Annotated in this window: 52 protein-coding genes (2 of these 52 cut by a window edge); all 52 read left to right on the top strand. The window is 40.0% G+C overall.

Going from position 1 to position 57,671, the window contains the following annotated elements; all coding sequences use genetic code 11:
* Window positions 1-1,199, top strand: partial view of a bifunctional metallophosphatase/5'-nucleotidase gene (locus H171_RS23495; protein ID WP_100307277.1) — the 3' portion only. Its footprint begins 631 nt before the window's first position; the window shows 1,199 of its 1,830 coding nt (coding positions 632-1,830); the start codon falls outside the window, past its left edge; its stop codon occupies window positions 1,197-1,199.
* 118 nt (window positions 1,200-1,317) lie between these two features.
* A complete protein-coding gene (locus H171_RS23500; protein ID WP_100307278.1) occupies window positions 1,318-1,851 on the top strand; it encodes a GNAT family N-acetyltransferase in 534 nt (177 codons plus the stop codon).
* Window positions 1,852-1,928: 77 nt separating this feature from the next.
* Entirely contained in the window at window positions 1,929-2,465 is a 537-nt protein-coding gene (locus tag H171_RS23505) for a CDP-alcohol phosphatidyltransferase family protein (RefSeq protein WP_100307644.1), read from the top strand.
* 153 nt (window positions 2,466-2,618) lie between these two features.
* Window positions 2,619-3,080, top strand: a complete 462-nt coding sequence (locus tag H171_RS23510) for a hypothetical protein (protein ID WP_100307279.1) — start codon at window positions 2,619-2,621, stop codon at window positions 3,078-3,080.
* A gap of 245 nt (window positions 3,081-3,325) precedes the next feature.
* Window positions 3,326-4,438 carry a tetratricopeptide repeat-containing glycosyltransferase gene (locus H171_RS23515; RefSeq protein WP_100307645.1) on the top strand — a complete coding sequence of 371 codons (1,113 nt, stop codon included), beginning with the start codon at window positions 3,326-3,328 and terminating at the stop codon, window positions 4,436-4,438.
* On the top strand, window positions 4,435-5,553 hold the full coding sequence (locus tag H171_RS23520) for a tetratricopeptide repeat-containing glycosyltransferase (RefSeq protein WP_100307280.1): 1,119 nt from the start codon (window positions 4,435-4,437) through the stop codon (window positions 5,551-5,553). The genes H171_RS23515 and H171_RS23520 overlap by 4 nt, the downstream gene beginning before the upstream one ends.
* Before the next feature lie 164 nt (window positions 5,554-5,717).
* Window positions 5,718-8,552, top strand: coding sequence for a collagen-like domain-containing protein (locus H171_RS25080; RefSeq protein ID WP_157803214.1), 2,835 nt, complete (start codon window positions 5,718-5,720; stop codon window positions 8,550-8,552).
* A 941-nt stretch (window positions 8,553-9,493) separates the two neighbouring features.
* Window positions 9,494-10,336 (top strand): 5-dehydro-4-deoxy-D-glucuronate isomerase, encoded by an 843-nt coding sequence (gene kduI, locus H171_RS23530; protein ID WP_100307282.1) that lies wholly within the window; start codon window positions 9,494-9,496, stop codon window positions 10,334-10,336.
* 225 nt (window positions 10,337-10,561) lie between these two features.
* A complete protein-coding gene (locus tag H171_RS23535) occupies window positions 10,562-11,233 on the top strand; it encodes a response regulator transcription factor (protein ID WP_100307283.1) in 672 nt (223 codons plus the stop codon).
* Between the two features lie 27 nt (window positions 11,234-11,260).
* Window positions 11,261-12,799: a sensor histidine kinase gene (locus tag H171_RS23540; RefSeq protein ID WP_100307284.1), complete on the top strand. Its 1,539-nt coding sequence runs from the start codon at window positions 11,261-11,263 to the stop codon at window positions 12,797-12,799.
* A gap of 74 nt (window positions 12,800-12,873) precedes the next feature.
* Window positions 12,874-13,074, top strand: a complete 201-nt coding sequence (locus H171_RS23545) for a YjfB family protein (RefSeq protein ID WP_100307285.1) — start codon at window positions 12,874-12,876, stop codon at window positions 13,072-13,074.
* A gap of 475 nt (window positions 13,075-13,549) precedes the next feature.
* Entirely contained in the window at window positions 13,550-14,395 is an 846-nt protein-coding gene (locus H171_RS23550) for a flagellin N-terminal helical domain-containing protein (protein ID WP_100307286.1), read from the top strand.
* Window positions 14,396-14,473: 78 nt separating this feature from the next.
* Complete coding sequence (locus H171_RS23555) at window positions 14,474-15,808, top strand: glycosyltransferase family 2 protein (RefSeq protein WP_100307287.1); 1,335 nt, start codon at window positions 14,474-14,476, stop codon at window positions 15,806-15,808.
* 253 nt (window positions 15,809-16,061) lie between these two features.
* A complete protein-coding gene (locus tag H171_RS23560) occupies window positions 16,062-17,267 on the top strand; it encodes a sugar phosphate isomerase/epimerase family protein (protein ID WP_100307288.1) in 1,206 nt (401 codons plus the stop codon).
* Window positions 17,268-17,298: 31 nt separating this feature from the next.
* Window positions 17,299-18,240, top strand: a complete 942-nt coding sequence (locus tag H171_RS23565; protein ID WP_100307289.1) for a sugar phosphate isomerase/epimerase family protein — start codon at window positions 17,299-17,301, stop codon at window positions 18,238-18,240.
* 1 nt (window position 18,241) lies between these two features.
* Window positions 18,242-19,576 carry a Gfo/Idh/MocA family oxidoreductase gene (locus H171_RS23570; RefSeq protein ID WP_100307290.1) on the top strand — a complete coding sequence of 445 codons (1,335 nt, stop codon included), beginning with the start codon at window positions 18,242-18,244 and terminating at the stop codon, window positions 19,574-19,576.
* A complete protein-coding gene (locus H171_RS23575; protein ID WP_100307291.1) occupies window positions 19,573-20,325 on the top strand; it encodes a glycerophosphodiester phosphodiesterase in 753 nt (250 codons plus the stop codon). The genes H171_RS23570 and H171_RS23575 overlap by 4 nt, the downstream gene beginning before the upstream one ends.
* 382 nt (window positions 20,326-20,707) lie before the next feature.
* Window positions 20,708-21,919, top strand: a complete 1,212-nt coding sequence (locus H171_RS23580) for a CDP-glycerol glycerophosphotransferase family protein (RefSeq protein WP_100307292.1) — start codon at window positions 20,708-20,710, stop codon at window positions 21,917-21,919.
* Window positions 21,920-22,018: 99 nt separating this feature from the next.
* Window positions 22,019-23,851: a carbamoyltransferase family protein gene (locus tag H171_RS23585; protein ID WP_100307293.1), complete on the top strand. Its 1,833-nt coding sequence runs from the start codon at window positions 22,019-22,021 to the stop codon at window positions 23,849-23,851.
* Window positions 23,838-24,173 carry a hypothetical protein gene (locus tag H171_RS23590; protein WP_100307294.1) on the top strand — a complete coding sequence of 112 codons (336 nt, stop codon included), beginning with the start codon at window positions 23,838-23,840 and terminating at the stop codon, window positions 24,171-24,173. The genes H171_RS23585 and H171_RS23590 overlap by 14 nt, the downstream gene beginning before the upstream one ends.
* Window positions 24,174-24,196: 23 nt before the next feature.
* Window positions 24,197-25,402 carry a hypothetical protein gene (locus tag H171_RS23595; RefSeq protein WP_157803217.1) on the top strand — a complete coding sequence of 402 codons (1,206 nt, stop codon included), beginning with the start codon at window positions 24,197-24,199 and terminating at the stop codon, window positions 25,400-25,402.
* A gap of 4 nt (window positions 25,403-25,406) precedes the next feature.
* The gene (locus H171_RS23600; RefSeq protein ID WP_100307296.1) at window positions 25,407-26,360 is read left to right on the top strand and encodes a glycosyltransferase family 2 protein; all 954 of its coding nucleotides are present in this window, start codon (window positions 25,407-25,409) and stop codon (window positions 26,358-26,360) included.
* Window positions 26,361-26,393: 33 nt separating this feature from the next.
* Window positions 26,394-27,566: a radical SAM protein gene (locus H171_RS23605; protein WP_100307297.1), complete on the top strand. Its 1,173-nt coding sequence runs from the start codon at window positions 26,394-26,396 to the stop codon at window positions 27,564-27,566.
* A 67-nt stretch (window positions 27,567-27,633) separates the two neighbouring features.
* Entirely contained in the window at window positions 27,634-29,034 is a 1,401-nt protein-coding gene (locus H171_RS23610) for a glycosyltransferase family 4 protein (RefSeq protein ID WP_100307298.1), read from the top strand.
* Window positions 29,035-29,106: 72 nt separating this feature from the next.
* Window positions 29,107-30,138 carry a TylF/MycF/NovP-related O-methyltransferase gene (locus tag H171_RS23615; RefSeq protein WP_100307299.1) on the top strand — a complete coding sequence of 344 codons (1,032 nt, stop codon included), beginning with the start codon at window positions 29,107-29,109 and terminating at the stop codon, window positions 30,136-30,138.
* Between the two features lie 66 nt (window positions 30,139-30,204).
* Window positions 30,205-31,362, top strand: coding sequence for a glycosyltransferase family 2 protein (locus tag H171_RS23620; RefSeq protein ID WP_100307300.1), 1,158 nt, complete (start codon window positions 30,205-30,207; stop codon window positions 31,360-31,362).
* 109 nt (window positions 31,363-31,471) lie between these two features.
* The gene (locus H171_RS23625; RefSeq protein ID WP_100307301.1) at window positions 31,472-33,034 is read left to right on the top strand and encodes a glycoside hydrolase family 99-like domain-containing protein; all 1,563 of its coding nucleotides are present in this window, start codon (window positions 31,472-31,474) and stop codon (window positions 33,032-33,034) included.
* Window positions 33,035-33,122: 88 nt separating this feature from the next.
* On the top strand, window positions 33,123-34,484 hold the full coding sequence (locus H171_RS23630) for a glycosyltransferase (protein ID WP_166433652.1): 1,362 nt from the start codon (window positions 33,123-33,125) through the stop codon (window positions 34,482-34,484).
* A 28-nt stretch (window positions 34,485-34,512) separates the two neighbouring features.
* Window positions 34,513-35,901, top strand: coding sequence for a DUF4422 domain-containing protein (locus tag H171_RS23635; protein WP_100307303.1), 1,389 nt, complete (start codon window positions 34,513-34,515; stop codon window positions 35,899-35,901).
* Between the two features lie 18 nt (window positions 35,902-35,919).
* Window positions 35,920-36,819 carry a DUF1919 domain-containing protein gene (locus tag H171_RS23640; RefSeq protein WP_100307304.1) on the top strand — a complete coding sequence of 300 codons (900 nt, stop codon included), beginning with the start codon at window positions 35,920-35,922 and terminating at the stop codon, window positions 36,817-36,819.
* A 71-nt stretch (window positions 36,820-36,890) separates the two neighbouring features.
* Window positions 36,891-39,422, top strand: coding sequence for an NHL repeat-containing protein (locus H171_RS23645; RefSeq protein WP_100307305.1), 2,532 nt, complete (start codon window positions 36,891-36,893; stop codon window positions 39,420-39,422).
* 26 nt (window positions 39,423-39,448) lie between these two features.
* On the top strand, window positions 39,449-41,686 hold the full coding sequence (locus tag H171_RS24710) for an adenylyltransferase/cytidyltransferase family protein (protein ID WP_242977065.1): 2,238 nt from the start codon (window positions 39,449-39,451) through the stop codon (window positions 41,684-41,686).
* 313 nt (window positions 41,687-41,999) lie between these two features.
* Window positions 42,000-42,350, top strand: a complete 351-nt coding sequence (flgB, locus tag H171_RS23655; protein WP_242977066.1) for a flagellar basal body rod protein FlgB — start codon at window positions 42,000-42,002, stop codon at window positions 42,348-42,350.
* 17 nt (window positions 42,351-42,367) lie between these two features.
* Window positions 42,368-42,679 (top strand): flagellar hook-basal body complex protein FliE, encoded by a 312-nt coding sequence (locus H171_RS23660; RefSeq protein WP_100307307.1) that lies wholly within the window; start codon window positions 42,368-42,370, stop codon window positions 42,677-42,679.
* 25 nt (window positions 42,680-42,704) lie between these two features.
* Window positions 42,705-44,300 (top strand): flagellar basal-body MS-ring/collar protein FliF, encoded by a 1,596-nt coding sequence (gene fliF / locus H171_RS23665; protein ID WP_100307308.1) that lies wholly within the window; start codon window positions 42,705-42,707, stop codon window positions 44,298-44,300.
* Window positions 44,293-45,294, top strand: coding sequence for a flagellar motor switch protein FliG (gene fliG / locus H171_RS23670; RefSeq protein WP_242977067.1), 1,002 nt, complete (start codon window positions 44,293-44,295; stop codon window positions 45,292-45,294). The genes fliF and fliG overlap by 8 nt, the downstream gene beginning before the upstream one ends.
* Window positions 45,287-46,090, top strand: a complete 804-nt coding sequence (locus H171_RS23675) for a FliH/SctL family protein (protein WP_157803218.1) — start codon at window positions 45,287-45,289, stop codon at window positions 46,088-46,090. Before fliG ends, H171_RS23675 begins: the two co-directional genes overlap by 8 nt.
* Window positions 46,091-46,104: 14 nt before the next feature.
* On the top strand, window positions 46,105-47,406 hold the full coding sequence (fliI, locus tag H171_RS23680) for a flagellar protein export ATPase FliI (protein WP_100307311.1): 1,302 nt from the start codon (window positions 46,105-46,107) through the stop codon (window positions 47,404-47,406).
* Between the two features lie 22 nt (window positions 47,407-47,428).
* Window positions 47,429-47,878 (top strand): flagellar export protein FliJ, encoded by a 450-nt coding sequence (gene fliJ / locus H171_RS23685; protein WP_100307312.1) that lies wholly within the window; start codon window positions 47,429-47,431, stop codon window positions 47,876-47,878.
* A gap of 73 nt (window positions 47,879-47,951) precedes the next feature.
* The gene (locus tag H171_RS23690) at window positions 47,952-49,208 is read left to right on the top strand and encodes a flagellar hook-length control protein FliK (protein WP_100307313.1); all 1,257 of its coding nucleotides are present in this window, start codon (window positions 47,952-47,954) and stop codon (window positions 49,206-49,208) included.
* 11 nt (window positions 49,209-49,219) lie between these two features.
* Window positions 49,220-49,789 (top strand): flagellar hook assembly protein FlgD, encoded by a 570-nt coding sequence (locus H171_RS23695; RefSeq protein ID WP_100307314.1) that lies wholly within the window; start codon window positions 49,220-49,222, stop codon window positions 49,787-49,789.
* Between the two features lie 19 nt (window positions 49,790-49,808).
* A complete protein-coding gene (locus H171_RS23700) occupies window positions 49,809-50,183 on the top strand; it encodes a TIGR02530 family flagellar biosynthesis protein (RefSeq protein ID WP_100307315.1) in 375 nt (124 codons plus the stop codon).
* An 81-nt stretch (window positions 50,184-50,264) separates the two neighbouring features.
* A complete protein-coding gene (locus H171_RS23705; RefSeq protein WP_100307316.1) occupies window positions 50,265-51,863 on the top strand; it encodes a flagellar hook-basal body complex protein in 1,599 nt (532 codons plus the stop codon).
* A 62-nt stretch (window positions 51,864-51,925) separates the two neighbouring features.
* Window positions 51,926-52,129, top strand: coding sequence for a flagellar FlbD family protein (locus tag H171_RS23710; RefSeq protein ID WP_100307317.1), 204 nt, complete (start codon window positions 51,926-51,928; stop codon window positions 52,127-52,129).
* A 33-nt stretch (window positions 52,130-52,162) separates the two neighbouring features.
* Entirely contained in the window at window positions 52,163-52,972 is an 810-nt protein-coding gene (locus H171_RS23715) for a motility protein A (RefSeq protein ID WP_100307318.1), read from the top strand.
* 83 nt (window positions 52,973-53,055) lie between these two features.
* The gene (locus H171_RS23720) at window positions 53,056-53,823 is read left to right on the top strand and encodes an OmpA/MotB family protein (RefSeq protein ID WP_100307319.1); all 768 of its coding nucleotides are present in this window, start codon (window positions 53,056-53,058) and stop codon (window positions 53,821-53,823) included.
* A 23-nt stretch (window positions 53,824-53,846) separates the two neighbouring features.
* The gene (locus H171_RS23725) at window positions 53,847-54,866 is read left to right on the top strand and encodes a flagellar motor switch protein FliM (RefSeq protein ID WP_100307320.1); all 1,020 of its coding nucleotides are present in this window, start codon (window positions 53,847-53,849) and stop codon (window positions 54,864-54,866) included.
* A gap of 48 nt (window positions 54,867-54,914) precedes the next feature.
* Window positions 54,915-55,274, top strand: coding sequence for a response regulator (locus H171_RS23730; RefSeq protein WP_054790120.1), 360 nt, complete (start codon window positions 54,915-54,917; stop codon window positions 55,272-55,274).
* Between the two features lie 23 nt (window positions 55,275-55,297).
* Window positions 55,298-55,744, top strand: a complete 447-nt coding sequence (gene flgC, locus H171_RS23735; RefSeq protein WP_100307321.1) for a flagellar basal body rod protein FlgC — start codon at window positions 55,298-55,300, stop codon at window positions 55,742-55,744.
* Between the two features lie 49 nt (window positions 55,745-55,793).
* Window positions 55,794-57,089 carry a flagellar motor switch protein FliN gene (gene fliN, locus H171_RS23740; protein WP_100307322.1) on the top strand — a complete coding sequence of 432 codons (1,296 nt, stop codon included), beginning with the start codon at window positions 55,794-55,796 and terminating at the stop codon, window positions 57,087-57,089.
* 26 nt (window positions 57,090-57,115) lie between these two features.
* Window positions 57,116-57,466, top strand: coding sequence for a flagellar biosynthetic protein FliO (locus H171_RS23745; RefSeq protein ID WP_242977109.1), 351 nt, complete (start codon window positions 57,116-57,118; stop codon window positions 57,464-57,466).
* Window positions 57,467-57,475: 9 nt separating this feature from the next.
* A protein-coding gene (gene fliP / locus H171_RS23750; RefSeq protein ID WP_100307324.1) for a flagellar type III secretion system pore protein FliP crosses the window boundary here: on the top strand, window positions 57,476-57,671 show its 5' end (the start). Its footprint extends 467 nt past the window's final position; 196 of the gene's 663 nt are visible here — the first part of the coding sequence; it begins with the start codon at window positions 57,476-57,478; its stop codon lies off the right edge, out of view.

Genomic DNA, 57,671 nt, shown 5'->3' on the forward strand with positions numbered 1-57,671 from the left:
AAGCAGAGGGAGCTAATTATGTAATTTTGGTAGGCCATTTGGGCGAAAACGGGACAACAGACCGTTGGACCTCTGATAACGTGATCAAGAATACTACGGGCATTAATGTATTAATCGACGGCCATTCCCATGAGGAATATGGAAAGTACGTAAAGAATAAGGATGGCCAGGATGTGCTTCTTACCCAGACAGGTACAAAGTTAAAGAATTTCGGAAAGCTGACACTGCATACGGATGGAACCATTTCAAACGAACTGGTTTCCCAGGTTCCGGCAGGAGCGGGCACCAGCGCCTATACCGTAAAAAATGGGGATTCCTTAAGCCGGATCGCTAAGAGAGAATTAGGCTCCTATAACCGTTGGAATGAAATCTATGAAGCAAATAGAGATAAAATCAAGGATCCTAATGTCCTGACTGTAGGAGTACAGTTGGTGATTCCCGGAAAAAGCGCTATCACAGCTGACGGAAAGGCCATTGACTATGATACAGACAAATTCATTAAGGTGATTCAGGCTCAGTATAATGAGACACTGAAGACTGTGATCGGACATACGGATGTTGAACTTACGGTGAATGACCCGGCAACCGGAAAACGTGCGGTCAGAAGCGCAGAGACAAACCTTGGCGATCTGTCTGCGGACGCATACCGCTATGTGCTTGGAGCAGAAATCGGCCTTTCAAATGGCGGCGGCGTCAGAGCCAACATTAAGGCCGGCAATATCACCTACAATGATACCCTTACCGTGTTCCCATTCGGCAATATGGGATGTGTTGTAGAGGTAACTGGCCAGCAGATCAAGGATGCCCTGGAAATGGCATCCCGGAACTGCCCAAAGGAGAATGGTGGTTTCCTTCATGTATCAGGTCTTACCTATACAATCGATACTTCCAAGGCCTCCAATGTTCAGGTAGATGAAAAAGATAATTTTATAAAAGTAAACGGAGCATACCGGGTATCCGATATTATGGTAGGCGGCGCTGCTCTTGATGTGAACAAGACTTATACCGTAGCCGCTCATAACTACATGTTAAAGTCTTCCGGTGATGGCATGACCATGTTTAAAGGAAGCAAGATAATCAGGGATGATGTCATGACTGATGTAGATTTACTTTCCACTTATATCCGCAGCAATTTAGGCGGCAATGTAGGTGCTGATTATGCAAATCCTGCAGGTCAGGGCAGAATTACCATTAAATAAAATGAAAAGCAGCCTGCCCCGGTAAGATGGGGGCAGGCTTTTCCATTGCTTCTTTTCACAGGAAATGATACACTTAAAGTCAGAAACAATTACAGATAAAGATTAGGAGATTGATATTATGCTGTTAAAAAACCCGCAGACCCGTTTTGAGGAAATATACCAAATTTATAAGGAATCATTTCCAAATATTGAGCGCCGGACAAAAGACGATCAGAAAAGGGTTTTCGGTAATCCCTGCTATAAAGTCCGGGTGATAGAAGAGGAAGAAAAGATTGTGGCCTTTCTGGGATACTGGGATCTGACCTCTTGTGTTTTTTTGGAACATTTGGCCACAACGGAAGTATGCAGGGGAAAGGGATATGGAAAGAAGCTGGTACAAGAGGTTATGGAGGAAACAGAAAAGCCTGTGTTTCTGGAAATAGAACCAATCACGGAGGAGAACCCTATGACCAGAAGCAGGGCAGTATTTTATGAAAGGCTGGGATTTTACTCCAATTCCTTTTATTATGAGCAATTGCCCTTAAAGCCTTTGGACAGACCTATTCAGCTGTGGATTATGAGTTATGGAAAACCTGTGCCGGAAGAGGAATTTCTGCCGTATAAGAAAGAAATTTATGAAAAAGTATATGGTGTGGAGGCTTTTGAAACATAATTGAGAGTGCAGCCATGTACTGTCAGAGAAGCCGGCATAATGCCGGCTTCGGCTGTGGGGGAATGCCGGAGGCTCAGATGAAGAATATTCCTAACTTAATTACAATGACAAGAGTGTTAGGAACCATGGTTTTGTTGACAATGGAACCATTTTCAAGACAATTTCTCATTGTATATTTTTTATGCGGCATCAGTGATGTTTTGGACGGAATGATTGCGCGAAAGATGAATGCCGTAAGTAAAAAGGGTCAGATGCTGGATAGCATTGCTGATGTTTTCATGGTTATAGTTTTGCTGTCCATATTTGTTCCCAGCTTCAAATTGCCTTTATGGGGAATCTATTGGGTCGCTGCGATTGCTGTTGTTCGTCTGATATCGCTAGGTGTTGGTTTTATTCGTTACAGACAACTTGCATTTTTGCACACTTATGCTAATAAGCTGACAGGGTTTGCTTTGTTTACCTTTCCATTTCTATATATTGGATCAGGATTATATGCGGCGGCTATTTTGGTTTGTTTGATTGCAAGCATTTCGGCAATAGAAGAATTAATTATCAATACTGTTTCTATAAAGTTACTGCGAGATATTAAATCCATATTTTCACTAAGAAAATAGAATTGTCAATCGGATATTCGCAATCCGCTATGCTGTTTGCTCACCGCGTGACCCGCTTCACGGCATGAACTCATCGCTGCTATCGCAGCTTGTAAGAAGGGGCTTGCCCCCCTTCTGACATAGCTTGCCCCGCTATATCGGGTATAATGGGAAGTGAAAAATGTTATTGATTGTGTACCAAATGAGTTGTGGAATAAAGAGTATTGTGAAATGCCTTGTTGGAAACATATCTATCATATGCTTCATTCATTGGATTTATGGTTTATCAATCCCAGTGATAAAGAGTTTGCAGAGCCTGATATACACGAAAAGGACTTGAATAACTTAGATGTAATCTCCGGTAAATACCTTTTAAGAGAAGAAATAAATGAATATTTTGCTGATATTGATATAAAAGTAAAGACTTACCTTTCACAGCTAACAGATAATCAACTGTTAGATACTCCGCCTGATTGCGGATATAATAAATTCACTTTGATTTTAGCGCAGTTCAGGCATTTACATAGCCATATGGGAATGATAATGGGCTTTATCATTGACGACACAGGCTTATGGCCAAGAGTGTTGGGATTAGAGAATCCTTTTCCTATTGGGGAATATAAAAGATATTTTTAAATATAAACTTCAATATAGGAATATAAAGTTCAATTCGTCTATTAAGGTTAAGCAAAACAGGGAAGTTGATGGAGCTTTTTATTATGTTTTTCACATAAAGATATTTTGGCCAGCATAATGCCGGCTTTTTTTGTTCGCTCTAATATCCATAAAAGCCGTTTCTTCACAGGATGGGCTGCAAGATGCATATATTGATTTTAGTAGAATAAAAAAAGCAATTAATATGACTGGAGGAGTCGGTGGAAGTGAATCAATATAAAATATGCGTATATGCAATCTGTAAAAATGAAGAACAATTTGTAGACCGCTGGATGGATGCAGTATCAGAAGCCGATGCTGTCATTGTGACGGATACAGGATCAACTGATCATACGGTTGAAAGACTTCGGGAAAGAGGAGCCATTGTATATGAAGAAACTATATCGCCATGGCGGTTTGACACAGCCCGCAATGTGGCTCTAAGCCATGTCCCCGAGGATGTTGACATCTGTGTTTCGAACGATTTAGATGAGGTCTTTGAGTCAGGCTGGCGGAAAAAGCTGGAAGAGCTATGGAGACCGGAATACACCCGTGCACGATACTTATTTACCTTTGCCTTTAATCCTGATGGTACCCCCCAAAAGCAGTATACCATGGAAAAAATCCATATCAGGCATGGCTATCGCTGGGTACATCCGGTACATGAGGTTCTGGAATACAGTGGCGCAGGGCCTGAGAAGATCTCATGGATCAATGGGTTGGTACTCAATCACTATCCGGATTTATCAAAGCCAAGAAGCCAATATCTTCCCCTTTTGGAATTATCTGTTCAGGAAAACCCGCTTGATGACAGGTCTATGTTCTGGCTTGGAAGAGAATACGTGTATCATAGAAATTTTGATAAGGGAATTGAAACGTTGAAGAAACACCTTTCCCTTGAAACGGCTCAATGGAGTGAGGAACGAAGTGCCTCCATGCGCTTTATTGCTCAATGTTATGAAGAGAAGGGGAATATGAAAGAGGCCAGATCATGGCTTTTTCGGGCTTTGGCGGAATGTCCGGATGCTAGAGAACCATATCTTGCTCTGGTAAAATCAGCCTATAATGAAAAAAACTGGCCGCTGACCTTTGCCATGGCAGAAAAGGGATTAACTATCACAAGAAATTCAGGAAGTTATCTGGTTGACCCAGAAAGCTGGGGAAATGCTTTGTATGATTACGGTTCCGTCGGCGCTTACAATATGGGGATGTATGAGAAGGCCAGGGACTATGCCCGTATAGCCTTGAGCATGAACTCTTCTAATAAGAGGCTGCAAAATAATCTGTTATTGATTGAAGACAGGATCAAAAAACAGGAAAAGGCGGAGGAATCATCATGAAACTAAAAATCTGTGTTTATGCTATTTGTAAAAACGAGGTCCAATTTGTAGATAAATGGATGGACTCCATGAGTGAGGCTGATTTAATTGTAGTCACAGACACCGGTTCTGATGATGGGACTGTTGAAAGGTTAAAAGAACGGGGTGCGGTTGTATATGTGGACATAGTTAAGCCGTGGAGATTTGATGTGGCGCGGAATATTTCCTTGGATCATGTCCCGGAGGATATTGATATCTGTGTCTGCACGGACCTTGATGAATTATTTGAGCCAGGCTGGCGTAACAAACTGGAGGAAGCATGGCTTAACCATAGACCGGAAGGTTCCATGCCTACCGCAAAAATGGGAAGATACCCTTATAACTGGAGCCTTAAGGAAGATGGGACTCCAGACATTCAATTTTATTATTTTAAAGTCCACAGCCGGCAGGGGTTCCGTTGGAAATGCCCTATCCATGAATTTCTCCAATATACGGGGAATTCGCCCATTGAAACCATATATATTGAAGGAATGATTCTAAGCCATTACCCGGACCCTGAAAAATCCCGGGGTTCATATCTTCCTCTTTTGGAGCTTGCTGTAAAGGAAGCTCCGGATGATGAGAGGATGCGGTATTACCTTGGAAGAGAATATATGTATAAAAGCCAGTGGCAAAAATGCATAGAAACGCTTAAGGAATATCTGGCTTTGCCGGCTGCTGTATGGAGTGATGAGCGTTGTGCCGCTATGCGCTGGATTGCAAAATCCTGCTATAAAATAGGAGATCTGAAGGGAGCGTATGCCTGGTATTACAAAGCAATTGCAGAAGTACCGGATATGCGTGATTCCTATGTAGAGTTCTCTAAAATGTGCTATGAAATAAAAGATTGGGCGATGACTTACTTTTTAACAAAAGAAGCTTTAAAGATAAAGGAAAAATCGAGGACTTTTGTCAATATGGGATATTCCTGGGATTATACCCTGGATGATTTTTGCGCCATAGCTGCCTATAGGCTGGGTATGCCGAAGGAATCCCTGGAACATGCAAAGAGTGCTCTTGAATATGCCCCCGATAATGAACGGCTAAAAAGCAATTTTAACATTATCGCAGCCGAACAAAAATCAAATCATCCTTAAAAATGGAACGTATTAATGATGACATTCTAATATGTTCCTTTATGGATTTTTAGAAAGGGCGTCGTACTATGCAATATGCCAGTGATGGTCATGAAATTAACCAGGCGGCGGCAATACAGGAGTGTTCAGGAAACGTTTGCAGATGTAACAGAGGATGCTGTTCTATGGGGCATGCAGGTCCAACAGGTCCAACGGGTCCAACGGGTCCGACAGGCCCGCGGGGAGCAAGTGGTCCAATGGGGCCGAGAGGAGTTGTGGGGCCAGTGGGTCCAACGGGTCCACGTGGAGCAACAGGTTCGACTGGTCCACAGGGAGGAACAGGCCCAACAGGTGAGCAAGGAGTCACAGGCCCAACTGGACCGCAGGGAGACACAGGCCCAACGGGTCCAACAGGCCCGCAAGGGATCATCGGCCCAACAGGTCAGCAAGGAGCCAACGGTCCAATCGGCCCGCAAGGAGCTACGGGCCCTACGGGTCCGACTGGCCTACAAGGAGTCACTGGTCCAACAGGTCCACAAGGAGTAACCGGTCCAACTGGCCCACAGGGATTGATCGGCCCAACGGGTCTGCAGGGGGACACCGGACCAACGGGTCCGCAAGGTATCACCGGCCAAATGGGTCCACAAGGAGCTACTGGTCCAACGGGTCCGCAAGGAGACACCGGTCCAACCGGTCCGCAAGGTATCACCGGCCCAATAGGTTCGCAGGGAGTCACCGGTCCAACGGGTCCGCAAGGAGTCACCGGTCCATCAGGTCCGCAAGGAGTTACAGGCCCAACAGGTCCACAGGGGGATATCGGCCCAATAGGTCCGCAAGGGGTCGCCGGTCCGACTGGCCCACAAGGGGACACTGGACCAGCCGGTCCGCAAGGGATAACCGGCCCAACGGGTCCACAGGGAGCTATAGGTCCAACAGGTTCACAGGGTGTAACAGGTCCAACTGGCCCGCAGGGAGTCACTGGCTCAACGGGTCCGCAAGGAGACACTGGTCCAATAGGTGCACAGGGAGCCACAGGCCCAATCGGGCCGCAGGGAGACACTGGCCCAACGGGTCCGCAGGGAGATATCGGCCTAACAGGTCCACAGGGAGATACCGGTCCAACAGGTCCGCAGGGAGTAACTGGCCCGCAGGGAGATACCGGCCCAACGGGTCCACAGGGGGCAATCGGCCCAATTGGCACACAGGGAGACACCGGTCCAACCGGCCCACAAGGAGTAACCGGACCAACTGGCCCGCAAGGGGTAATCGGCCCAACGGGTCCACAGGGAGACACCGGTCCAACAGGTCTGCAAGGAGTCATCGGTCCAACTGGCCTGCAGGGAGACACGGGTCCAACGGGTCCGCAAGGAGTCGCCGGTCCAACCGGTCCGCAGGGGGATACCGGTCCAACCGGTCCGCAGGGGGATACCGGCCCAACCGGTCCGCAGGGGGATACCGGTCCAACTGGTCCGCAGGGAGTCATAGGTCCAACCGGTCCAACAGGTCCGCAAGGAGTCATCGGCCCAACTGGTCCGCAAGGAGCTACAGGTCCAACAGGTCCGCAGGGTGTAACGGGTCCAACAGGCCCACAAGGAGTTATCGGCCCAACGGGTCCACAGGGAGACACTGGACCAACAGGTCCGCAAGGAGTCACCGGTCCAACAGGCCCACAAGGAGTCATCGGCCCAACGGGTCCACAGGGAGTCATCGGCCCAACTGGCTTGCAAGGAGTCACTGGTCCAACTGGTCCGCAGGGGGATACTGGTCCAACCGGTCCGCAAGGAGATACAGGCCCAACTGGTCCAACTGGCCTGCAGGGAGATACCGGTCCAATGGGTCCACAGGGAGATACCGGTCCAATCGGTCCACAGGGAGTGATCGGTCCAAACGGCCCGCAGGGAGACACCGGCCCAACGGGTCCACAGGGAGGCGTTGGCCCAACTGGTCCACAGGGGGACATCGGCCCAACCGGTCCACAGGGGGATAACGGACCAACCGGTCCACAGGGGGACACCGGACCAACTGGTCCACAGGGGGATATCGGTCCCACCGGTCCGCAAGGAGTCATAGGTCCCACCGGTCCGCAAGGATTAACTGGCCCAACCGGCCCACAGGGAGACACGGGTCCCACCGGTCCGCAAGGAGTGATCGGTCCAACCGGCCCACAAGGAGCTACCGGTCCAACCGGTCCGCAGGGTGTAACGGGTCCAACCGGCCCACAAGGTGTTATCGGCCCAACCGGTCCACAGGGAGACACAGGCCCAACCGGTCCACAGGGAGACACAGGCCCAACCGGTCCACAGGGAGACACCGGTCCAACCGGCCCGCAAGGAGTCACCGGTCCAACAGGTCTACAGGGGGATACAGGCCCAACCGGTCCACAAGGAGTCACCGGTCCAACCGGCCCACAGGGAGCTACGGGTCCAACCGGCCCAGAAGGAGTCACCGGCCCAACCGGCCCACAAGGAGCTATGGGTCCAACAGGTCCACAGGGAGTAACCGGCCCAACTGGTCCAACCGGTCCAACCGGCCCCAATTTTGCTACAAATGGCTTTTCTGCGTTCGTGGCCTCCTTGTCAGTATCAACAGATACGCAAATAACAAACTGGACCACGACTGCTCCTTATTATGGAAATGCAAATTTTAATGCAACAACAGGAAACTTTACTGTACCTACAACAGGAAGATACTCTATAAAGGCAACTATTAACTACTCTACAACAGCAGCAATAACGGGTTCAATTGGAAACACAATTAATCCGTCCTTTGCAGTATCAAGGACATCACCTACAACTACTACGATTGTGAGCGGCTTATTCCCTGTTTTAAACATTAACGTAACGCTCTTGACGTTAAGAGCCGTATTAGGTAATGGAACGGTTACCTTGGCTTGTGATGCAGCATTAAATAGTGGTGACGTTATTGGTTTGTTTTATGTATCAAGTGGTTTATCCTTAACTCTTAATCTTGGGGGAGCCAATACTGGAGGAATCGTATGGTCCGTTCATCAGACAGCATAGTATAATAGAATTGCAATCTCAAATTTAATTATTTTATAAAAGTTATCTCGAAGTTTATCCAAATGCTGTATGTAATTTAAGAATACGCATAAACTTCGGGATAACTTTTTTATTGTAGATCCTCTAGCAACTCTTTCTCATGTCTATGGATTATCTCTAAATTTATATTAATAGGAAACGAAAAATTGTTGAAACGAAAAGTTTATGCAATTACGGAGGAAGCACATCATGGTTAAACAGAAAAAATATAGATTGCAGGTAAGCTTATTTTATTTGTAAGCGTTTAGGTTTGCAGCATAATTTTCCTATTGATGATGTTCTTTTATGCAGGTCTGAATCGTGCGTATCAGAATTGGATTGACTCAAGATATCCAAGTTTCGATGCATATATTAAAATAGTTGTGGTATCTTGTAAGCACATTAGAGACCAACTATAAACGCTATGAAAACGGTGAGATCACAGAGCATGCAGTGCGTAAAAATGCGGAGAATATTGTACGGAATCTCTGCTAGAATGATGGAAAAGTTTATTTCTGGGCAGATACATCTGCCGGGTTGTGTGCCTCAAGGAGGTTTCAAACCAGGCAAGTCATGTGCTGAACTTATGTTTAATAGAAGTTACATCCCGTGAATAACCCATTGCCATTAATCAAGTGTCTTACAGCATTACGCAGATATCTGTGGTAGTTCAAAGCAAAACCACTGCCGAGCATAGCTCTGTTACCAGTGAAGATCCTTCCACATAAGTAAAAAATTTAAAATCACCAATCATAAATAAGTAGGTTATTCAATAAACATTAGTTCATTTTTTAGGTTAAAAACTGGATTTTATGTTCTTTTTGACGATTTATCCAAGAAGATATTGAATTAAAAATCTCCATATGATACGATGAAGCTGGTCAGTTATTTCTAAATTAATTATATAAGGAGGTTTTTTATAAATGGATATCCGTTATTCAGCAAACCAGAAGGATTTCAAACGTTACACAACAGAAGAAACCAGAAATGAGTTTTTAATTGAAAATTTATACGTTGCCAATGAGGTAGTTGCAGTATATTCTCACGTAGATCGTATGGTAACCTTAGGCTGCATGCCAACAACAGAGACAGTTTCCATTGACAAGGGCATTGATATTTGGAAAAATTTCGGTACAAGCTATTTCCTTGAGAGACGTGAGGTTGGTATCTTCAACATTGGCGGCGCAGGAAAGATCGTTGCAGATGGGGAAGAATTCAAGATGGGATATAAGGACTGCTTATATATCACCAAGGGAACAAAGGAAGTTACCTTCTCCAGTGAAGATGGATCCAATCCGGCTAAATTCTACATGGTGAGTGCTCCAGCTCATAAAGCATGTAAGACCACATTCATTCCTATTGAAAAGGCAGCTAAGAAGCCTCTGGGCGCTATGGAAACCTCCAACAAGCGCGTGATTAACCAGTTCATCCATCCGGACGTACTGGAGACCTGCCAGCTGTCTATGGGTATGACTGTTCTGGATCCGGGCAGCGTATGGAACACAATGCCATCCCATACCCATGAGAGACGTATGGAGATTTACATGTATTTCGAGATTCCGGAGAACAATGTAGTATTCCATATGATGGGCGAAGGCAGTGAGACTAGACACATTGTTATGCAGAATGAGCAGGCAGTAATCAGCCCATCCTGGAGCATCCATTCCGGTGCAGGTACCAGTAACTATACCTTCATCTGGGCAATGGGCGGAGAGAACCAGGCATTTGATGATATGGACACCATTCCTACAACTGAGTTAAGATAATTTATTTTTATAATAAGGCAGATGCGCTATTTCCAGTGCATCTGCCTTTTGTTTTGCCGGAAACGGAATATCGTTTCAAGGTCAGGGGAATAATCTGGTGATCAGCTATTTCTTTCTAAATCGTGTGAAATCTCTGTGAAAATGTAGAAATTCACCTTTCTATTTGATACAATAACACTGATAAATACTTTGTGATTTAAAGGATCTGATTTCAGGAGGTTATATATGGAACAGTTGAAGATATTAGTAGTGGATGATGAGGCCAGAATGAGAAAACTGGTAAAGGATTTTTTGAGTGTAAAGGGTTTTTCCGTGGTCGAGGCTTCCAACGGCGAAGAAGCTGTAGATATCTTTTTTGAACAAAAAGATATTGTGCTGATTATTCTGGATGTGATGATGCCTAAAATGGATGGCTGGGAGACCTGCAAAACAATCCGTAAATATTCCCAGGTTCCCATCATCATGCTGACTGCAAGAAGCGAAGAACGTGACGAGCTTCAGGGCTTTGATCTGGGAGTAGATGAATACATTTCAAAGCCCTTCAGCCCTAAGATTTTGGTAGCCCGCGTGGATGCTATATTAAGACGCAGCAATGCCGTTCCTGCAGATTCAGTGGAAATAGGGGGAATCTGCATTGACAAAGCGGCTCATCAGGTCACCATTGACGGGAAAGACATTGATCTAAGCTACAAAGAATTTGAACTTTTGGCTTATTTTCTGGAAAATCAGGGAATTGCCTTGTCCAGAGAGAAGATACTGAACAATGTCTGGAATTATGATTACTTTGGAGATGCCCGGACCATAGATACCCATGTGAAAAAGTTGAGAAACAAGATGGGAGATAAGGGAGACTATATAAAGACCATATGGGGAATGGGATATAAGTTCGAAGTATAAGGAAAGGATACCATTTGAGGTGATTAAATGAAGCATTCCATCAGGGCGCGTTTTGCCATAATTTTTGTATGTCTGATGGCCTTGGTTCTAATTTCTACATGGTTTGTAAACAACTGGTTTCTGGAGAGCTTTTACACCAACGATAAGGTGCACACTCTGGAGAAAGCCTATATGCAGATCGACAGGTTAGTAGCACAGGCGAATGAGAGCGGGAAAGGGATTATTGATTATTACAAGGAATCCTATGACCCGGATTTTAAAAATGAAGGTCCGGCTCAGAAGATGTTCCGAACCATGGGAGAAAAATACAATCTGATGTTGGTGTTGATCGACAGCACCACAGACGAGGCCCTTATGTCCACAAACGGGGATCAGCTCTTTTTAAAAAACAGGGTAGAGGCATATATATTCGGAAAGAACGTGCCGGAAGCCAGTGTTTTAGAAAGACACGACAATTATATTGTTCAGAAGACGTATGACAGGCGTTCCGATTCTTATTATCTGGAAAGCTGGGGGTATTTTTCTGACAATAAAACAATTTTCCTCATGTCTGTCCCTCTTGCCAGCATTACAGAAAGTGTGGCTCTGGCAAACCGATTCCTCGCTTATGTGGGAGTGGTGGCACTGTTCATAGGAAGCATATTTATCTATTTTACTACAAAAAGAATTACTTCTCCTATTTTACAGCTTGCCAACTTGTCTGAAAAAATGTCGGCGTTGGACTTTGATGCTAAATACACAGGTGCAGAGGAAGACGAGGTCGGGGTACTGGGCAACAGTATGAACCAGCTGTCCGACACCTTAAAGGATACCATCGGGCAGCTTAGGGCAGCCAACGAAAAGCTGCAGAAGGATATAGATGAAAAGATAAAAATTGATGAAATGCGTAAGGATTTTATCGCTAATGTTTCCCATGAATTAAAGACGCCCATTGCCCTCATTCAAGGATATGCGGAGGGCCTCACGGAAGGGATGGCAGAGGATCCGGACAGCAGAGATTATTACTGCGGAGTCATTATGGACGAGGCAGGTAAAATGAATACCATGGTCCGTCAATTACTTAATCTTACTGCTCTTGAATTCGGCAATGACAGTATTCAGATGGAACGCTTTGACCTGACGGAGCTGATCCGCGGAGTCATTAATTCGGCAGGAATTCTGATACAGCAGAAGGGGGCAGAAGTGAAACTGGAGGATTACGGTCCAATTTATGTATTCGCTGATGAATTTAAAATAGAAGAAGTCATTACAAACTACTTAAATAATGCGCTCAATCATTTGGATGGAGAGCGTAAAATTATATTTATTGCAGAGGAGAATGGAGAGGAAGCTCTTGTAACTGTATTTAACACAGGTCAGAATATCCCAGATGAGGATTTACCGCAAATTTGGACCAAGTTTTTTAAGGTGGACAAGGCGCATACAAGGGGATATGGGGGGAGTGGCATTGGTCTTTCTATTGTTAAGGCTATTATGGATTCCCATAATAAGTCATGTGGCGTTCGGAATGTGAAGGGAGGCGTGGAGTTTTGGTTTACTGTGGATTGTTATAAAGAAAATTTGTAGTATGTTATCTTAGAGAAGAATATGCCGATATAAATAATAGAAAATGAATTTAAGGCGTATTCTTTGAAAGGAGAATGAGAGGGATGGATATTGGTGCAATGAGCATGGAGATGAGCCTTGCTAGAGTACAACAGAGTGCAGGAATTAGCGTTGCGAAGAAAGCTATGGATTCTCAGGAAGTTGCTGCGGAGGGATTGCTTAAGATGGTGGAGACGGCGCTGCCCGAGCAGGTTCCAGGAAATGGGATCGGGGAGATTTTGGATACTAAGGCCTAGAGGGAAAGAGGGGGTATGCGGAGGCATATCCCTTTTCTTATAAATGCTTACGCTTTAGTTGATGTTGAGATTGTCAATTCCTTTTGCGGTGCTGTGAAGTAATCTTAAGTCAATTATTTTATAGGGATTTTTGAGTAGAAGTATAAATGACAAAGTTAGTCTTATTTGCAGGATAGTTTGCAGGTATCATTATAAAAATAAATATTTTGAAATATTAAAAAAAAGACTTATCTTTTATTCTCATTGGTACGATAAAGTACATGAAAGGAAGTTATTGAAAAACATATATTTGAATTCATTTGAATATTATGTTTCACATACTTCCAGGAGATACATGTGTCAAAACTGGAATCATTCCTGTGGCTGGTACCCCGCAAGATTCCGCTGATATGATTTACTTATTTTCCTGAATCAGGAAAATACATCACACAGGGAAAAGGAATTCCCTGAAAACACATTCAAGGAGGAAATATCTATGAGAATTCAACACAACATTGCTGCTTTAAATGCACACAGACAGTTAGGAAACAATAACACCACCGTAAGCAAGAGCCTTGAGAAATTATCTTCTGGTTACAGAATCAACCGTGCAGGTGATGACGCTGCTGGTCTTGCTATTTCTGAGAAAATGAGAGCACAGATCACAAGCCTTGATACTGCTCAGAAGAATGCTAACGATGGTATTTCTTTGATCCAGACAGCAGAAGGTGCTTTGACAGAAGTTCATTCCATGTTAAATCGTATGGTTGAGTTATCTATGCAGTCTGCCAATGGAATCTATGACCAGGATGTTGACCGTAAGAACTTACAGGAAGAATATGATCAGTTAACAACTGAAATTGATCGTATTGCTAATACCACAACTTTCAATGGAACAAAACTTTTGAATGGTAATGGTTCAGCATCAACAACGATTACACTTCAGATTGGTGATACAGCAAGCACCAACAATATGTTAGGTGTAAAGATCAGCAGCATTGCAACTTCTGCAACAGGAATGTCAGGAATTGGTACTGCTAAGATCGATGGTGCTGATACTACCAATGCTGCAGCAACTGTATCTAAAGTTAAGGATGCTATCAACTATGTTTCCAGTATTCGTGGTAAGCTGGGTGCATACCAGAACCGTCTGGAGCACACAGTTAACAACTTAGGCGCAACCGCTGAGAACATGACTGCTGCAGAAAGCCGCATTCGTGACGTGGATATGGCAAAAGAGATGATGTCCTATACCAAGAACAATATTCTTGTTCAGGCTTCTCAGGCTATGCTGGCTCAGGCAAATCAGCTTCCACAGGGCGTATTACAGTTACTTCAGTAATTGCCGCATTTTAAGCTTACAATCCCCCGGAAAGATGATTTTTCGGGGGATTATTTTATCGAATTAGGAGGAGTTCTTATGAAACCGGTCATTCGTCTGTCCCAGTGCATGATTGTGAAGGATGAGGAAAAAAATATCAGGCAGGCTCTGAATTGGGGAAAAGGAATTGTCTGCGAGCAGATTGTGGTAGACACGGGGTCTACCGATAAGACAGTAGAAATAGCGGAAGCTATGGGAGCAAAGGTCTTTCATTTTCCATGGGAGCATGATTTTTCTGCCGCTAAAAACTTTGCTATTGAGCAGGCGAAAGGAAATTGGATTGCGTTTCTTGATGCAGATGAATATTTTTCAGATGAAGATGTGAGAAAGATATTACCAATGCTAAAAAGAGTGGAAAAGAATTCTACGCATCCTGCCCGCCCTCATGTGATACGGACTTTGCTGGTGAATTTGGATGACTCCGGGAATCGTATAAATACTGGTGTGCAGTATCGGATTTTCAGGAATATTCCAAAGCTTCGTTATCGAAGCAGGATTCATGAATATCTGGATTTAACCGATGGAAGTCAGCTTTTTTCCTGGGATGCCATGGAGACCCTTGCTGTATTCCATACCGGTTACGCAAGGGCAATATGCATAGAAAAAAAGAAAGAAAAGCGCAATATCTTCATGATACGAAAAGAACTGGAAAAAGATCCGGAAAATTCCATGATGTGGTCATATCTTGGAGACTCTCTTCTGGCAGATGAAAAGCTGGAGGAGGCAGAAGAAGCTTTTTTCCGTGCAACTGAGAACCCGGATGCTGTTATGGAGATAGATAGGAGAAATCTCAGCTTTGCCTTTTGGCTTAAGACAAAGTATATAAGGAATTCTGGCAGTGAAGAAGATTTTATGGAGGTTTACCAAAAAGCGAAAAAACGTGGATGTGATACTCCGGATGTGGACTATTGGGCAGGGCAATGGTTCTGCAGACAAGGGTCTGACGAAAAGACAAGGCTGTACTTTGAGCAGGCCCTTCAGCTACTGGATGAGTATAAGGGAAATGACCCTCTTGACATGTCTGGAAGACTTACCTTTGTATACCAGTGGCTCTTTTTCTTCTATGCAAAGTATAATCGTTCTTCTGAGATGATCCGGTACGGAGTGTTTACTTTAAGGGCAGAACCTTACGAGTTTTCTGTCTTGAAGGAGATATTGCTTCTTCTAAAAAGAGAGCCGGGAGAGGAAACGACTGCCTCCGCAACTTTTGGCTTTTTGTCAAAGTTATATGACCTTTCAATCTTCAAAAATAAAATTTTTCTGATAAAGGTATCAGAACAGGCGGCCTTTCCTGCATTGGAAAATAAGCTTTCTCTTTTGCTGTCAGAGCAGGAACGAGAGTTCGTTGCTAAATCAGGAGATATTTTTCGATGAGGTAGAGGAGTTATGTATCGATGGCTGGAAAATAAAACACATCATTGCATTGGCGCTTATGAACGTGGCTGATATAATGTGGACTTGTAAAGGATTGTGGATTGATCTTTTGCATGTAAGATGCATATACCGAAGTTCAAATAATCGCTTTAGTAGATGGTTTGCTGAATTATCTCATATCTACTTCATAGAGAGCTCAGAGTCTATGAAACAATGAGGGAATTAAAAAGTAAAATACAATTAAGGAAAAGACATGTTGGAAATTGGCGTACAATCCAGAGGAATCATCAGAGAAAGTGTAATAGAAGTAGGATATAAGAAAATCAAACAGGCTGGAATCACTTGCGTGGATTACAATATTGTGAGCCCTGAAGACAGTACAGAGAAACTTGAAGTCTCCTATTTTAGAAAACATAAGGAATGCGCGACGAGGCATGGAATACGTTTTTCTCAAGTACATGCACCTATATTAAAATATGAACTAAACAGACCGGATAAAATGGAATATATTCTGGAGGAAATGAAGAAAAGTATTGCCATATGCAGCATTCTCGGAAGCCCTTTTTTGGTAATGCACCCGTTGGAGCTGGCTTTTGAACTGGGAGGGGCAAAAGAGAAAAAAAATAACCTGGAATATTTTGGATCATTGACAGAAGACGCTAGACGTCATGATGTAATAATATGCATTGAAAATATGCCTTATCGAAGAGCTGGAAGGGTATGGGGAGGTGCTTGCTCGGAGGCTCGGAAGACAGTGGAATATATTGATATATTGAATAAGGAAGCTGGAGAACAACGTTTTGGGGCTTGTTTTGACGTAGGGCATGCCAATGTGCTTGGGAAAAATCTTAGGGAAGAAGTGAGGGCGCTTGGCTCTCATTTAAAAGTGTTGCATATTCACGATAATGATGGAGTGGCGGATTCTCACCAATTACCCTATAGCTTTTCAGATGCCACGACCGGGCTTTGTACTACGGATTGGAGCGGCTTTTTATTAGGGCTTAGAGAGATAAGTTTTGAGGGTGTGCTTAGCTTTGAAACTTACCGAAGTTTTACAAGTTTTCCGGGAGTACTTCAAGAGTCGCTGCTTCAGTTCCTTTACAGAATAGGAGTTAATTTTTCCCATGTCATATGTTTTAATCAACTTTTAGATCAGATGGGTTCTAAAAAAAAGATATTGTTTGGGGCGGGCAGAATGTTTGACGTATATATGGGTGAATATGGAAAGAAACATCCACCTGTTTTTGCTGTAGATAACAATGCTTGTATATGGGGAACTGAAAAGCTGGGGATTCCTATTTGCAATCCGGAAACCTTATTGGAGGTTCCGGAAGATGAGAGGATTGTAATTTTATGCAATGCTTATTATGAAGAAATAGCTAAACAATTAAATGATATGGGGATCAATCATTACGAATTGACAGAAGAAATAATTAGAATGAGCGGAAAACCGATTTAAATGTGGAAAAAAGCAATCAAAGGGAGAATCTATGTTGAAGATAGGAATACAGTCCCGGCTTCTATTAGGGGATAAAGCGAAAGAAAAGGATTTTCACAGGATAAGGGTCGCCGGTTTTGACTGTATCGATTTTAATCTTGACCGTTTTTTGCCTAATAACCTTATTTATCAGGGAAAAATAAATCATTTTTTCGATCAGCCAGAAGAAAAGCTATCTGCACATTTTGATGAGTACTACCGCATGGCAAAAAGAGAGGGATTGGAGTTTTCTCAGGCGCATGCTCCTTATCCTCTGTATGTGTATGGAAGAGAAGAAGACAAGGAATATTTACATATGGTAGTGGAGAAAAGTATTCTTGTCTGTGCTGCACTTCATGTGCCATATCTGGTCGTACATCCTTTTAAATTGTCTTATCCTTTGGGAAGAATAGAAGAATATAAGAAAAATATGGACTTTCTTCAAAGACTGATTCCTTCATGTAAGAGATACGGTGTAAAAATTTGTTTGGAAAATCTGTATGATTGTTTCGGGGGAAGAATCTGTGAAGGTGTATGCGCTGACCCATCTCAAGCAGCTGAATATGTGGATAAACTAAATCAAATAGCAGGGGAAGAGTGCTTTGCTTTTTGCTTTGACACAGGGCATGCCAATATCCTCGGTAAAAGTATGAAAGAGACGATCCTTACCTTGGGTAACAGAATACAGGCGCTTCACATTCACGATAATGATGGAATCCGTGACTTGCATCAATTGCCGTTTACTTTCACGAAAGAATTGGCTGGAGAAGTAAGCACAGATTGGAACGGTTTTTTACACGGGCTGAAAGAAATAGGATTCCATGGTGTGCTGAGCTTTGAGACCTTTGGGGCATTGAGGTGCTTTCCGGAAGAGTTACATGACAGTGTGCTTAGGCTGATTGCAGATATTGGTAGGTATTGGACAAAGCAGTTAGAGGAGGGAACAGGACGATAAAATGAAAAAGGTAATTACATATGGTTCTTTTGACTTATTTCATGAGGGACACTACAAGCTGCTTAAGAGGGCGAAAGCTTTGGGTGATTATTTGATTGTGGGAGTTACCACAGAACAATATGATGAATCCCGGGGAAAATTAAACGTAGTTGATTCCATTATAGACCGGATTGAAAATGTGAAAAAAACTGGATTTGCAGATAGAATTATAGTGGAAGACCACGTGGGGCAAAAAGTGGAGGATATTCATAAATACGGTGTGGATACCTTTGCCATTGGCTCAGATTGGACAGGTGAATTTGACTATCTAAAAGATTTTTGCGAGGTGGTGTATCTGGAACGAACAAAGGAAATATCCAGTACCTTAATAAGAAAACAAAAGTATCCCATTATTAAAATGGGAATCGTGGGAACCGGACGTATTGCAGCACGATTTATACCTGAAGCGAAGTTTGTCAGCGGTATTGAGGCGATCAGCGTTTATAATCCTCACAGGGAAAGTGCGGAACGGTTTGCTAAGCGTTTCGAGGTTCAGGCAAATTGGAAAAATTATGAAGATTTTTTAAATCCTTTAGATGCAGTATACATTGCTTCCTTACATCAAACACATTATGAATATGCAAAAGCAGCTTTAAGCCAGGGAAAGCATGTATTGTGTGAGAAGCCCATGGCCTTGTCTAAGGCGCAGGCGCAGGAACTGTTTGCTACTGCAAAAGATAATAACTGTTTACTTCTAGAGGCTATTAAAACAGCGTATTGCCCTGGGTTTGGTCAGCTTTTGGGAGTAGCGAGAAGTGGGATCATCGGTAACATTGTGGATGTGGAAGCCTGCTTTACCAGAATTGCGGATACGGATTCCAGGGAAAGTAAAGACCCCAGATTTGGAGGCGGCTTTCTGGAATTCGGGAACCATACAATGCTTCCTATCTTTAAACTGTTAGGAACGCAATATAAGAGCGTAAGTTTTGACAGTATAAAGAATGAGTGTGGTATTGATTTGTATACAAAAGCCTCTTTTTCTTTTGAGAGGGGGATGGCATTATCTAAAACCGGAGTTGCTGTAAAATCAGAGGGGCAGTTGATCATTGCAGGAACCAAGGGCTATATTCTTGCAGAGTCACCATGGTGGCTGACAAAATCCTTTGAAGTTCGTTTTGAAAATCCTTATAAGAAGGAACAGTATACAGCCAGGTTTTTAGGAGATGGCCTTCGTTATGAATTAAGTGAATTCGTTTCGCTGATTCACAATGGGGAGAGAAAGTCTTATAAATTCACAGAAGAAGAGTCCATTACTATGGCAGGAGTTGTGGAGAAATTTATGGTGACAAGACTATGAGGTATCAGACGAAAATATATGGTCATCGCGGAGCGAGCCAGTATGCGCCGGAAAATTCTATGGAAGCATTTCAGTTAGCTTACGATATGGGGGCAGATGGAATTGAATTTGATGTACAGATGACGAGGGATGGATATTTGGTAGTTACCCATGATGAGGAGATAAGCAGAGTATCTGATGGTATAGGATATGTGAAAGACTATTCCCTGGAAGAGCTAAGGGGGGTTCAATTCAACAAGACACACCCGGAATACGAGGGGGTTCAAATTCCTTTGCTGGAGGAAGTATTGGAACAGTTTGTACATAAAAGGTCTAAGGCGGATAATGAATTTTTATTTAATATAGAATTGAAGAATAACATATTTCCCTATGAGGGTATGGAAGAAAAAGTATTAAAAATAGTAAAAGAAAAAAAAGTACTTGGAAGAACATTATTTTCTTCTTTTTCACATGCGTCTATGTTGAAGCTTCGAGAAATAGAAGAGACGGCAAAGGTGGCTTTTCTTTATTGTGACGGTATCATAGATATTGGAAATTATGCAGAGAAGTACAAAATAAATACGGTTCATCCTGCATGGTACCTTTTGAATAGGAAAGATACCATTGAGGTGCTTCACGAAAGAGGAATCGAGATAAATATTTGGACTGTAAACAGCGGAAAAGAAATACGGCGTTTCTGTGATATGGGTGTGAATGGAATCATTACCAACAAACCTGAATTGGGAAGTGAGATAAGGGATGATAAGTAATTTATAGGAGGAGTGCTTGCTTTTAATATAATGGTTTAATTTTGTTGGAGTAGTCGACTAAGTAACAGATCGGGAAAATTACCATTTATAAGACTTTGGCGGGAATATATAGCCCAATGGATGCCGAGATGAGAGTATTAAAAGGTATGCTAATTTAAAAGTCAGCATAAGACTGTATTTGGATCATTGAAAATATGAAAATAATTTGGTTTGTAATTATAATGAATGGGATTCTAGAATGATAGATATAGAAAAGGTGCATAGCGTGTTTTGATAGAAGCGTAAATTGAATTGTAAAAATAGCGGGAATGACATTGAAATGCAGGAACACCGCATTGGAAGTATATAGATTTTTAGACATGAAGAGAGAGGAGTTCTAGGGGTGAAAAAATTAAGCAACGAAGAAAGATATATAAGAAAACGGAAAAGGAAATGCTATAGAACGAATCTTTTCTATCATTTGCTTCGGCTTTTCCCTATTAATAAGAAAAAGATTGTTTTTACAACGTTTGAAGGAGATGGGGGATATTGTTGTAACCCTCGTTACATAGCGGAAGAGTTACTGAAAAAGAATGAAAAATTTGATATTATCTGGTTAATCAATAACATGAATAAGCAGTTCCCGGTTGGTATTAAAAAGGTGAAAAATAGTTTTTTCAATAGGGCGTATCACTTAACAACGGCAAAAGTCTGGATAGACAACAGCAGAAAGGCATTTGGTACAGCTAAAAGAAAAAAACAGCTTTATATACAGACATGGCACGCAGGGCTGGGATTCAAACCTGTGGGAAAATTTCGGGGGAACCTTTTTCCACATATAGCTTATTTAGTGAGCGAATATGATTCAAAGCTTGCGGATTATGTCACTTCTAATTCCGAATGGTGTACGAAGTTATACCCTGAAATGCTTCTTTATAACGGAAATATTGTCAAGACGGGGTCACCGCGCTGTGATATCTTTATCAACAGGAGAGAAGAAATATATAAGCACATACGAGAGTGCTACCATATTCCACAAGACATAAAAATAGTTTTGTTTGCACCCACATTTAGAGGAGGAAGTCAGAAAGGAAAACGTCAGGTATTTACGGAGGAATCAACAATTGATTTTAGCCGGTTGGTAAATGCTCTGGAGCAGAAATTTGGGGGTATCTGGTTTGTGTTTCTGCGTCTGCATCCACAACTGGCAGCACATCTCAATCAGTTCCCATTAACAAATGGAGTAGAAAATATGATTGATGTGAGTCAGGCCGATGATATGAACGAACTGGCGGCGGCTTCTGATGTATTAATAACTGATTATTCCAGTTCAGCGTTTGATGTTATAAATATGTATATGCCTGTTTTCCTTTATGCGGATGATTTGGAGATATATACAGAGGAACGAGGTCGGCTGATGTGGGATATGTATTCTCTGCCATTTTCAGTGGCAAAGGATAATGATGAATTGGTTGAAAATATAATGGGATTCGACAATGAGGAATATAGAAGGAAAATTGATGAGTTTTTGCAGGAACATGGAGTGGTAGAGGACGGACATGCCAGTGAGAGAGTTGTAGGCTTAATAGAGAGGTTTATAAACAAGGATAAATAAAGATAAACCAGCGAGTGAGAAACTTGTAGTGTTAATAAGTTAATCTTTGATGATGATTCAAATATGAAATAATCATTTTACATAATAAGGAGAGTGGCTATGAATATTTTAGGAATATCAGCATTATATCATGATAGTGCAGCAGCCTTATGCTGTGAAGGAGAAATACTTGCTGCGGTCCAGGAAGAACGCTTTACGAGGAAGAAGGCGGATTCGTCCATACCAATCAACGCAATACAGTATTGTTTGGCACAGATGAAGGGAGAATTAGATGCTGTTATATACTATGATAATCCATTGCTTACATTAGACAGGTGGTTGCAAAATTGTATTGCTGTAAGTCCTGATAGTGATAAAATCATACAAAAATCTTTTGAATCTATATATGGACAGAAAATATGGATACATGAATTATTAAAAGAGGCAATAGGCGATCTTGGAAAAAAAGGTAATCTTTTAGTTTGTGAACATCATATGTCTCATGCAGCTTCCGCATTTTATCCTTCTCCATTTGAAGATGCTGCCATTTTAACACTGGATGGTGTTGGCGAGTGGGCAACATCTACTATAGGATTAGGTAAAGGCAAGGAAATAACCATTTTGGAACAGATGAATTATCCTAATTCTCTAGGTCTTTTATATAGTGCTATTACTTATTTTTGTGGTTTTAAGGTAAATTCAGGTGAGTATAAGCTAATGGGTCTGGCTCCATATGGAAATCCGATATATTATAATAAAATAATGGAAAACCTAATTTCTATGAATGAAGACGGATCTTTTCAGCTTAATACGGAATATTTTTCATTTATGAAAGATGTAGTAATGACTGGAGAAGCTTTTGAAGAATTATTTGAAATAAAACGACGTCAACCAGAAAGTATTATAACAAAGGAATATATGGATATAGCAGCCTCAATTCAAAAAGTAACGGAAGAAATTATCTTAAAAATGGCTAGGTATGCAAAAAAATTAACTAGCTCAAAAAATCTAACGTTGGCTGGCGGTACCGCTTTAAATTGTGTAGCAAATGGAAAATTATTAAAGGAAAAGATTTTTGAAAATATATGGGTACAACCGGCTGCAGGAGATGCAGGAGGTGCTTTAGGTGCAGCACTAGTTGGTACTTATCAATATTTTGGTTTGGATAGAAAAGTAGATAAAATTGATAGTCAAAAAGGATCCTACTTAGGTCCAGACTATAAAAATGATGAAATTAAGAAATATTTAGACAAAAATACCATTTGTTATCATTACATGGATAGCAAAAAATTGTTTGATTATACTGCTAAAGCATTGGTAGATGATAAAGTAATTGGTATATTTAACGGCAAGATGGAATTTGGACCGAGAGCTTTAGGGGCAAGAAGTATTATTGCTAATCCTATGTCAGAAAAAATGCAATCAAAATTAAATCTAAAAATAAAGTTTAGAGAATCATTTAGACCATTCGCCCCGGCAGTATTAGAAGAAAAAGTACAAGAATATTTTGAAATTGATGTGGCTAGCCCATATATGCTGTTTACGGCCCCGGTTGTAAATAAATTGAGAAAAAGAAAAAAGAATAATTTAGAAACAGAACTTATTAACTATGATAATAATATGTTGGGAATAATAAACCAAATACGTTCTACGATACCTGCTGTTACACATGTGGATTATAGTGCAAGAATTCAGACTGTTTCAAAAAAAACAAATCCATTTTTCCATCAAATTATAACAGAATTCCAGAAGCTTACAGGTTGTGGTATGGTGGTTAATACCTCTTTTAATGTCAGAGGAGAGCCAATAGTATGTACTCCTCATGATGCTTTCAAATGTTTTATGCGGACAGATATGGATATTTTGGTTTTGGAAAACTTCGTTTTGATTAAGGAGGAACAGCCTGAATTTGAGGAAAAAGAAGATTGGAGGAGTATGTATGAGCTTGATTAGGAATAAAACAGAAATACAATCAATTAAAGAGATTGCAGAAAGGCTGGCTGAAACGAAAGGTATCGAGATGCTTTGCTCACAAGTATTAGGTCAGAAATTGGAGCAAAGTACTTTTCATAAAAAGAATAATGAAATTAAAAAAATTATGGAATACTCGTTCGATACTCCTATTGAACTGCAATCATTACTTAATGGGCATTGGGATTTATTGCAAGAGCAAGAAATGAAACAATTTATTTCTGTCTCTACCATAAGTGCTTTTAAAAATAAGAAAATTGATTTAAAAAATGGAGGAGTTTCTCCTTATATTTATGAATTTTAAAGAGATTAGGAGTGATTCGCTTGGTGATAGAAGGATATTTTGATAATCCAATAGTCCGTTATATTAATGATGTTATATCTGTAAATCAAAATAAGAGAATTATCATTTATGGTTGCGGTTCAGCTGGATCAAGGATATATGCATACCTTACTGCAATTGGTTACGAAATTGCTTATTTTGTCGATATGGATGAAAAAAAACAAGGAAATCTATTTTTTGAAAGACCTGTAAAATCCCCCTATGATTTATTATATGAATCTGATAAGAGTCTGATTTTTCTGTGCATCATAGATAATGCTGCTTCTGCAATACAAATCTTAAAAAGTATTGGGTTGCAAGAAAATATTGATTATTATAACATTATGAATTTTTGGGGAGGAAAAAAACGATACGATTTATACGATCCTATCTGTGGGTATTCAAGAAGAGGGGATTTGGATGGATTTAATATTAGGGGTGACCAGAAGAGCAAAAATATAATTGTCATACTAGGAGGAAGTACAACAGATGATGATTATTCGGTATTTACTCCTTGGGTTCAATATTTCTACGAAATGTTAAAAATAGAATATAATGATGATTTATTATTGTATAATGGAGCGGTTAGCGGATATGAGTCTTCTCAGGAACTTTTGAAATTTTTAAGAGATGTTATTTGGTTAGAACCTAGCATAGTTATCCAGTTTAATGGAGTTAATGAAGTGGATGTTGATAAAAAACATCCTTTAGTTAACAGATATCTGCAATATATTTGTAGAAACACGTTTAGTAATATAATAGATAGCGATGTTGCCAACGCTCCTAAAATGGGATTAAGAAGTGCTGATAATTTAGAACTTTCTTTTGGCTTAGAGGTTAATGCCGAAAAGCATCAGAACTGGATGATAAATATGAGAGTTATGGGTGCTGTTTGTCGTGAGTTTGGTATCAAATACTATGGAATACTTCAACCAACTAGTATGTTTGGTGAACATAAGGATAAATGTATTAAGAAGATTAATAAAATACAAATGAAATATGGAAACAGCAAGTTAGAAGAACGTAGAGAATTCTATAAAAATGTTAATCATAATTGGAAACAGGTAGACTTTTTATATAATTTTAGTCGTATCTTTGATAACGTTGAAGGGGCATTATATTTTGATGAAGTTCATTATACAGAGAAAGCAAATAAGATAATAGCTGAAACAATTTTTGATTTATTAAGTAAAGATATTGTGAGGAAATAAAGAGATGAATAAGATATCGTTAATAATACCTGTTTATAATACTGCTGAGTATCTACCCAGATGTTTGGATAGTGCTCTTAACCAAACCTACAAAAACATGGAATATTTATGCATTGATGATGGTTCTACAGATGGCAGCGAAAGAATTTTGGATGAATATGCTGCAATGGATGAACGGATAAAAGTAGTACATAAAAAAAATGGCGGTGAAAGCAGCGCAAGAAATGTGGGATTAGAAATGGCTACAGGTGATTACATAGGATTTATGGATTGTGATGACTGGATAGAAAAAGATATGTATGAAACGTTGTTAAAAATTCAACAAGAAACAAAGGTAGATATGGTAGCTTCTGGGTATTTTGAAGAAGTAAATGGTAAATGTATCGAAATGAAGAACCAATTATTCATAAAGGATGAAATATTTGGGAGAAATAAATTATTTCAATATATTTACATGCGAGATTATTATAAAGCATTTTCAGCAAATTTGTGGTGTAAGCTTTTTAACAAGAAAGTTTTTTTTAATGGATGTGAAAAAATAATTTTTGATGAAGAGCAGAAGCTGGGAGGAGACATTTTATTTTTTGCACAACTGGCTGCAAATTGTAAAAGTATATATTATATTAATCGTAGTTTTTATCACTATAATATAAGATACAATTCAACTTGGCATGCAAAAAATTTGCCAGTACGTGTTCAGATATTTAGTGCTTATGAAAAATTATTAAATTTTGTTGAGCAAAACGAGATAGAACCAGAAATGTATATATGGATAAGACGTTTTTTTGCATATCATGCAAAATTAGTGGCAGAAATTGCCTTTGAGCAGAACAATAGAGAGGTTTTGCTTAACAGTCAAGAGATTATGGGAAAGTATAGAGAGGATTACATTAATACTAATAAAGAGTATCCCGATAGAATTAAGGAATTTGAAAAAGTAAAAAAGTTACATTTATAAAACTCAAATGGATATTCCAGAAAGGTATTTGATATGAAATGGATAAATAAAGGACACGAATTTGATAGCATATATGAAAGAATATGTGAAAAAGAAAAATATTTACTCTTTGGAGCGGGAGATTTAGGTATTAAAAGCTATCATATACTAAAGGAAGAAATAAACATTGTAGGATTTATAGATAATGATGAAAAAAAACGCTGCAGTTTAGAATATGATAAACCAGTAATCTCATTGGCGGAAGTAAAATGGGATGAGAAATTAGGTATTATTATAACACCGGGCCAGATGCAGCGAAGAAGTATATATAAGGAACTGTTATCCAAAGGATATCATAAGAATATAGATTTTTTCGATCTGGAAGAATTTTTAGGAATTTACTTTGTTTATAAATATAATAAAGTATATTTTTATAACATATCCTTTCTTCCCAGTACAGTATGCAATTTAAAATGTGAGGCATGTTTGAATTTTAATGCTTTAGCGAAGCATTATTATACCCGTGAATGGAATAATTTAATTAAAGATGTTGATATGTTTTTTTCTTGTGTTGATAATATATTACTATTTCATGTAAGTGGTGGAGAACCATTATTATATCCTCGGATTGCGGATCTTATTGATTACATAGATAAAAAGTATGGTAATAGAATATATCAGCTCCGTACTGTTACAAATGGTACGGTAATTCCTTCGGATCATATTTTAGAAAAGTTAAGTAAGTGTAATGTTGATATCACCGTGGATGATTATAGAGAAGCAGTTCCTCAGTATAATGATAATTTTGATGTGCTTATTCAGAAGCTTGAAAAATATGGTATATCTTATCATACATCTAAAGTGGATAGCTGGATTGATTTAGCGCCTTTAACGACAGATTATTCTAATTGGACGGATGTGCAGCTACGAGAACATTTTGATAATTGTTGTCATTCTTGGCAAGAATTGAGGGATGGAAAATTATTTAGCTGTAATTATGATTCATATGCAACCGTAGCAGGTATTAATGAAGAACAAGATGTAGAGGTTTTTGATTTAAAAACATATACAACAGAACAAAGCAAAGCGTTAATTGAATTTCGCCTTGGATATAATGAAAAGGGGTATACCAATTTGTGTAAGCACTGTAGAGGTTTTTTGACAGATGATAATATATCGGTCCCTCCGGCAAGGCAGGTAATCGGTACAGTATTGAATAAATTATAGTTCATACTTGTATTTGATTGAATGTAAAGAGGCAAAAACTAAACGTCTCATATAGAATGGAGGTATTATGAGAATAATTGTTTTTGGTATTGGAGCTTTTTTCATAAACCGACAAGACGTATTATTAAAGGAAGAAATTATTGCGTTTGTTGATAATGATAAAAATAAGTGGGATAAAATGTTTTATAATATTCCAATTATTTCTCCTTGCCATATAAAAGAATTCTCTTATGACAAGATTATTGTTATGAGTAGAGATAAGAAAAAGATAAAAATGCAATTGATGAATGAATTAGGAATTGATGAGATGTTTATAATGGATTTTGAAAAATATTGTGAACATTCTGTAAAAGAAAGAAAATTATGTGAACTGATAATGCATTACAAAAGAAATCATTTTTATTTAAGCAATAATACAAAAAGGATTCTTATTATTACTAATGAATTAACCTATAATGGAGGTTCATTAACTGCTTTTTATGCAGCTTTGGCTTTAACACAAAAAGGATTTAATGCTGTTATTGTTGCAAGGAAAGGGGAGGGGCGCTTAATTAATGAAATAATAAGTAAGGGCGTTACTGTATTCATCCAGGAGTTGGTAGATTATTGTACATGGGAACAAATATGCTGGATAGAGCAATTCGATTATGTTATTGTAAATACTCTTCAACAATGGAAAATTATAAAAGAATTAATTTGTAGAAAGCCTGTTTTCTGGTGGATTCATGAATCAAGAATTGAGTATGAATATCTAGATAAGGGGATTATAGAAAATACGGATAATATGAATATAGAAACATATGTTGTAAGCGATGTAGCGCTTCGTATATTTCGCCAATATTTTAATAAGATAAACGCAAATATACTACCTTACGGAATACCAGATAAAGGCCTTGGAAACACTCAGCTTACTATGAAGGACAAGGTAGTATTCGCTGTGATTGGACGCATTGAGTCCATTAAAGCACAAGATATTTTTTTGCGGGCGATTACTCAGCTCACCAAAGAAGAACTTAATGAGTCGGAGTTTTGGTTGATCGGTGCCTGCCCACCAGAAAATCAATATGGAATACCTGTCTTGAAACTAGTGGAAACAATACCAGAAGTTAAATGGTTAGGAGAATTGAGTCGTGAGGAAATTGAAAAGATATATAAAGACATTGATGTTGTAGTTGTTCCATCTCGTCAAGATTCACTGCCAATAGTGGTTACAGAAGCCTTTATGTATGGAAAAATTGGAATTGTCTCTAATGTAATAGGAACAGTAAAATATATAGAAGATAAAGAAAATGGACTTATTTTTGAAAGTGAAAACGTGACAGATTTGACAAGAAAAATGTCTTGGGTATTAAATAATAAGGATCAGTTAAATTCTATAAGTGGAAAAGCAAGACAAACATATGAAAAGTATTTTACTATGAAAGTCTTTGGCGATAGGCTTGAAACAATCATAGGAGATTTGCAGTAGAGCGAGGCCTAGTACCTGAACAGGTTTTCATATAATTATTGAAGAAAATAAAAAGGCAGAAGGGAAAAATATATGAAAATGGAGATGAAGAGAAAAATAATATTATGGGGGTGTGGTGAACGAGCTAAAAGATATATTGAATTTGAATATTTTAAAGAATGTGACATAGTAGCAATTATTGATACTTATCATATAGGAGAGTTGTTTGAGGGAATCCAGGTACACGGAGTAGAAAGTGTAAAGAAACTTATGAATCTAGCAGATTACTTAGTAATAGCTAGCACTTATTTTAGTGAAATATATAATACATGTTTAAAAATGGGATTACCTAGAGAAAAGTTGATTATTACTGATAATATACAAGAGAGTATATTTGGTAATAGCTTGGAATTAGTAAAAGATCTATCCTCTCAGCTATATAAGGAAATGTTATTAAATCAATATAAATTAATAAAAATTAATGAAAAAGATTCATTTGACAATAACAGACTGGTGGGTATGGGAAAATATTCAAAGATGGAGTATATGAATGACTATTTCCGATATAGAACATTTGAATATATTGCAGAAGAATTATTGGAAGAGAATATGGTTGGTGATGTGGCTGAACTAGGAGTTTTTAGGGGAACATTTTCTTCATTAATAAATGAAAAGTTCAGAGAACGTAAAATGTTTTTATTTGATACATTTGAGGGGTTCGATAAGGCAGAAGGTGAAAAAGAAATTGCACTTGGTAGGTGTGATGAAATATTTCTAAATTATCATACGAAAACTTCAGAGGAACAACTATTGTCGCAATTACCATACCCCGAGCATTGTGTAATCTGCAAAGGTTTATTTCCTGATTCTATTACAGTGGAAGCATATAATTCAAAATTTATATTTGTGTCTATCGATGTTGATTTTGAAGATTCTATTTATGCTGGATTAGATTTTTTTTATCCTAGATTAGTCGACAGAGGAGTAATTTATTTACATGATTATAATACGGCAAAATTGCATGGAGTAAAAAAAGCAGTAAAACGTTATGAACGTGATAATAATTTATTGATGAAAAGCATTCCTTTGGCAGATAGGGCAGGAACTTTGGTCATTATAAAATAACGGGGCTTAAAGAGTAGTAATTCGAAAAGTTCAATATTTGAAAATTATGTGTAGGAGCAGGAACTAATGAGAGACTTGTTAAGTGTCATTATTACGGCTTATAATGTAGGACAATATCTGGAACAATGTATTGACAGTGTTTTGATGCAAAGTTATAAAAATCTGGAAGTTATAATTGTTGATGATGGTTCAGAAGATAACAGCAGAATGATTTGCGACCAATTTGTATTCAAGGATTCCAGGGTAAAGATTATACATAAAAAAAATGAAGGAGTAATAAAGGCAAGATATGATGGAGTTAGAAATTCAAAGGGAGACTATGTAACATTTGTAGATGGTGATGATTGGATCGCAGCGGATATGTATGAGCGATTAATGAGAAGATTACTGGAGCATGATGCCGAATTCATATCATCAGGGATAATCAGATATTATTCAGAAAATGAAAAAAAGATAGATGTTGATCTAATAGAAGCTGGTTTTTATAATCATATTCAAATCAATGAAAAGTTACTTCCTAAAATGCTTTGGAATTTTAATTCTGAAAGTTTTGGTATGGATCCTTCCTTGTGCACCAAAATTTTTGTTAGAGAAAAGATATATCGTTTGATGAAAAAACTAATTCAAAAAAATTATATATTTCATTATGGTGAAGATGTAGCTATATTGTATCCGTATATTTTAAATATCAAATCCATGGTTGTCGTTGATGAACAATATTATTTTCATAGGCAAAGAAACCGAGATTTATTGGCAAGCTATATTATAGATGAGGAATATTTTGAAAAACTATTTATGTTGTACCAGCACTTGAAAGAGGTATTCTCCCACGCTTCTCTTGAACTGGGAAAACAGTTGGAATATTTTTATATGCATTCAGTAAGCATCAGAAAAAAATATTATAATGATATTACGGAAAAAGTTAAATACATTTTTCCGTTTGATAAGGTAAGTAAAGGAAGCAAAATCATTCTATATGGAGCCGGAGTAGTAGGAAGTACATATTTTCACCAGATAAAGAAAATTAATTATTGTGAAGTCATTTTATGGGTGGATAAAAACAGTCTGTCATATAGAAATAAAGGATATGAAATAAAAGATGTGGATGATATTTTAAATGTAGAATATGATTACATTGTTTTGTGTAACTCAGTTAAGAATATTTTTGATCAAATTAAGATAGAACTGATAAAAATGGGAGTTAGCGAAGCAAAGATAGTATAAGTTTACTAGGTGATAAGCAGTAAATATTTTACCGTTAGTATTGTTATGCCAGCTTATAAGGCTGAAAAGTATGTTAAATATAGTAAACAAAATATAAAATAAGGAATTTATGATGAAAGATATAAAAACGATTGCTATGTACTTACCACAGTTCCATAGGACACCTGTTAATGATCAGTGGTGGGGAGAAGGATTCACAGAATGGACAGCAGCAAAAGGTGCGGATAGGCTGTTCGAAGGGCATTACCAGCCAAGAGAGCCTTTAAACGATAATTATTATGATTTATTGCAGAAGAGAACTATGAAATGGCAAGCAGATTTAGCGTTAAAATATGGTTTGGATGGTTTTTGCTTTTACCATTATTACTTTAAGGATGGACGGAAGGTATTAGAAAAACCGGCAGAAAATTTATTGAATTGGAAAGATGTCGATATGCCTTTCTGTTTTTGTTGGGATAATACATCATGGGCACGGTCATGGAGTAAACTGGGAGATAAATTTACATGGTTTGAAAAAGAAAAGGAACGTTACCCCGAAGGGGATGGCATTTTATTAGAACAAAAATATGGGAGAGAGAAGGAATGGGAAGACCATTTTAAATATCTGCTTCCATTTTTTCAAGATAGCCGTTATATCAAAATAGACAATAAGCCTGTATTTTTAGTATACAAGACGGATGAGATGGCCTGTTTTACAGAAATGATTGATTACTGGAGAAAATTAGCTGAAAAAGAAAACCTGGGAGGTATTTTTGTTTTAGGAATAAATAGCAGTAAGGAAAAAATTGGAATGGATGGAGTCCTTTTTAGCGGTCCAGGTGCTTATTGGAATCCTATCATAAGTAGTAATCATTTAGAGTGTGAATATAAAAATGGTGTCAAATGCTTTGACTATAAAACCATATGGAATAATGTAATGATTGCTGGAGGGAAAAAAGGATTAAAAACGTATTTTGGGGGATTTGTAGATTATGATGATACGCCTAGAAGGGGAGGACAGGGAGTAGCTTTTATTAATACATCTGTTGAGATCTTTCAAGAATATCTTTATAAATTGGCTCAAAAGAATCTTTCACTTAAAAATGAATTCCTATTTATTAATGCTTTTAATGAATGGGGAGAGGGGATGTACCTTGAACCGGATAAGAAAAGAGGATATGCCTTTTTGGAAGCACTTAAATCCGTTAAGGAAAAATTAAGAGTAGATACTCAGGAGGAAAAAGTGGAATTAACATCGGTTGGGATAGTCGATAAAGGAATCCCCGGGAATATGGAAGATATAAACGCTGATTTGTGGAACCGATATAATAAGTTTAAAGAGTATTATTATTTGTTACATCGCTGGATGCAATTAAAGGAAGATAATATTAATCTTAGCAAGTATTTGATGAAGCATGGATATTATCAGATTGCCATTTATGGATTGGGTGTTATGGGCAAGCATTTTATGGAAGAATTGAAACAGACGGAAATTAGGGTATTATATGCCATTGATCAAAATACACAATTGGTATATCCAGGTATTGATATAAAAAGTGCGGCTGCTTGTTTACCTCAGGTTGATGCAATCGTTGTAACAGCGACGTTTGATTATGATGTAATTTGGACTAAGTTAAAAGAGATGGTAGATTACCCTGTAGTTTCACTGGCAGAAATATTGAATGAGATATGAGGTTCTTAGTATTATATTATTGGAGCATAAGAATCAATTTGATTTTTTATAAATGAAACATTAAATAAATATGAAGATGGGTGATATTATGAGAATAATAATATTTGGTACTGGTAAAATGTATGAACACTATAAGCATGAACTTTCTAAGCTTCCGATCATCGCTTTTTTAGATAACGATCCAAATAAGCAAGGAGCGGTTTTTGATGGTGTTATCATTGAATCTCCAGCCAACATTCATCAATATAGTTATGATTATATAGTTATAATGAGTATCCACCATAAGGAAATGAGGGAACAGCTATTACGTGAGGGAGTTTCAGATTCTCGTATTATCGATATAGAGCACAAAGGATTTTTAGAAAATCTATATGAAATAAAGTATTTCTGCAAGAAAAAAAGACAGAACAATAGAAAAAGTATCTTATTGTGTTCACACGACTTTTGCCTGACAGGGGCGCCTCTGGTACTTTATTATGCGGCATCCTTGCTTAAGGATTATTATAACGTTTCTGTTTTTTCAAAGTTGGATGGGCCATTAAAATACGATTTTCTGGAATTGGGTATTTCTGTTGTAATATGCAATGATATATCTGCTGACAATTTGGAGATATATAAATTTTTTGATGAATTTGATTTATTGTTTGTAAATACGCTTATATTTTCCTCCAATATAAATGAGATGGCAACATTGAATAAGCCAGTCTTGTGGTGGCTGCATGAGGATAAGGATGTTTATGACAGTTTAGGAATAAGTGGAATGAAGTATATATTGAATGAAAATATTTATCCTTATTCAGTCAGTACGTGTGTGGATACTGCATTTTATCAGAGTTATAATGCGGAAATAAAAAGGATGAGATACGGAATCCCTTATGAAAGCAATAAGTATGAGAGTAAGGTGGAAGGTAAGTTTATTTTTGCAATCATAGGATCTGTTGGGAAAAGGAAGGCACAGGAGATCTTTGTAGAAGCAACAAAAAAGATATCATCGGTTAAAAATTGCGTTGAATATTGGATAATCGGAGAGATTGGAGAACGTGATAGAAGACGGTTTGAAAAATTAAAAGATGTAAGAGTATTTGGTGGACTAAGTCATGAGCAGGTAATGGAACTATATTCAGATATTGATGTAATCGTATGTCCTTCTTTATATGACCCACTTCCTGTAGTATTGACGGAGGGAATGATGCTGAAGAAGGTATGCATTATGTCTGAATCGACAGGAACTGCCGAGATCGTAGAGCCTTATAAAAACGGTTTAATTTGCAAGTCAGGAGATGCTGATGATTTGGCAGAAAAGATGCTATGGGTTATTAATAATAAAGAGAAATTGTCTGATATTAGGGAAGGGGCATATCATATATATAAGGATTATTTTTCCTTAAATCAGTTTAAAAACAACTTGATGAATAATATAAATGATTTGTTGAGTATGGCAGGTAAGTAAGAATAATTCAATTTAACAGGGGGAAAAGATGGTAGGCGAAAAAATAATTGTCTTTGGCATGGGGAATATATTCCAAAGACGGTTAAAACAATTTGACTTTGCTAAAGTGATAGCTGTGACGGATAATCATGCTTTTGATAAGGGAGAGAAATATTTTGGTTTTCAGGTTATTCGACCTGAAGAAATTAGAACTTTGGAGTATGATTTTATTGTCATATGTACTGGATATATGATTGCTAAAGAAATATATGTTCAGCTTACCGAAACACTGCAAATACCGGAATCACAAATAATGAGTGAAAAAAGGTATTTTGAAGAAATACCTTGGGAACCAAGATCCCTATTGGAATCTTGTCGGAATTTTGGAATACATTCAATAGCGAATAGTAAGAAATATTTTTACTCTCATGGTATCTTAAGCAATACGAATGTCATGGGGGAAGAATTTACTGACATTACTTGGGAAAAAAGAGAAAAAAGTAAAGCTATTTTGCTTGGCGAAGTACGAGATGAAGCATCGTTAGAATGTATATTAGATAAATTTGAAGCGAAAAAGTACTCATATAAGAATATCTTTAAATTTTTGATATTTACAGTTAATAAATTTGGGCACGAACGCTTAAAAGTAAAAACCAGGGAGGGATATTTTACACATTATATAGGGGGATTAGATTTACAATTAGTAATTTTCCAAAAGCAAGAAGCAGTTTCAATTTATGTCGCTACCCATAAAGATTATAACGCACCTAATTCAGATATTTATGTCACTTTGTGGCTAGGGAGTAAACAAAACAATAATATTTCTTATCTTAAAGAAGATGGAGATAATATTTCTTATTTGAATCAGAAAATAAATGAATGCACAGGATTATATTGGATGTGGAAACATGCAAATGAGGAAATAGTGGGATTAAATCATTATAGGAGATTCTTTAAGCTGAGTAATGGGGAAAATCTTCTTTCTGAAAAAGAGGTAAGATTCTGTTTGGAAGAATATGATATAATAGTTGTTAACGCCACTAGTACCTATCCGATGACAATTAGCAAACATTTAGAAAGTTCAATGGATGTTAAAGCATTTAACAGAGCAAAACAATTAGTGATTAATGCGATTATGAAATGGCAACCTGATTATATTGAGAGCTTTATAGAAGTAATGGATGGATATGCATTTTTCCCGTGTAATATGTTCATTACAAAAAAAGAAGTGCTTGATAGATATTGCGAATGGCTTTTCTCAATTATTATTCCTGCAGCAGAGAATTTTGATGAAACTCCATATGATGATTATAGTAAAAGGGCAATTGGTTTCTTTGCAGAACGTCTATTGACGGTATGGCTTTATAAGCATGACTATTGTATTAAAGAATTACCTATATTATTGAATGATACTACCTTGGAAAAAGTATGCCAATGAGGAAAAGGGGAAGGTACTATGAAATTTAATATAATCATATGGGGAATTGGTGCAATATATAATAAGTATGTCAACACATTAAAGTATCTGGAATATAAAAATGAAATAGAAATAGTAGCAGCAACTGCAAAAGGTTACTCTTTTATAGATAGGATAGATGGATATCCGCTTATAGAAAAAAAACAAATTAGAGGTATTATCTTTGATTATTTAATAATTATGAGTAAAAAAGGGGAAAAGGAAATCATAAATGAAGCATTAGAGTTAGGAATCCCCAGAGAAAAAATATTACCATATAAAATTTTAGATATTCCTTGTTTTGATTTTTATGAATATATTAAATTAAAGAATAGCAGAATTAGTATAATATCAGATAACTGTTGGGGAGGTATTGCGTATGCTACTTTGGGCTTAGAATGCCTTTCTCCATTTAAGAACCTTTTTATAGCTGAGAGAGAATACCTTAAGTTGTTAAGTGATATCAGATATTATTTGGGATGTCCTTTTGAGCTATCAAAGTTTGCTATAGATATCAATAGTAAAGAGCAGTATCCAGTTATGCGTTTGGATGATGTAGAGGTACATTGTTGTCATGAAAAAGTTCCAGACAAGGCAAAGGAAAATTGGAATAGGAGGCTTGAAAAAATAAACTGGGACAATTTGTTTATAGCCATGTATACAGAAGATAAATCGATAGCAGAAGCATTTTTGGATATAGATTTTGAAAAAAAAATATGTTTTGTGCCGTTTGAGAGCCAATCGGATAATTTGATATATCTTCGGCAAACAGAAAATCAAAAGCATTTTTGGGAATGTGTGAATAATAATGGGAGTATTGGGAATGGGAGCTATGCTTATCATTTAGTGAAATTATTATTAAGAGAGAAGACCTTCTCAAGATGTATTATCAAAGGATAAATGTAAGAAAATCAGAGGAATAAATAATCAAGTGAAATGTGTGTTAGAATACAAAAGGGGAGCAGAAGAATATGCGTACATTTATCAAGAAACAGCTCATGGATCTACTGGATTCTATGGAGCAATTACAAAGAGCGTTACCCATGATAACGGATAAAGAACAAATAATCCAATTGCTTTCAGATAGTCAAGATGCAGCCATTGCGGTAGGAGAAGCGCTGGAAAAGGATTCATCAGATCATGAACGAATTGTCTCTCTTCTTGAAGAATACTGTGAAGAAGCTTTTTATCTGTCAGAATTGCAGGAAGAAACAAATTGCCAAGATAAGGTATCTATATTAGATGAACTTATAAATAGAGTAAAAGCTTTGCTGGCAGAGATTCCTTCCACTAATCATATAGTCTTTATGCCCTATAAGGCTTCTATGTGGGACAGTTTGGAGAGCATCTGGCGTGCCTGCAGAGAGGATGAGCAATGTGAATGTTATGTGATGCCCATACCTTATTACGAATTTAATTCAAAAATGAATAGATGGACATATCACTATGAAGGGGACCAGTTCCCGGAGGAAATTCCTGTTATCCACTACCATGACTATTCTTTGGAGCAGAATCAGCCTGATGTAGCTTATATCCATAATCCTTATGATGATTGCAATCTGATCACGAGAGTGGATCAGAAATTTTATTCTGAAGAACTGAAGAAGCATATTAGAAAATTGGTATATGTGCCCTACTATGTTACTTCCGGTTTTTTTGACAAGGAACACTTGGGGTTGCCTGTTTATCAGCACATGGATTATATGATAGTGCAGTCAGAATATGCTAAAGGATTTTGCTCGGGCATGTACTATTATGATAAAATCTTGCCTTTTGGATCCCCTAAGTTGGATCAGGTAATTAGGCTTTACAAGGAAGGTTCTGTTCTCCCTGAACACTGGAAGCCGCTGCTTAATGGGAAAAAGATATTGATGTTAAATACCAGCATCGGTTGTTTTTTGCAGGATGGAAGCATTTATCTGCAAAAAATCAAGAGTCTTTGCAAAACGATAAACATACAGAACAAAGTAGCACTAATATGGAGACCCCACCCTCTTCTGGAAGCAACTATCAAATCCATGAGGCCTCATTTGCTGGCTGAATACAATGGCTTGAAAGAATATTTTACTGAGAATATGATTGGCATATTGGATGAAACTCCTGATATATCAAGAGCAGTCGCAATATCCGATGGTTACATAGGTGAAGAGAGCAGTTCAGTAGTCAATCTTTTCGGGGCATTAGGAAAACCGATTTTTATTCTTGATAATCACATCATAAATGCTTTTACTGAGGAGGAGAAAAGAATCTTCCATATAACGGATATGGTAAAACATGGAGATCAGATATGGTTTACTACCAACCGTTATAATGCCCTTGTTTATATGGATGACAACGTGAGGCAAATGCATTATGTAGATCGTGTGAAGGAACAGCCCAAATGGTACGGCACATATCCGTTTCTCGCGGAGGCAGGAAATAGTTTTTTTCTTTCTCCGGGTGTTGCCGGACGTCCTGCAATATATGATACGGATTCCCAAAAGATGGAACTGATTGGGGAAGCGAATATGGATGAGAGCGCACTGTGCGGCCAAATTGTGACCTACGGCAATCAAGTATTTTATCTTCCTATGATAGATGATTATATTGCAGAGTATAATTCAGAAACAAGAGAATGGAAATATCATTCAGAATGTATACAAGAACTGAATAAAGAAAACGCCGCTGGGCGTGAAGTTACATTCCGATGTTCAGTATGCGGTAAAGACATATGGATCAGTGCTACCTATACTAATTGTATTCTGCGGTTTGACATGGAAGACGGAACATATGCGATCTGCCCTGTAGGAAATAAGGAAAATAGCTATTCGGGAATCATAGCAGAGGAACGTTACTTATGGCTTGCCGAGGTGAACAACGGCAATATTATCAGATGGGATAGACGTTCTGGAAAGGTCAAGACTTACCATATGCCAGAAGGTTTCCGTTCTTGGCCTGGAACAATACAGGGCAGGAGTTTGCCACATTTATCATTAATAGATATGGGTAAATGGGTGGTGTCTGTTCCGGGATACTCCAATTGCATGATAAAATTAAACAAAACAACAGGTGAAACCACTCTTTTGATCGAAGACTTCTGGAAGAAGGCAGAAGAAAAGGCGAACGGTTATAATCCGAAATTTTTCTTATCCAGCGACTTTGGTGCAAAAAAGGATCAGGATGTCATAATCGTACAGAGAAATTGTGACGATGCTGCAGCCATGATCCATGTAGAAAATGAAACATATGAAATGTTCTATCCCACCCTAACTGAAAATGATTATTCAAAACTGACAGAGGGTGAAGATGGCTTTGAAAAGATGGAAAAAAAGTCCGGCTTTTTCCGAAGAGAAAGCAGAATATTCTCATTTGAAGGCTTTTTGGAGGATCTGGTTCATGAAAGATTGAACGATGTCCGGGTAAGACAGCTTGAAGAATTATCAACACTGGCCGCTAATTTAGATGGTACTTGCGGTGAAAAGGTGCATGAATACATGATGGCTGTTTTGGATAATAAAGAGTAATCAGTATTTTTTATTTGGAGGCGACAATGAATGTTGATAAGATAATTTGGGACATGCCCAAAGGACTGCTTAACTGGTATAATTTCTTTTCGGAAGGAAAGGTTCTTTTTATTGGGGACAAGGAAAACAGCATCAAAGAGCTCTTAAAAGAAAAATGCAAGGAGGTTTCTTGCACTGATGAGACTACCTCTCTATGTGAAGCATTTATAAACCAAAATAGAGAAACCTTTGATTATATTGTCGTAATAGGTATGGCAGAGCGCCTTGCAGATCCGGTGCAGGCGCTTTCCCGATGGAGAGGGTTGTTAAAAAGCAGCGGAAGACTTCTTCTTGGTATGGATAACCGTCTGGGACTGCGGTATTTTTGTGGCGACAGAGACCCCTTTACCAACAGGAACTTTGATGGAATTGAGAATTACCGCAGAGTTTTGAAGGAGGATAGGAAGAATCTCAAGGGACGTAATTATTCCAAATATGAAATCTGCACTTTATTAGATTTGTCAGGGTGGACAGAGAGGAAATTCTATTCGGTTTTACCAAACTTGGAGCTGCCTCAGTTAGTTTATTCCGAAGACTATCTTCCTGTGGAAGAATTAGATATAAGGCTTTTTCCCATGTACCGTTACCCAGATACCGTATTTCTTGAAGAGGAGTATCTTTATAAGGACATCATTAAGAACGGTATGTTTCATGCAATGGCCAATTCTTTTTTAATAGAATGTTCAAAAGACAACACATTTGAGAATGTGGATCATGTGACTATTTCTATGGACCGGGGCAGGGAGAATGCCATGGCAACGATCATCAGGAATAATCATGTGGTAGAGAAGCGGGCCTTGTATGAGGAAGGAAAGCACAAGCTGCAACAAATCAAGGAAAATGAGGAGGATTTAAGGAGCCATGGGCTGAATGTTCTGGTGGGAGAATGCAATAATTATTCCTATCGAATGCCTTATGTATATGGTGAAACTGCATTGTCCCATCTTCGCAGGTTGGCGAAAGAAAATCTGGTATTGTTTAAAGAAGAAGTAGATAAGTTTCTAGGTTTTATACTACAGTCTTCGGAGCATATAGAGGCAGAAGAATCAGAGAAAGGGCTGGGGATTATTTTAAGAAAAGGGTACGTGGATTTGGTCCCTCTTAATTGCTTTTATGAAAATGGGAAATATATTTTTTACGATCAGGAATTTTATGAAGAAAATTATCCGGCCAACGCCATTATTCTTAGAGCAATTGAAATAATTTATGCAGGCGATCTGGAGATGGAGGCAATACTTCCAAGAAAATATTTTTATGAAAAGTATGGCTTGAACGATAATCTTGAGTTCTGGCATCGTATGGCTGCAGAATTTACATCTAAGCTAAGAAACCAAAGAGAATTAAGAAGCTTTAATGAAAAATTCCAGCGCAATATGGAGACCATTCACACAAACAGGCAGAGAATTAATTATTCTGTTTCAGAGTATCAAAGAATTTTTGTAGATATATTTCGAAATGCAGAGAAAAAGAAAATACTACTATTTGGTTCCGGTAATTTTACAAAGCGTTTTCTCGCACAATTTCAAAAACAATATGAGATTTATGCTATTGTTGATAATAATCAGTCTAAATGGGGAAGCAGGCTGGAAGGGATCGAGATTCTGTCTCCTCAAATCATTGAAGATATACCAAAAGAGGAGCGCAGAATTATTATATGCATTAAGAACTATGTTGCCATTGTACACCAGTTACAGCAAATGGGAGTAGAAGATTATTGCATCTATGATACAAACGCAGAATATCCTAGAAAACCGGAAATGATACCGGCTCTTTCCAAAGCGAAAGATTCACTGCCCAAAAAGTACCATACCGGTTATATTGCAGGTGTATTTGACTTGTTTCATATTGGACATCTGAATATGTTCAAGAGGGCAAAAGAGCAATGTGATTATCTGATTGTGGGCGTAGTGACGGATGAAGGTGTCAGGAAATATAAAAAAACGGAGCCATATATCCCGTTTCATGAAAGAATAGAGTTAGTCCGTACCTGTAAATATGTAGATGAAGCAGTTGAAATTCCACTCCACTATGGTGGAACCAAGGATGCTTATCGATTGTATCACTTCGACTGCCAGTTCTCAGGAAGTGATTATAAGGATAATCCCGACTGGCTAGGAGAGAAAACATTTCTGGAAAAACAGGGAGCTGACCTGGTGTTTTTTCCATATACAGAAGGGACAAGCTCTACCAAAATAAAGAGTATAATTGAAAGGTCTTTGCTGTAAATATAATATCCTGATTTTGGATAATCGTCCTGTTCTGGTAACAGAACGATCATTGCCAAAATCAGGATTTTTTCATTTGTATCACTTTCTTACGATATTAAGAAATTTTCCTTTCAACTTTCTTGACAAAATCTGTAAATAAATGTAGAATATAGTAAGAAAAATTACAGAAAAACAGGGAAAAACCAAAAAACCTGTCGAAATTTAACTGAAAAGGGGTAATTTTTTTGTAACCAAGGATAATTCCTTATAACCAAGGGGAATGAAAGTGAGGAACAATCGGATGAACGGTATATTTGGGAATAGCATTTCAATGGCTGAGAAAACTTTGGATTATCTGTGGTCAAAGCAGCAGGTAACGTTGAATAATATTGCTAATGGAGAAACCCCAGGCTATAAGGCCCGTTATGTTACATTTGAGGACGAATTCCGCAAACGTTTGCTGGCTGGAAGAGAGGGGACGTCAAAAGACATCGGGGAGGCCATAGGCAGTTCCAGACATTATATCCATGAAACAAGGGATGAATCAGCAAGAATGGACGGTAATAATGTCAACACGGATGTGGAGAATGTGGAACTGGCGAGGACAACGCTTCAGTATCAGTATCAGCTGAGCGCATTGAATAGTGAAATTAGCAGACTTCGTACAGTAATTAAAGGTTAAAACGGGAGGTATTTGAGATGGAGCAGATGTTTATAAGGCCTATGATCCCAGTGGAGTCCATTGGGAATATAGGAAGCGAAAAGAAAGTGACAACCGGACAGGATGGAGGTTCGGTGTTTCGTGATATATTTAACGAAGCTATTCAGAACGTAAGAACCACAGATGATGATTTGACGAAACAGGAATACCTGCTGTCAACAGGTCAGATTGACGATGCACATACCGTGCCGGCAGCAGCGGCAAAAGCCCAGTTATCTGTAGAACTCTTATCATCTCTTAGGAATAAGGCACTGGAAGCCTACAATGAGATTATAAGAATCAGCGTTTAAGTAGATAACAGGGCGGACGGTAGCGATGGAAAAGATAAAGGAACTTTTAGAAAAACTGAATGATAAAGTAAAAAAAGCCATAATCATCGGCGCTGTTGGCGTGGTGGTGGTGGTGGGAGCAATTGTGATTGCGCTGTCCATGCGGGAGAAGCCATACGAGGTAATGTTCCCAAGTGTCAGCAGCGAAGAAGCCAAACAGATCATCGGAAAATTACAGGAAGACGGAATTGATTATCAGTATCAAAACGGTGACATTCTGGTACCTACGCCCCAGCTGGATACTACCAGAGCAAAGTTGGTTTCGGAAGGATATCCGAAAAGTGGTTTTACATATGATGTATTCAGAAATAATGTAAATTTGATGACTACGGATTCAGACCGGAGAAGGTTTGAACTTTATGATCTGGAAACCAGAATCGGTTCCACAATTAAGGTCTTTGATGGCGTGCAGGAGGCATATGTAACCTTAGCTTTGGGAGAACCTTCCAAATATGCACTGTCTGATGACAAGACACAGGAGCCCAGCGCCCAGGCTGTTGTGGTTATGAAAGATGGAGGATCTCCGACAGAGGAGCAGGCAAAGTCCATCCAGCTTCTTATATCCAGAAGTATCCCTGGATTGGTTATTGACAATGTCTCTGTATTTGACGGAAACGGACGGGAAGTTACCACTGGTTCCGATGATGAGGACATCAACACCGGCAAGGCTGGAGAAGAAATCACAAGGCTGATCGAAGACCAGATTTCAGCAAAGGTATTAAATGTCCTAGGCCCTGTATACGGAAACGGCAATGTCCGGGTATCTGTAAAAGGCACGGTCAATATGGAAAAGCTGATTCGGGAGAGCATTGTATACAACACACCCGAAAAGATAGATGAACAAGATAAGACAGGTCTTACTTCCGAAGAATCCATATTCAAGGAATATTCCGGAAGTGGGCAGAATGCTTCCGGTGTGGCCGGCTCAGAGGCCAATGCAGACATTCCGCAGTATAATGCGGGTGGAACGGCTGAAGAGAATGCATATGGCTCCAGCAGCCTTACCAGAAAATATCTATTAAACCAGATAAAAGAACAGGGTCAAGTCAATCCTGGAGCTTTGGAAAACCTGACTGTTTCCGTAGTGGTAAATGGAACAGGATTCGGAAGCATGACGATTGACGACATACGGGATCTGGCTGGAAATGCGGCTGGAATCCCTCAGGCAGATCGTGCGGAAAAGATAACTGCCGTGGCGGCGCCATTCTATACTGTGGAGGTACCCAAGGCGCCTGAAACTCCTGTGGAAGCAAGCACCAGCGGCATTTTGGTTAATCAGTGGATTCTGATTGCAGCTCTGGCAGGAGTACTTCTTATCGCTCTGATTATCATTTTGGCGGTGAGAAATAGAAGGAAGAGAAACAATCTTATGGAAGCCATGGAAATCAGCCAGGAAGATGTTCCGGTGCTGCCGGATATGGTGGAACTGCCAGAGGAGGAAGTAGAACAGGAGATTCTGGAGCCTGAAGAAGACAGGGGAGCAGAACTGCGCCAATGCGTCCGCGATTTTGCTGAGCAGAACCCTGAGATATCAGCTCAGCTGCTGAAAACATGGTTGAATGGAGGCGGTAACAATGGTTAATCTAACCCCCGAACAAAAAGCGGCGACAGTGGTTGTTTCACTGGGAGTGGATAAGGCTTCAAAAGTATATAAGTATTTAAGTGAAGACGAGATTGAGAAATTAACCCTTGAAGTGGCAAAGCTTGGACATGTGGAAGCAGAGCAGACGGAAGCCATTTTAGATGAGTTTTACAAGACCTGTCTTACTCAAAAGGTAGTGACTGACGGTGGCCTGGAGTATGCAAGAACTGTTCTGGAAAAAGCCTTCGGCGAAAGTACAGCCAACAGCTTGCTTCAAAAGGTTACACAGTCTCTGAAATCCAGATCTTTTGGATTTATTCGGAAGAGCGATGTAAAGAACTTGCTTTCCGTCCTGCAGCATGAAAGAGCCCAGATCATTGCACTGGTACTTTCTTATACAAATGAAGAGATGGCGGCCCAGATTATTTCAGAGCTTGCCCCTGAAAAGCGCATGCAGGTCGTAGAGTCTATTGCCAGAATGGAAAGTGCATCTCCTGAAGGAATTAAAATTGTGGAAGAGGAGATCAAGAAACGGTTCTCCGGCATCCTTACTACCGACTACACCAGTGTAGGTGGTGTTGATTACATAGCAAACGTCATGAACCACATAGACAGGAGCAACGAAAAGCTCATCTTCGACGAACTAGGAAGAAAGGATGCAGAACTGGCGGATACTATCCGCAAGAAGATGTTCGTATTCGAGGATATCATTACCATGGACAACCGATCTATCCAGCGCTTTATCAGAGAGTGCGATATGCGTGACATGGTCTATGCCCTTAAGAATGCAAACGAGCAGATTACATCAGTTATTTTCTCCAATATGTCAACTCGTATGAAGGAAAGCATCCAGTCCGATATGGAAGTTACAGTTAATGTACGCTTAAAAGATGTAGAAGAGGCTCAGCAGCGGATTGTCGGTATCATTAGACGTCTGGAAGAAGAAGGCGAGCTGATCATCAATAAGGGCGGAAAGGATGATGTCATTGTCTAATATTATAAAGTCCGTGCAGATGACGGATCGTGTTCTGGAATACGGATTTACCAGGGAATTTGAAGATATTAAGGTAAATGAAAACGGGAATCCGGAAACGGAAAATGGGCAGGAGGAGTCTGCGGGCCAAGAATATGACAGGTATCTTCAAACCACAGAATTATACGAAGATGCTTTAAGGAAGACACAGGTGATTTTGGACCAGGCCAGGACGGATGCAGAAGATATCCTCAATCAGGCCAGGACGGACGGGGAAAAACTCCGCGCTCAGGCAATGGAGGAAGGCCGTCAGGCCGGATATGACGCGGGATATGAGGAAGGTTTCCGTAAAGCCTACGAAGCCCATAAAGAGGTCCTTGATGCGCGCGAGGAAGAATTTCTGGAAGCCATGAAAAACGCGATTGAAAGCGTTACGAAAGAAAAAGAAAAGTTACTGGACAAATATATTGACGATTTAAAAAAGGTTACTCTGACGATTGCAGAAAAGGTGATTCAGACCAGTCTGCGCTCTAGCGGAGAGATTATTAAACGCATGATCGTGGCTGCTGCGGGAAAGCTTAAGAAAACCCAGTGGATGAAAATTTATGTATCCCAAAGGGATGCAGGGATGATGATACAGGGAGATGTGGGACTGTTAAGTGAATTGTCTCACATTTCCGGGAATATCAAGATCATTGCTATGGATCATGAGGAGGATGGAGCCTGTATCATTGAGCTTCCGGAGGAGATTATTGATGTCAGCGTGAATACACAGCTGGAAAATATAAAAGGAATACTTAATAACGCCAGACTGTAACAGGAGGAGCCTGCATGTTTAAGGAATTGACGGATCTCATTACGAAGACTGAGACAATCGACCATATCGGGAAGATTGAAAACATTGTGGGGATGTCCATGGAAGCCTCTGGAGGAAGGGCCAGTATCGGAGACATAGCCTATATTTACAATGAAGACCGGCAGGAGCAGATACCGGTGGAAGTGGTGGGCTTTAAGGATGACAAAATACAGCTTATGGCCTATGAAAATATGAATGGAATTGCAGCGGGCAGCTTTGTCCGGAATACAAAACGCAGGTTGAAGGTACCGGTAGGAGATTTTTTAAGAGGTCGAATCATCGATGCAAAGGGAGAACCAATGGATGGAAAAGGACCTTTTGAATCTCCCCGGTACTATTACGTAGAAAATCCTTATATCAATCCCATGACCCGTCCACCAATTACGGACAAGCTGGAATTCGGGGTCAAAGCTATTGACGGTTTAAATACGATTGGAAAAGGCCAGCGTATCGGAATATTTGCAGGCAGTGGAGTTGGTAAAAGTACCTTGCTTGGCATGATTGCCAGGAATGTAAAGGCAGATATTAACGTAGTGGCTCTGGTAGGGGAGCGTGGAAGAGAAGTCCGTGAATTTATAGAGAAAGACTTAGGACCGGAAGGAATGAAACGTTCCGTACTGGTGGTGGCCACCTCAGACCAACCGGCGATGCTTCGTATGAAGTGTCCATTGGTTGCCACTACCATAGCTGAATACTTTAAGAATCAGGGCAAGGATGTATTGCTTATGATGGACTCCCTGACCCGGTTTGCTATGGCACAGAGAGAGATAGGACTTGCAATCGGAGAGCCTCCGGTGGCAAGAGGCTATACTCCCTCTATTTATGCGGAGTTTCCAAAGCTGCTAGAACGGAGCGGTAACTTTGGACAAGGTTCCATTACAGGAATCTACACGGTTTTGGTGGAGGGTGATGATACCAATGAGCCCATCGCCGATACGGTAAGGGGGATTGTGGATGGCCATATCGTACTGAGCCGAAAGCTGGCCAATGCCAACCATTTCCCGGCTATTGACGTAAGTGCGAGTATTTCGCGTCTGATGACCAACATCGTTTCAGAGGAACACCGGAACTTAGCTTCCCAGATCCGGGATATATTAAGTCTTTATGAGAAGAATGAGGATCTTATTTCGATTGGTGCTTATAAGAGCGGCACCAACCCAAAGCTTGATATGGCTATATCTAAAATTGATAAGATCAATCAGTTCCTATGTCAGGGAATTCAGGAGCAAGCCAGTTATGAAGAGGTCTTAAAGAAAATGAGGATGATCTTATCATAGATGTTGAAAGGGGAAGGGGAGCATGAAGAAGTTTAATTTTCCACTTAATACAGTATTGAATTATAAGGACCAGGTCCTGGATAATTTAAAGAGTGAACACGCCCAGATCGTGGATAAGATGGTAAGGCAGGAACAAAAGGTTGAGGAATTGTCGGACCGAAGAAATGATGCCTGTACCCGGTTTAAGGCAGAGATAGGTAAGGGCATCGCTGTTAATATGATGAAGGAATATGAAACCTATATTACCTTCATGCAGAAGAAAATTATTGCCGAACAAGGAGTACTTCAGAAGCTGCAAAGAAAAGAAGAGCAAAAGCGGGAGGAAGTGGTGGAGGCCAGAAAAGAAGTGGTTTCCATTGAAAAGCTGAAAGAAAAGAAGCTTTTGCAGTATAACAAAGAGGTTTTGCGAAGCGAAGAACTGTTCATTGATGAGTTTGTTTCCAACACAACCTCAGTACATGGAAGCAGGTAATCCTGCCGTAAAAACTTACGGCAGCTACCATAAAATCAAATGCTTAGCGGCATGAAAAGAAAGGAGTGAGAAGATGACAGAAGTAAAAAACAGCAGTGTGGATTTGTTATCCAGACAGCTGACTGGCAGTAGGAAAAAGGGAGAAAAGGCAGCTGATGGCCTATCCGAATTTAAGGCCATGTTAAAAAGCGGCAATCAAAAGAAGGATGGAAAAAGTCAGGAATCAGAGGAACTTTCTGATGATAAGCTGTCTGCGGCAGAAGTGTCGTCGGAGGCCGCGGCTTTGGCTGCAGCCGCTGGAATGGCAGGAGTCCAGGAGCCTGAGGAAAAGTTTCAAATGGCAGGGCAGAAACCGGCGGACCAAATTATGGAAACCATCGAAGCGGTTGAAACGACCACTTTAGTACCGGAAGAAAACGGAAACATTCAGACGATGGATTCGTTCCTTGCTTTGGATCGGTTCCGTTTTCAGAAGCTGGCAGAAAACAGCATGGGAACAGAAAGTCCTGCAAATGAAAACCTGGAAACCTTGACGAACCATTCAAAGGAAATGCCGGAACCCCCTTTTACGGAAGCGGCGATGCAAAAAACAGATGAGAAGAATCCTGTAATTCAGGATATTGCCGGACAGATTCCGGAATCAGCTGAAAGCTCGAAGGGGAAAAAGGATAATTTACCGTTGCAGCCGCTAATGAAGGCAGCAGAGAACGTTTCAGATTCCGTAGAAGAAGAACCGACGGTAACCCTTCAGAGGAGCGGTACACAGGAAAAGCCATGCCCTGAAGAAGATCAGGATAATATCCAGAAAAACCTTCCGGAAAAGTCTTTTGAGCCTGTACGTTACTGGAATGGTTCTGTTGAAAAATCTGAGGAAGTCCATATGTCTGTAAGTGCAGATCATTCGAAAGAATTGGAAGCAAAGCTGTCGGAACAGATTTTAAAACAGATTCGAGATGGAAATGGGGAACTGGATATCCAATTGGAGCCTCATAACCTCGGAAAAATCCGGATCAGAATTTCCTATGAGGATAATCAGATCAGTGTTTCCCTTCTATGTACCGAGAGCAGAACTTTAAAGCTTTTATCCCAGTCAGCGGGCGATTTAGGCTCCATTCTGGAATCTAATTTAGAACGGCCCTTCCAGGTTCTGGTAGACAAGCAGGAACCTGATTACTTAAACCAGCAGCAGGAACAGGGCGGCAGACAGGGACAGCAAGAACATCATCAGGAAAGCCAGAGGGAAGAAAACCGCGAGGACTTTATACAAAAGCTTAGGCTTGGGATTTTTGAGTCGGAAAGCACTGAAGAAAGCGGCGTTGGTTACAGATAAGGAGAGAAACGATGGCAAATGTAAATGGAGTTAATTCGAATAATTATCTGGAAGCTTTTAAGGAAAGGGCGAAATCCACCAGTAACAGTGAATTGACAACAGAGGGATTTTTCAAGCTTTTGGCAGCACAGCTTCAAAACCAGGACATGTCAAACCCAATGGATAACTCAGAGATGATGACTCAGATGACTCAGATCGCCATGATGCAGGCTATGAACAACTTCTCCACTGCAATGGGGGATTTTGCCCAGGTCAATACAATCAATTATGGAACCTCCATGATGGGAAAAGAAGTTATGGTTGGAGTCCAGGAGAAGAACGGATCAATTAAAAAAATCACGGGAACTGTGACGAGAGTGGATATTTTTGGTGGTGTGCCAACCCTTTACATCGACGACGATGAAAAGACAGGCTATCCGGTTTCCAGCATCATGTCAGTTTATGAAAAAGGGCATAAACCTCCGGAAGATGTGAAGGATCCAGACAAGGACGATGGAGTGAAGGATCCGGATACCGATAATAATATCGATGAAACTGTTGATCCGGATGGAGATGATATACCCGATGCCGGTACCGATTAAAATATGTAGGTGATGATCAATGCTAGGCAAAATAAATCAACATGAGGAACTGAGGCAGCTAAAGCTGCGGAATGCTGCTGCAATATCAAAACCAGCAGGCAGCTTTAATGAGATACTTCAAAACAGGATTGAGAAACAGGAGGGGCTTCAGTTTTCCCGCCATGCAACCGAGCGGGTCAATCAGCGCGGAATTGAAATGTCGGATTCATTTTTACAGGATTTGCAGTCCGCAGTGGAAAAAGCCCGTTTAAAAGGTGCAAAGGACGTGGTGATTATCAGTGACAGGGGAGCATTTATTGTCAATGTGCCTAATAATACCGTGGTAACAACCATGTCAGGAAATGAAATGAAAGAAAACATTTTTACAAATATTGACAGCGCTGTCCTATTATAGCTGGACCATTTATGGAGGCTTTTCCTGTGTGTCCGATTGACAGCAGGAGGAAGGCGTAAAAAACGAAGGAGAATAAAAGCTATGGTCAAATCAATGTTTGCCGGTGTGGCAGGTCTTAGAACTCACCAGGCCAAAATGGATGTTATCGGTAATAATATAGCTAACGTGAATACATGGGGATTTAAGGCGGGCACCATGTCCTTTAAAGACACCATGTACATGAACACTTCATCCAGCTCAAAAGGCAGCACAGCTGCCGGCGGCTATGGAGGAACCAATGCAAATCAGGTAGGATATGGCGTAACTACCGGAAGCATTACCTATGATTTCTCAATGGGAAGCCCGTCACCTTCTGCCAGAGGACTTGACTGCTATATTGACGGTACAGGATTTTATATTGTAGGTCCAATGGTTGGGGACGGAGAGGGTTTTTCCCTGGAGGAATCAGATGTCATTTCCTCTAAAGGTCTGTCTCTATCCAGAGTAGGGAAATTTACTGTGGATAATCAGGGGTATCTGGTTGATGATTCAGGAAATTATATATATGGATTTTCAAATACCAGCAGCGATTATTCCAGCGGGGAAAGTTTTGATACCACATCATTAAAACCACTGAGGATTCCCATGGAATCAGATGTAGCAACGATAGGTAATAAGACTGCAGCGGAACGGGTAAATGAAGCAAGAAAAGCTCTTGAGGAAGCGAGAGCAAACTTAAGCAAATTGAATTTGGAAATGGGAAAAGCAAGAGAAGAATATATTGCGGCAGATAAGGCGTATGGGGATAAAAGTACTTCGCTGGATATTAAAACATTAACGACAAATCGTGATGATGCTAAGACAGCTATGGAAAAGGCTTATGCGGAATGGCTGGATGGCAAAAATGATCCGGCACATGCTGATGATCTGAAGAATGCTTATGACACGGCGAGAACGGCTTATGAGAAAACAGTATATAAGCTGATCGTGGGCCAGGCGGAACTTCGTGCGCCGAAGACACTGGCGGATAATGCCTCAAAGATGCCTGGCGTCTGGGATGCTTATGAGGCAGCTCTTGCTACTTATAATGCCAGTGGTACTACAACAGACAAGGAAGCATTGGATACGGCGAGGAAAGAGCTGGATGAACTTCAGTCGGCTTTAAGCAAAATTGAACCTGATTCTCTTGAGGGCAAAAGGGATACCGCCAACCAGGCTGTAAAGAAGGCCGAAGCTATGGTAAAAGCAGCTGAAAATGAGGTAACAAAAGCCGAAAATAATCTGGAAGCAGCTATGAAAGATTCTACTAGTACGGAGGTGGGCAATGCTGATGCAGGCGAAGGACTTGCCAAACTGACCAACTATGCAGTTCAGCAGGACGGTACCTTAGTCGGTAGTTCCGAGAATGGCGCTACAGTTATCATCGGCAAGATTGCCTTAGCGGGTGTTCAGAATGTCAACGGTCTGGAAAAAACCTCAGGCTATTATTATGTCCCAGGCAGTAATGCCGGCAACATCAGCATTTATGAAGCCGGTGGCGTCCAGGGCCGGATCATGGGAAATTATCTGGAAATGGCCAAGGTAGACCTTGCGACTGAGATGACAGATATGATCACTACACAAAGAGGATTCCAGGCCAACTCTAAAATCATTACAGTAACGGATCAGATGCTGGAAGAACTGGTTAATATTAAGCGGTAATAATCTTTTACAGATCCAGGGAAGCGGTGACTGCCGCTTCCCGATATGAGAGGAGTTGAGCCATGATTTGTCTTACAAGGCTGAATGATGAAGAATTTGTAATCAATTGCAATCAGATTGAGCGGATTGAGACCATACCGGAGTCCAATGTAATTATGGTGAATGGAAAACATTATGTGGTAAAAGAAAGTGTTGATGAGATCATTGATCGGGTGATTGAATTCCAGGCTCAAATATATGCGCGTGCGCAGAAAAAGAACGTTTAATCCAGGTACTGCCTGGAATATAGGAGGTTACTTATGGATGTATCATTGATCGTTGGCTGGGTGCTGGGAATCGTATTGATTATCTACGGAATCGGCGCAGATAAGCTGGTGAATTTTGTGGACATACCCAGTGTTATCATTGTTGTGGGAGGTACTGTGGCAGCATTGATAGCCAGCTTTCCGTTTAAGACCCTGGCTCAGATTCCAAAACACATCGGAATTATGATCAGTTCCAACCGGTACAATTCGGAAGCCGTGATTCATACACTGGTGGATATGGCAAAAACGGCTAGAAAAAAGGGGCTTTTGGTTCTGGAAGAGCAGGCTTCTACCATCAAGGATCCTTTTCTGAAACAAAGTGTAATGTTAATTGTAGATGCCATGGATGCAGAAAAGATCAGGGAGATGCTGGAAAGTGAAGTGGCAGCGATGATAGACCGTCACGAGCAGGATGTCAGCATCTATGACAGAGGATCAGGAGTGGCTCCGGCCTTCGGAATGATTGGTACGCTGGTAGGATTGGTTAATATGTTAAAAAGTATGGATATGTCTGGAAACGGATCAAACAGCCTTGGGGCTGACATGTCTGTGGCTTTGATCACCACATTTTACGGCTGTATTCTGGCTCATCTGCTGTTTAATCCAATGGGCAAGAAGCTCCGGATCCGGAATGAGGAAGAAGTACTATATAAGCAGATTATTATTGAAGGTGTTTTATCCATTCAGGCGGGAGATAATCCCAAGTACCTGGAGGAAAAGCTGTTATCTTACCTGTCTCAGAAGCAGCAGGGAAAAATCACAATGAAAAAGCCCGTTAATGAAGGAAGCGTAAATGCTGACTAATTAGATTGCGAAAGAGGAACGCCCGGGGGGCATGCCTTGATGACAAAAGAACATGGGTAGGAAAGTGAAAAACAGGTGGTTGTATGATTAAGAGAAATAAGCAGCCGGAGGAATCTGGAAGCTGGATGGATACATATGGGGACATGGTTACTTTGCTGCTGTGTTTTTTCGTTCTTCTGTATTCCATGTCGTCCATGGATCAGAGCAAATGGAAGAAATTAGTGCAGAGCTTTAATCCCAGTGCTTTGGAAAGTATAGAGTCCAATGCCAACGAAAGCGAGGGGGAATTCCGTGGAGACCAGACAAAAGAAGAGGTCACGGATTTTGACGCACTATATACGGCTCTGAAAGAAATGGTTGAAGAGAGAGGAATGCAGGATTCTGTAGAAATTACCCGAGGAGACGGTTTCACTTTTATTTCATTCCGCGATAAAGTGTTTTTTGACGGAGACAGTTCTGTGCTTCGGCAAGAGGGTAAGGATATCCTTGAGCAGTTTGCTGTCGCAATGACGCAGGTGGATTCTTCCATAAAAGAAGTACAGGTTTTGGGACACACTTCCCAGGGAGACCCAAACAGGCCCAACAATGTCCGCAATGACAGGATGCTTTCTGCTCAGCGTTCCGCAGAGGTTGTTATCTTTCTTCAAAGCAGACATGCTGTTTCACCGGAAAAACTGGTGAGCGCCAGCTATGGTCAGTTCCGTCCCATTGCGCCTTTTGATACGGAAGATGGGAGGGCGCAGAACCGCCGCGTGGAAATATTGATAACCAAGAATGATACGGTAGAAAAATCCCTGGAAGAGTATTACAACCAGATATATCAGGATTATCAGAACGTGCCGGTTAATTAAAAAATGAAGCGGGAGTGAAACAAATGGCTGAAGTATTATCCCAAAATCAAATTGATGCGCTGCTCAATTCCCTACAGGGAACAAATGAGCTGAGCCAGGAGATTGAAAGAAACGAAGATGAAATAAAGTATAGGAAATATGATTTTTACAGTCCTAAAAAATTTACAAAAGACAGGCTTAAAGTTTTAGGAAGTATATTCGATAATTATTCCAGAATTGCTGGATCACAGATAAACAGTCTGTTTCGGACTTCCAGTGAACTGTCAGTCGTTACGGTAGAGGAGCAGCGGTATTATGAATTCAGCAACGCCCTCAGTGATAATGATGTCCTTACCCTTGTCAATGTGACTTTGCCGGATCATTCCAAGAATCCGCCTCTTTTAATCAATGCAAGCATGCCATTAATGCTTAGCTTAATCGACCGCATGCTGGGGGGCCTGGGGAAAGAAACTAGTGTTGGGCTATCTTACTCCTATACGGAAATAGAGATGGCTTTATACCGCAGAGTGATCCAATATGTGATAGCGCCATTAAAGGATTCCTGGTCAAGTTACATTAGTCTTAACTTTGAACTGGAGAGGTTGGAAGAAAACCCCAGCATGTTTCAGGAAATCGGTGTGGATGAAACCATAGTAATCATCGTCATTGATGTGGAAATGGAAGGCTGCTCTGGGAGACTAAGTCTCTGTATCCCAGGAAATCTCCTGATAAACACATTCAGTATTATAGACAAGCGAAGAGCCAGTGCTATGGGAGATGAAGAAAACAGTCAGGATACAAAGCTTGAAATCCTGAACAACATCAGGGCCACTGACTTAATGGTTCGTGCTAAAGTAGGAGAGTCTGTTATTACTCTGGATGATGTTTATAATCTTCATGTGGGAGACGTCATCAACTTAGGAGCGCCTAAGGAATCCGACATCAAGCTGTATGTGGAAGACCAGCCATGGTTTAAGGGACAGCTGGGTGTTCACAAAAGGAATACAGCAGTTCGGATTGAAGGTCTTGTAGAAGAAGGAAATTACCAGGCTGGTGAAAACTGAGTCAGGGATTATATAAAGAATTAAGGATAATAAAGGAGATGTAAAAGAATGGCGAAAATATTATTAGTAGATGATGCGGCATTTATGAGAATGATGATTAAGGATACGTTGTCTAAAAACGGATACACCGATTTATACGAGGCGTCTGACGGAGCTCAGGCTGTACAGATGTTTTCTGAAATAACCCCGGATCTTGTGATCATGGACATTACAATGCCTAACATGGATGGTCTGGAAGCATTAAAATTAATAAAGGCAAAATCCCCGGATGCAGCCGTAGTTATGTGCTCTGCCATGGGACAGGAGAGCATGGTAATCGAAGCGATCAAATCAGGAGCTAAAGATTTTATTGTAAAGCCCTTTAAACCGGACAGAATTCTTAAAACTGTCACAGGCATTATCGGTTAGTTTTACCGTAGAGGAGGGGTCAAATGTCATTTTTAAGTTCCATGAATATTAGTGCGTCGGCAATGACCGCCCAGCGGCTTCGACTGGATATTGCATCGGAGAACATTGCTAATATTGATACGACGAGGACGGAAGCAGGCGGGCCATACCAGAGAAAAATGGTAGTACTTGAATCCAGGAATGAAAATAACTTCCGAAGAATTATGATGAATGCAGCCGGCATAAGCAGGCAGCAGAGCACAGGTGGCGTAAGGGTTTCACAGATCGTGCAAGACACGAGTCCCTATAAGTCCGTTTACAATCCGGAACATCCGGATGCGGATGAAAACGGCTATGTGCAGATGCCTAATGTGGATTTGCTAAAAGAAACAGTAGACAGTATGTCTGCATACCGGTCCTATGAGGCCAACATAACAGCATTTAATGCCATAAAGATGATGGCCTCCAAGGCATTGGAAATTGGAAAGTAAAGCGTGACTTGGCATAGAGGGCTAATGAGTATAAAGGGAGAAAAGTTGTATGGATTCAAAGAATTTTAGCGCATTTGAAATTGATGCCATAGGTGAAATACTGAATATAAGCCTTGGTGCCTCGGCCACTGCAGTATCTACCATGCTCAATGCCAGAGTTGACATTACCACACCGGTGGTAAAGGTTTTGTCAAAGGAAGAATTTGAAATTTCTAACCTGGAGCCGGCAGTAGGGGTGGAGATTACATATATTGCAGGACTTAGCGGAAGCAACATTATGCTTTTAAAGAGGCATGACGTAAAAGTGATTGTAGATATGCTCATGGGCATGGAAACGCCAGAGGAAGAGTTTGAATTAAATGAACTGAACATCAGCGCCATCTGTGAAGTTATGAATCAGATGATGGGGGCTTCTGCAACGGCACTTTCCGAGTTTTTAGGCAAAGTAGTTAATATTTCGACACCCAGTTCTTTTGAGATCGGTGATGTAAATGATTTCAAGGAAAAGTATTATGACAATGATGAATACATGGTTGTTGTCGGATTTACTTTAAAAATTGCGGACCAGCTGGAAAGTGAATTTATTAACGTAATGACTCCTGATCTTGCAAAAGAACTGGTAAGAGGATTTTTACCCCAGGAAATGCTGGAACCAATTCCGGAACCAGTACAAATTCCGAAACCAGCGCAAATTCCGGAGCCAGTACCAATTCCGGAACCAGTCATAGAGACGAAAACGGAATTAAGGGAACCGGCTTCAGGCGGAATCTTATCTCAGGAAGAGATTGAAAAGTTGTTGTCAGGCAGTTTTGGAGGCGATGAGCCAATAAATGCTGAACCGCCTGCCGACAAAGAGACGGCTGGGGGAAGTCAGGAAATACCGCAGATGACAGGAGATAACCAGATGGCAGTACAGCAGATGATGGATCAAATACAGACGCAGCAGCAGATGATGAGTCAAATGCAGCAGATGATATCACAACTGCAAAGCGAACAGCAAAATATGAGAAAAACAGGGTCTCCGGAGCCTAAGACCATAAATGTGAGACCTATCCCTCAAAATAGCTTAAAAGATGGAGACATTCGGTTTGAGGAGCAGGAGGAAAACCGGGAACTGATCATGGGAGTGCCCCTTGAGGTGTCTGTTGAAATTGGCAGAACCAGAAAGCTGGTAAAGGAGATTCTTGAATTTACCAAAGGGTCCCTTGTTATCCTTGATAAGCTGGCAGGAGAGCAGGTCGATTTATATGTAAATGGCCGCTGCATTGCAAAAGGCGATGTTGTAGTTGTAGATGATAATTTTGGCATCCGTATTACAGAGATTACTAAAAAGAATGGAGAATAGAGAGGAAGTGGCTGCATTTGAATAGCGTGATTAGTCTGTTTTCTGCGCTGCTCCTTACCGTTGTAATTCTGTATTTGAGTTATCTATTTACCAGAAGCCTTGGAAAAGGAGTCGTACTAAAGCGGGGAGGAACCTGCATGCAGATGTTGGACAGGCTTCCCCTGGGGCAGGATAAAGCAGTAGCGATCGTACGTGTAGGGAATCACTATTATCTTATCGGCATTGCTTCTTCTCAGATAACCCTTCTTTCTGAACTTTCGGAGGAAGACATTCCGGAGGGCGGGTCTTCCCAGACCCAATTCACAGGTGCAGAAGGATATGAAAGTTTTAAAAAATTATTAAAAAAATATACAGACAGACACAGGGATGATGTGTAAGGAGGAACCATGAATACAGATGCCTTGATTAATATTAATGGCGGCCGGGTGCCGACTCTGGAGCTTTTCCTCATCTTGACCATCATTTCCCTGCTGCCATCGATCCTGGTGATGATGACTTCCTTTACAAGGATTATCATTGTCTTATCTTTTACCAGAAATGCCTTGGGAGTTCAGCAGAGTCCTCCCAATATGGTGCTGGTTG

The sequence above is a fragment of the [Clostridium] celerecrescens 18A genome, assembly GCF_002797975.1.
In the GTDB taxonomy this organism is placed as follows: Bacteria; Bacillota; Clostridia; order Lachnospirales; family Lachnospiraceae; genus Lacrimispora; species Lacrimispora celerecrescens.

What these genes read in the sequence shown, in the direction of transcription:
- H171_RS23500 (WP_100307278.1), top strand. Translation starts at nt 1,318, where the DNA reads ATGCTGTTAAAAAACCCGCAGACCCGTTTTGAGGAAATATACCAAATT.
- H171_RS23505 (WP_100307644.1), top strand. Translation starts at nt 1,929, where the DNA reads ATGAAGAATATTCCTAACTTAATTACAATGACAAGAGTGTTAGGAACC.
- H171_RS23520 (WP_100307280.1), top strand. Translation starts at nt 4,435, where the DNA reads ATGAAACTAAAAATCTGTGTTTATGCTATTTGTAAAAACGAGGTCCAA.
- H171_RS25080 (WP_157803214.1), top strand. Translation starts at nt 5,718, where the DNA reads ATGGGGCATGCAGGTCCAACAGGTCCAACGGGTCCAACGGGTCCGACA.
- kduI (WP_100307282.1), top strand. Translation starts at nt 9,494, where the DNA reads ATGGATATCCGTTATTCAGCAAACCAGAAGGATTTCAAACGTTACACA.
- H171_RS23535 (WP_100307283.1), top strand. Translation starts at nt 10,562, where the DNA reads ATGGAACAGTTGAAGATATTAGTAGTGGATGATGAGGCCAGAATGAGA.
- H171_RS23540 (WP_100307284.1), top strand. Translation starts at nt 11,261, where the DNA reads ATGAAGCATTCCATCAGGGCGCGTTTTGCCATAATTTTTGTATGTCTG.
- H171_RS23545 (WP_100307285.1), top strand. Translation starts at nt 12,874, where the DNA reads ATGAGAGGGATGGATATTGGTGCAATGAGCATGGAGATGAGCCTTGCT.
- H171_RS23550 (WP_100307286.1), top strand. Translation starts at nt 13,550, where the DNA reads ATGAGAATTCAACACAACATTGCTGCTTTAAATGCACACAGACAGTTA.
- H171_RS23555 (WP_100307287.1), top strand. Translation starts at nt 14,474, where the DNA reads ATGAAACCGGTCATTCGTCTGTCCCAGTGCATGATTGTGAAGGATGAG.
- H171_RS23560 (WP_100307288.1), top strand. Translation starts at nt 16,062, where the DNA reads ATGTTGGAAATTGGCGTACAATCCAGAGGAATCATCAGAGAAAGTGTA.
- H171_RS23565 (WP_100307289.1), top strand. Translation starts at nt 17,299, where the DNA reads ATGTTGAAGATAGGAATACAGTCCCGGCTTCTATTAGGGGATAAAGCG.
- H171_RS23570 (WP_100307290.1), top strand. Translation starts at nt 18,242, where the DNA reads ATGAAAAAGGTAATTACATATGGTTCTTTTGACTTATTTCATGAGGGA.
- H171_RS23575 (WP_100307291.1), top strand. Translation starts at nt 19,573, where the DNA reads ATGAGGTATCAGACGAAAATATATGGTCATCGCGGAGCGAGCCAGTAT.
- H171_RS23585 (WP_100307293.1), top strand. Translation starts at nt 22,019, where the DNA reads ATGAATATTTTAGGAATATCAGCATTATATCATGATAGTGCAGCAGCC.
- H171_RS23590 (WP_100307294.1), top strand. Translation starts at nt 23,838, where the DNA reads ATGAGCTTGATTAGGAATAAAACAGAAATACAATCAATTAAAGAGATT.
- H171_RS23600 (WP_100307296.1), top strand. Translation starts at nt 25,407, where the DNA reads ATGAATAAGATATCGTTAATAATACCTGTTTATAATACTGCTGAGTAT.
- H171_RS23605 (WP_100307297.1), top strand. Translation starts at nt 26,394, where the DNA reads ATGAAATGGATAAATAAAGGACACGAATTTGATAGCATATATGAAAGA.
- H171_RS23610 (WP_100307298.1), top strand. Translation starts at nt 27,634, where the DNA reads ATGAGAATAATTGTTTTTGGTATTGGAGCTTTTTTCATAAACCGACAA.
- H171_RS23615 (WP_100307299.1), top strand. Translation starts at nt 29,107, where the DNA reads ATGAAAATGGAGATGAAGAGAAAAATAATATTATGGGGGTGTGGTGAA.
- H171_RS23620 (WP_100307300.1), top strand. Translation starts at nt 30,205, where the DNA reads ATGAGAGACTTGTTAAGTGTCATTATTACGGCTTATAATGTAGGACAA.
- H171_RS23625 (WP_100307301.1), top strand. Translation starts at nt 31,472, where the DNA reads ATGATGAAAGATATAAAAACGATTGCTATGTACTTACCACAGTTCCAT.
- H171_RS23630 (WP_166433652.1), top strand. Translation starts at nt 33,123, where the DNA reads ATGAGAATAATAATATTTGGTACTGGTAAAATGTATGAACACTATAAG.
- H171_RS23635 (WP_100307303.1), top strand. Translation starts at nt 34,513, where the DNA reads ATGGTAGGCGAAAAAATAATTGTCTTTGGCATGGGGAATATATTCCAA.
- H171_RS23640 (WP_100307304.1), top strand. Translation starts at nt 35,920, where the DNA reads ATGAAATTTAATATAATCATATGGGGAATTGGTGCAATATATAATAAG.
- H171_RS23645 (WP_100307305.1), top strand. Translation starts at nt 36,891, where the DNA reads ATGCGTACATTTATCAAGAAACAGCTCATGGATCTACTGGATTCTATG.
- H171_RS24710 (WP_242977065.1), top strand. Translation starts at nt 39,449, where the DNA reads ATGAATGTTGATAAGATAATTTGGGACATGCCCAAAGGACTGCTTAAC.
- flgB (WP_242977066.1), top strand. Translation starts at nt 42,000, where the DNA reads ATGGCTGAGAAAACTTTGGATTATCTGTGGTCAAAGCAGCAGGTAACG.
- H171_RS23660 (WP_100307307.1), top strand. Translation starts at nt 42,368, where the DNA reads ATGGAGCAGATGTTTATAAGGCCTATGATCCCAGTGGAGTCCATTGGG.
- fliF (WP_100307308.1), top strand. Translation starts at nt 42,705, where the DNA reads ATGGAAAAGATAAAGGAACTTTTAGAAAAACTGAATGATAAAGTAAAA.
- fliG (WP_242977067.1), top strand. Translation starts at nt 44,293, where the DNA reads ATGGTTAATCTAACCCCCGAACAAAAAGCGGCGACAGTGGTTGTTTCA.
- fliI (WP_100307311.1), top strand. Translation starts at nt 46,105, where the DNA reads ATGTTTAAGGAATTGACGGATCTCATTACGAAGACTGAGACAATCGAC.
- fliJ (WP_100307312.1), top strand. Translation starts at nt 47,429, where the DNA reads ATGAAGAAGTTTAATTTTCCACTTAATACAGTATTGAATTATAAGGAC.
- H171_RS23690 (WP_100307313.1), top strand. Translation starts at nt 47,952, where the DNA reads ATGACAGAAGTAAAAAACAGCAGTGTGGATTTGTTATCCAGACAGCTG.
- H171_RS23695 (WP_100307314.1), top strand. Translation starts at nt 49,220, where the DNA reads ATGGCAAATGTAAATGGAGTTAATTCGAATAATTATCTGGAAGCTTTT.
- H171_RS23700 (WP_100307315.1), top strand. Translation starts at nt 49,809, where the DNA reads ATGCTAGGCAAAATAAATCAACATGAGGAACTGAGGCAGCTAAAGCTG.
- H171_RS23705 (WP_100307316.1), top strand. Translation starts at nt 50,265, where the DNA reads ATGGTCAAATCAATGTTTGCCGGTGTGGCAGGTCTTAGAACTCACCAG.
- H171_RS23710 (WP_100307317.1), top strand. Translation starts at nt 51,926, where the DNA reads ATGATTTGTCTTACAAGGCTGAATGATGAAGAATTTGTAATCAATTGC.
- H171_RS23715 (WP_100307318.1), top strand. Translation starts at nt 52,163, where the DNA reads ATGGATGTATCATTGATCGTTGGCTGGGTGCTGGGAATCGTATTGATT.
- H171_RS23720 (WP_100307319.1), top strand. Translation starts at nt 53,056, where the DNA reads ATGATTAAGAGAAATAAGCAGCCGGAGGAATCTGGAAGCTGGATGGAT.
- H171_RS23725 (WP_100307320.1), top strand. Translation starts at nt 53,847, where the DNA reads ATGGCTGAAGTATTATCCCAAAATCAAATTGATGCGCTGCTCAATTCC.
- H171_RS23730 (WP_054790120.1), top strand. Translation starts at nt 54,915, where the DNA reads ATGGCGAAAATATTATTAGTAGATGATGCGGCATTTATGAGAATGATG.
- flgC (WP_100307321.1), top strand. Translation starts at nt 55,298, where the DNA reads ATGTCATTTTTAAGTTCCATGAATATTAGTGCGTCGGCAATGACCGCC.
- fliN (WP_100307322.1), top strand. Translation starts at nt 55,794, where the DNA reads ATGGATTCAAAGAATTTTAGCGCATTTGAAATTGATGCCATAGGTGAA.